We start from the raw sequence: 57671 nt of genomic DNA on the forward strand, positions 1-57671 counted from the left end.
TGCTTTAGTGATTTGGAAAAATAGGAGCAGAAAAACGCGTTAAAGGGAGCTTTAAATACCCTTTAGATAAGGTCTTTGAAGACCCTTTGAGAACACCTTTAAAACTCTTTGAAAAAAAAATGAATTGGTACAAAACCTAGTGGCAAAATATACAAAACCCGCTGGCAAGCTACATCCACACAAGAACGAATAAATACAAAATTCAATGGAGCGGGCGATGGGATTCGAACCCACGACCCCAACCTTGGCAAGGTTGTGCTCTACCCCTGAGCTACACCCGCTTACCGATTCGATATATGTCTTGTCTGTATGGCGTAGGCTTCTACGAATTGCAACAAAAAAATATCATTTTAGTTTGATTTATTTTGTCCATGTTTAAATAAAATGAAATAAAGATTGATTTTAGAAAATTCTTCAGTAATAGATTATTCTTTTTTTAATTTTTGCATGGAGAGGGGTGGAATATAATGTTGAAGAGAATAAATATATTAGGGATTATCATTGCAACTGTTTTTATGATGAACAGTGTTGCAAAGGCAGATGACCAAGTTAAACGCGTTAAAGTTGCAATAACGCAAATTATGGTCCATCCTGCTGCGGATGCCGTTCGTAAAGGTGTGGAAGATGTTCTTGCAGAAAATGGTTATAAGCAAGGTGAAAATTTTCAACTTACCTTTTTATCAGCGCAGGGTAATATTTCAACAGCAACGCAAATTGCACGTAAATTTGTTGGTGATAAACCCGATGTTATTGTAGCAATTACCACGCCTTCAGCACAAACGATGCTTGCGGCAACAAAAACAATTCCTATCGTTTTTGCGGCGATTTCTGATCCTATCGGAGCTAAAATCGTTTCTTCGCTTACCAAACCTGGCGGTAATATGACGGGGAGTTCTGATCGTATAGATGTTGCAGAAAGTGTTAAACTTTTACAAGAAGTAAAACCAGATTTGAAAAAAATTGGTTATCTCTATAATGCTTCTGAAGCAAATTCTGTTTCAACACTTAAGGTGTTAAAAGATGCGGCAAAAAAAGTTGGAATTGAAATCATTCCTTCATCAGCACCAAAACCTTCAGATGTTCAGGCGGCAACACGGGCTTTAATAGGTAAGGTAGATATCATTTTTATTCCCGCTGATAATACGGTTCTTTCTGTTTTAGAGGGGGCAGTAAAGGTCTCACAGGAAGCAAATGTTCCTGTATTTACTGTTGATGCTAATTCTATTGGACGCGGTCCCTTTATGACGCAAGGTGTGAATTTCTATGATGTAGGGGTTGATGCTGGGAAGCTGGTTGTGCGTATTCTAAAGGGTGAAAAGCCTGGTGATATTGATGTTGTGCAGGCGGCTAATAATGACATTCGAATTGATATGAAAGCAGCAGAAAAAGCGGGGATTGTTATTCCGCAGGCAGTTATTGATCGTGCAACAAAAGTGATTCAATGACTTTCATTGATAGGATATTGATACAATAAAATACGTTAAGTTTTCATGGGGATTGTCTTTACATGAATATATTTGCGTTTTCTGGCGCTGTAGAATTAGGTCTTATTTATGCGTTTGTGGCTATAGGGGTTTATCTCTCTTTTCGCGTTTTGGACTTTCCTGATTTAACAGTTGATGGCTCATTTCTTCTTGGGTCTTGTGTCTGTGGCGTCTTGATTCTTTTAGGTTTTAATGCATGGACAGCTATGGCATGTGCTTTTTGTGCAGGCATGGTAGCTGGTTTATTAACCGCTCTGTTGAATTTGCATTTTGGTATTTTGAATCTTTTAGCTTCTATTTTAACAATGTCGGCACTTTATACGGTTAATCTTCGTATTATGGGAATTATGGGAGGGTCTAATGTTAATTTAGCTCTTGCTGATACGGCGTTAACGCCCTTTTATAATCTGTTTGGTTTGTCTGATATTTTTGTGCGTCCTCTTTTCGTTGGTATTGTGTTGCTCGTTATGGCGTTTTTGATTTGGCGCTTTTTGGAAAGTGAAATTGGTCTTGCTATGCGTGCAATGGGCGCTAATCCACGCATGGCGACGGCGCAAGGTGTTCATACATCAGCATTGATATATTTTGGAATGGGGCTTTCCAATGCGTGTGTGGCACTTGGTGGTTCTCTTTATATTCAAACTGCGATTGCAACAGATATTACCGGTGGAATTGGAACAATTGTTTTTGGATTGGCAGCCGTGATTATTGGTGAAACTCTCTTTCGTACGCGCAATATTTTTTGGATTATAATCAGCTGTATTGTAGGGTCTGTACTTTATCGTGTGGCGGTGCAATTTGCATTTGAAGCAAATGGCATTGGTATTGATACGTCGACAGATCTTCAGTTGATTACTTCGTTGTTGGTTGTTTTAACCCTTATTGTGCCACGCTATTGGAGGAGGCATAAACGTGATTGAATTTTTTCATGTTGGGGTCACATTTAAACCGCAAACACCTTTGGAAAAACAGGCTTTAATTGATATTAACCTGAAAATTGATCAGGGTAGTTTTGTTACGGTTATTGGTTCAAATGGTGCTGGTAAATCAACTTTGCTCAGTGTTTTAGCGGGTGCAACGCTTCCCTCAACGGGGAAAGTGGTTATCAATGGACAAAATGTTTCTAGGCAATCAGTCAGTGAACGCGCTGGAAAGATTGCTTGTGTTTTTCAAGATTCTTTAGAGGGAAGTTGTGGTTCTTTAACAATTGAAGAAAATTTGGCTCTTGCTGCTCTTCGAGGAAGTCGTCGTGGTTTGCGTGCGGCTTTAAATCATGAGAAACGGCAATTTTTTCGAGAGAAAATTGCTCAATTAGGCATTGGTCTTGAAGCATATATTCATAATCCTATGGATAGTTTGTCAGGTGGGCAACGCCAAGCAGTTTGTCTTGTGATGGCAACATTAGCACATGCGGATGTTTTATTGCTTGATGAACATACCTCAGCGCTTGATCCTGGAATGGCTGATTTTGTGATGCGGTTGACTGAAAAAATCGTTGAAGAGAAAAAATTAACGACTATCATGGTGACTCATTCTATGCGTCAGGCTCTTGATTATGGCGATCGTACCTTGATGTTGCATGGTGGAAAAGTGATTTTGGATGTCTGTCATGAAGAGCGTAAGGGCTTGGATGTAAATGATTTAATTGGCATGTTTCAGAAAGTTCGCGGGGAAGTTCTTGATGATGATGAACTGTTAATGGATTAATAGTGTGGCTCAGAAAAAAGCACATGAAGTTGATCAGTTTCTAATGCGTTTTTCACGTGCTTTTCCTATTGTTCTCATTTATGGGCCAGATCGTGGTCTTATTTGTGAGCGTGCACAATGTTTTGTAAAACTTACACGGGTAGCAATAGAAGATCCATTTTCGACAATTCGTTTGGATGCTGCTGAAATTGATAAAGATCCTGCACGTTTAGAAAATGAAGCGCGTACGTTATCGCTTTTTGGGGGAGATCGTTTGATATGGATCTCTAATGCTGCTAACCAAAAAGGTTTTCTTGCTGCCTTAAAGCTTTTAATTGAGAAACCACCAGAAGCTTGTTTTATTCTCATTGAGGCAGGGGATTTAAAAAAAGGAACAGGGTTGCGCAATGCTGTTGAAACAGCATCAAAAGCGATGGCTTTACCCTGTTTTGCCGATGATATGCGTTCTCTTGACGGTTTGATTGATGAGGTTTTAGGACAGTTTAAGAAGACTCTTTCTTTAGATGCACGTAGATGGTTGCATGAATGTTTAGGGGCGGATCGCCTTGTATCACGAGGTGAATTAGAAAAGCTTTGTCTTTACGCTGCAAATGTTCGTATTACTCTTGAAGATGTGAAAGCTGTTGTAAGCGATGTCAGTGCTCTTTCTCAAGATGAAGTCATTGATGCTCTTTTATTGGGCGATATATCAGGCTTTGAAGCGCATTTTAACCGACATGCAGCAGTGCAGGGGGCACTTTTTTTAATTTTGAGTACAGCTCAAAGGCATTTTCAGCAATTACAGCTATTGCGTTATCAGGTAGAGGTTGAAGGAAATTCACTTTTTACGGTGGTTTCTCAGGCACGTCCTCCCATTTTTTTTCAACGGAAAAAGATCGTTGAACAAGCTTTAAAATATTGGAAGTTAGAACAAATTTCTTATGCAATGGAAAGAATTCAGAGTGCTGTTTTAGACAGTCGTAAAAATCCACTTTTGGGCGAAGCTATCATTCGTCAAGTTTTGTTAGGGCTTACAATTATTGCACGACGCCAGATGGCAGCTTAACAGCCTAGAAATATAATGATTTTTTATTTTTGGTATACCACAGAGGTATTTTCAGTAATTAAAACTGTTATGCTATCAAGTAGAGGTTGAGGGAACTTGTATTTTTGAGGATGCATTTTAGGAGCTTGAAAGCTTGATAGAAATTTTTCTTCAAAAGAAATAGTTTATTTTCAAAAGGCCATTTTGAAACAGTTTTATTATTTTGTTGTGTCGTAAAATACTGTTTTTAGGGTAGTGATACGAGGCTCATATCAAATTTTATGTATTCAATGTTTTTTGTGTGGATATTTGGTGAATATTAGGTTGGTTCATAGAGTCTTAATGGAGTAACACCCCTCATGTAAAACAGAGTATCTCAAACAACAGAAGATACTTGTATGGTAGATTCATACGCTTTCTTAGAAATATTTTTCAATGCGCGTCATATCTATTTTGCGGCAGTGTTTATGAATGGTGTAGAAGTAAAGTTCCTTGTGAAGAATATAAAATCCATAGAGCAACTCTATCTTTACGCTTAATAAAAGTGCAAGTCGACACTCATTATATACTTTGCTAGCCTCTAATGTTGCTATAGTTTTTAGCATTAGAAAGCGTTTTTCATCATTTTTGCTCACATGTCTTCTTGTGATGTGTAGACAAGAGATTTTAATTGATAAGAGGGTTTGTGATGGAAGAATTTTACAGTATTCGAAGTTATGATTCAAATTGAAAAAAGTATTATTTTTATAAATCAATGTATTATAGATTAATTGAATCACATAAAATAGTGAGCCAGAGGAATCTTTTAGACAAGAAAATGAATTGTTTGCAGATTGGTATGAATTAAGAATCTTCGTGGGATGAGGAGAAAGTCAAAATAGATGATGATGAAAATGACAACACCTATGGGGAAACTTTTATGTTTGATATAGAGATGATTATCTTAGCGATGAATGTGTCTCATAAACAGAGCTAGCCATTGTTTATTATTAATAATTTATTATTTTTCATATTGAATCAATCAGAACAATGTCTTTTGCACGTCATAAGTGGGGGCGTGTGGATAAAAACTGTGCAAGAAAGCACTAAAATGCCTCTTATGAATGCTCTCAAATTCCAAGGTTTTTTGCAACATTGGGGGTAGGAAAATATAATGATAGTGTTTTATTAAGTGTGAAGAGGGTCGTGCTTAATAGATTTATAGTTATAACATTTACGAACACTGTCGTGAGATAGGCTAGAGAGCGAGATGCCTTTTTAAAACAAACGCATGAATTTGTAATCCAAATCTATTCTATTTAGGGCGTTCTGTTTTACGTGAGGGGTGTGATTCCATTAAAGGGATATTCGGTGTTTTTATTATCAAACTTTTTCTTTATTGAGAGGTCGTGTTTTTCTCATATTTATTTGATTTATGGTATCCGGAATCTGGAGAGGAAAATGTTTTTAATGGTATCTTTTGGTATGCGTTGTTTTACGGTGTTTTCAATATTCGCGAAACTTATGTTGTTGTTGTAGGTGGAGGCGTAATACGTTTTTATATAGGTCTGATGTACAAATTAATGAACGTATCGGGATAATTGGAGAAGAGCTAGTGTCTGCTTACGCTTTTGATGTGTTTTTTTGTGAGTAAAATTAGTAAGATAAAGTAAACTGATGGGATTTTATGTAGAGTCGTTGTTATCCTAATTGAGAGTGCATTTTATTTTTTATGTGTTTTCTAGGTAAAGTGATCTGTTGTCAGCTTGCGCAGGTGATAATTGGTAAACTGCGTTATTCTTTATTCCCTAGTTGTCATTTTTTAATGTTTTACGCATAACTCTTGAACAAACAAACAAGAAAATTGTGATTTTACAATTGTCTTTATTGCCATTTGCAAAGAATCTTTGAAGGTGAAAGATGCTCCATATTCAGTTTGAAAAAATAGCACTCATTGGGATCGGTCTGATTGGGTCTTCTTTAGCAAGAGTGATTAAAAAGAAAAATCTTGCGGCTCAGATTTCTATTGCAACACGTCGTCCAGAAACCCTGAAAAGAGCACGTGAATTGGAGCTTGGGGACTTTTATACGACAGATAATGCAAAAGCTGTTGAAGGAGCAGATTTGGTTATTCTTTCTGTTCCTGTTGGGGCTAGTGCAGAAGTGGCAAAAACCATTCGTGATCATTTAAAACTTGGAGCGATTGTGAGTGATGTTGGTTCTACGAAAGCGTTGGTTATTGCGGAAATGGCACCTTTATTGCCAAAAACGGTTCATTTTATTCCAGGGCATCCAATTGCTGGAACGGAATATTCAGGACCGGATGCTGGTTTTGCTGATTTATTTATGAATCGTTGGTGTATTTTAACGCCTTTTGCGGATAGCGATGCTGCTGCTGTCGCACAATTAACAGCGTTTTGGGAAGCTTGTGGTGCGCGTGTCGAAAAGATGGAACCTAAGCATCATGATCTTGTTTTGGCTATTGTTTCACATTTACCCCATTTGATTGCGTATAATACTGTTGGGACAGCGAGTGATTTAGAAAAAGTAACAAATTCGGAAGTAATTGCTTATTCCGCTTCCGGTTTTCGTGATTTTACGCGTTTAGCATCTTCTGATCCCGTTATGTGGCGAGATATTTGTTTGCATAATAAGGATGCTATTTTAGAAATGTTGAGCCGTTTTAGTGAGGGGCTTGCTTTTTTAGAACGGGCAATTCATTTAGGAGATGGTGAGACACTGTTTAACTTTTTTACACGTACGCGTGCTGTACGTCGCAATATTATTGATGCTGGACAGGAAATTGATGCTCCTGATTTTGGACGTCAGAGTGTTTCTAAAAAAGGGTGAATAAAAGCAAGGGTTTTTTGTTGAATTTCGTTGGTTTTTTCTAGAAATCGATAAGAAGTTTTTTCTTTATTCAGTCATAGATTGCAATAAAAAAGAGTGACGATTGCTCCGATACAGATAACCATGACTTTAAAAGGTTTTATGTGTGCACGATCATCTTGCTTAGCTCTCTATAGGGCATATAATGTACAGAAGAGGTTACTGATCTGTAGAAGTAACAAAAAAATGAGGTTGTTGTAGAACTTCATAGAGTGGGTTATTGTTTTTGTTTTGGTATAAAGTCGGGCTTGACCGTATTGATTATTGACCGTTATATTGCAACATTGCAAAATGTTTATTTGCAGAGCTTTGATGATTTTTATAAAACTTGAAATAGACTGAGGAAGAGTTTTACCAGAAAGTATTGAGTTTTGTTAAAAAATATCTTTTGGTATAGCTATCGTATTTTGGGTGACGCAGTAAGTCATTATTGGCGTGATAATGGGAGTGCTTTTGCAAGCCATGTTGCGCTATCGGGGCTTTTAGCATTTTTCCCTTTTTTTATTTTTGGAACATCGTTTGCTCGTTTTCTAGGTGCTTTTACCTATACACCGCAAAAAATTAAAGCACTGGTGCAGTTATTGCCTGATGTTATCGCAGAGCCTTTATCTCAGGAAATTGTCAATGTTTTAACCATTCATCGAGGAGGTGTGTTGACGCTTTCTGTCATTGGAGCGGCTTATTTTGCTTCTAATGGGATAGAGGCTTTGCGTACGGCTTTAAATAAAGCTTACCGTGTTACTGATCGACGGAGTTTGTTGTTTTGTCGTTTTCAAAGTCTGTTTTTTGTAATCCTTGGAGCTGTTGGTATTGTTGTGATTAGCTTTTTATTGATTTTGGCGCCTTTGTTGATCAAAATTATGCAAAATCATTCTTTTTTTATGACTGAATATATTGCTGCTATTCGTGTATGGCGTTATACAGTTGCAATCATTATTTTGTTTATCAGTCTTTTGATTGTTCATAAATGGCTTCCAGCAGGGCGGCGGAAATTTATAGATATTTTACCAGGAATAGTGGTGACAATGTTTATATGGTTTATGGCTTCTATCGCTTTTGCGCAATATTTAACGATGTTTGATTATATTTCTACCTATGCAGGGTTGGCATCTATTATGGTTGCTATTATTTTTCTCTACATATTGAGTGCAATTTTTATTTTGGGAGGAGAAATAAACGCGGCGATAATGTTTTATCGCAAGGATTTGCAACATTCAGATGAATGAAAGAGTTTATTATTACTTGAAAGCCAAGGTATGAGTATCCCAATAAAGCCTGCTATCACTTTGTTGATTGATGCAGATGCTTGTCCCGTAAAAGATGAAGTTTATCGTGTGATGAATCGTTATCAGCTTAAGACATTTGTTGTGGCAAATCGTTCTTTGTCCCTTCCAGATGAAGCACTCATTGAAAGAGTGGTCGTTGCTGGTGAATTCAATGGTGCTGATGATTGGATCGTAGAACATGTGCATGAGGCAAGTATCGTTATTACCAGTGATATTCCTTTAGCAGCGCGGGTTGTGCAAGCTGGGGGTTTTTGTCTTTCGCCAACGGGGCGTATTTTTGATGTAAATTCAATTGGTCAGGCTTTGGCGATGCGCAATTTGATGGAAGATTTGCGTGGACAGGGTAGTATAATAGGTGGTCCCCGTCCTTTTTCTCGTAAAGACCGTTCTGCTTTTTTGTCAGCACTGGATCTTGTTATACAACGTTTAAAAAGACGCGGTTATTAAAGTTATAGGGCTTCTTTAATGATTGCTTTTATAAGTGCTTTGGCATCGTCATTGGCCCATGGAGCTGCACCATTGAAAGAAGCAATGAGATATCCTTCTTTATCAATGAGCAGTGTAATGGGGAGTCCTAAAGCGAGCCCCTGTTTTCTAACATTGTTGAAAATATCCATTGTTTCATCGCGATAGTAAAGCAAATTATCTGAATGAATATTCTGTAAAAATTGCTGAATTTTTTCAGGAGAAGCAGTTTTATCGATATTAATAGCTATGACATCAAAGTTTTCTCCACCTAATTCACGTTTTAATTGCGCAAGTTCAGGCATTTCTGTGCGGCAAGGTGCACACCAAATAGCCCATAGATTGACCAGCATTGGTTTTCCGGTAAATTCGCTGAGTGTGCGCTCTTTTCCTTGAATATCCTTGAAAGAGAGTTTATTCATATCTAAGAGCGTATCAGCAAATCGTATGTGGCTAAAAAAGCCTTTTGCTGCTTTTCGTATCGCCATCATTTTTTCTGCTCGTGCTTTATTAATGTTTATTTCTTGTGCTTGTGCTGCTGAAATGAAATTGAAAAGAAAAAATTCTCTTTTAGTATCGTAGTTTATGGTTGCGTATAAACTCAGTGCAATGATAAAGAATGCAAGGGAGAGTTGCCTTTTTTTATTGTTTTTTTCGCTGATGAAAATTTGAAAAATCATAATTTTGTCCTTTGGATGGGTGTTTTCAGAATATGACAGATGAGAAGTTAAAGAACCAAATGTGGGGTGGTCGGTTTGCGGCAGGTCCTGCTGCAATTATGGAAGAAATTAATGCCTCTATTGATTTTGATCAAAAACTTTATCGACAAGATATTGAAGGTTCTCTTTCTCATGCAGCTATGTTAGCGCAAACGAAAATCATTTCACAATCAGATTATGAAAAAATTGTTCATGGTTTGAAACTTATTCGCCAAGAAATTGAAGACGGTAAATTTGTTTTTTCACGAAAGCTTGAAGATATTCATATGAATATTGAAGCGCGGTTGAGTGCGTTGATTGGTCCTGTAGCAGGGCGTTTGCATACGGCGCGTTCACGCAATGATCAAGTTGCTGTTGATTTTCGCTTGTGGGTACGTGAAGCAACGCAAAAAATAGCACAAGCTTTAAAAGGATTGATAGAGCAATTACTTATTCGCGCAGAACAACATGTTGATACCTTTATGCCAGGCTTTACGCATTTACAATTGGCTCAACCCGTAACATTGGGTCATTATATGATGGCTTATGTTGAAATGTTTGGTCGAGATTTATCGCGGATGCGTGATGCTGTTGAGCGAATGAATGAATCGCCTTTAGGGGCGGCTGCTTTAGCGGGGACAGGCTTTCCAATTGACCGTTTTATGACAGCAAAAGCGCTAGGCTTTCGGGAACCTACACGCAATTCAATTGATAGTGTTTCAGATCGTGACTTTGCATTGGAATTTTTAAGCGCTGGCGCTCTTTGTGCAACACATCTTTCGCGATTGGCGGAAGAAATTGTCCTTTGGTCAAGTGCACAGTTTTGTTTTATTTATTTATCAGATGCTTTTTCAACAGGGTCTTCCATTATGCCACAAAAGAGAAATCCTGATGCGGCAGAGTTAGTACGAGCGAAAGCAGGTCGATTGAATGGTGCGCTTATGGGATTGTTAACGGTGATGAAAGGATTACCGCTTGCTTATTCAAAGGATATGCAAGAAGATAAGGAATATGTGTTTGATGGGGCTTTGAGTTTGGAATTATCACTAGTAGCAATGACAGGGATGATTGCTGATTTGAAAGTGAATAAAAAAGCCATGAAACAAGCAGCGGATTTAGGGTATGCAACAGCTACAGATTTTGCGGATTGGCTGGTACGCAATTTAGGGATTCCTTTTCGCGAAGCACATCACATCACAGGGTATGCTGTGGCATTGGCAGAAAAAAAACAGTGTCGCCTTCATGATTTATCATTAGATGAACTTCAAGCAATTTGTCCTGATATCAATGCGACACTTTTTGATGTTTTGACCGTTGAAAAATCTGTTGAAAGTCGTAAAAGCTTTGGGGGAACAGCGTCTTCAGAGGTTCTTCGGCAAATTGCGTATTGGAAAAAGCGTCTCGTGAGCGCTTGAGTGATTATATTTTAAAGGTAAAAAAGAAATCGAGATGAGGAAAGAGGACAGATGAAAATTATATTAAAGGGGTTAGTGATTGTCCTTTTGGGGGGCTTGGGTATTGTTGGGTGTGGGCGTAAAGGGTCATTAGAGTTACCTCCTTCAACAGGAGTGAATTCTTCACAAGGAACTTTTGTTTCTCAAGGCAAAACAGATAAACCTTTTATTCTTGATCGGTTAATACAATAGGAATTTTTATGCGTTTTTTTTCTTATCATCAGGGTGTGCTTCACGCTGAAGATCTTTCTCTTTTGGAACTTGCGCGGAAAGTTGAAACACCTTTTTATTGTTATTCAGCTAGCGCAATCGTTGCACATTTTAAAGATTATCAGAATGCATTTCATGATATGCCGAGTTTAATTGCTTATGCGGTTAAAGCGAATTCCAATCAAGCAATTTTACAACTTTTAGCTAACAATGGAGCGGGAGCTGATGTGGTCTCAGAAGGGGAATTACGGCGTGCACTTGCTGTTGGTATTCCTGTGCAGAATATTGTTTATTCTGGTGTTGGTAAAACAGTGAGAGAAATAGATTTTGCTCTTGCACAAGATATTTATTGTTTTAACGTTGAATCAGAGCCAGAACTTGAACAATTATCGGCGCGGGCTGCTGCGCTTTCAAAAACGGCTCGTATTTCTTTACGCATTAATCCTGATGTGGATGCTAAGACTCACAAGAAAATTACAACAGGTAAGTCTGAAAATAAATTTGGTATTCCACTGTCTTTGGCGGGTGATGCATATAAAAAAGCAGCTCAATTGCCCGGTCTTCATGTGTGTGGTGTTGATCTCCATATTGGCAGTCAAATTTGTGATTTAAAGCCGTTTGAGGATGCATTTGTTATTGTTGCAGATTTTGTGCGTCAATTATGGAATAATGGTTATGCGATAACCCATATCGATATTGGGGGCGGGCTTGGTATTCCTTATGGTTATGAGCAGAATCCAGTACCTTCTCCTTTTGAGTATGCAGCACTGGTAAAGAAACATATTGCGCCTTTAGGGATCAATATTATCCTAGAACCTGGGCGTAGTATTGTTGGTGAAGCCGGTGTGTTGGTGACATCGGTTGTGTATTTAAAAAAGGGGGAAGGACGAAATTTTGTTATTGTTGATGCGGCGATGAATGATTTCATGCGTCCAACGCTTTATGATGCGTGGCAAAATGTAATGCCAGTGAAAAAAACACCAGTAGATGCCCCTCTGATTAATGCTGATATTGTTGGTCCTATTTGTGAAACTGGTGATTATTTAGGCTTGGAACGTTCTTTACCAGTGTTGAAAGCGGGTGATGTTTTGATGTTAACAGGAGCAGGAGCTTATGGCGCAGTGATGGCAAGCACTTATAATAGTCGACTTTTGGTGCCGGAAGTTCTGGTTCAGGATACGCGTTATGCAGTCATTCGTCCACGCCTTGATTATGCACAATTGATAGGCTGTGATCATATTCCAGATTGGATTGAGCCCAAATTAGATTGAGCATTATTAAATATTTTGGGTCTTATTTTTACTAAACTTTGATGAAACAATTTATTTTCTAGAAATTGTTTTGTATGGGGTTTATGATCTTAATGCACCACGATAAAAGGGGATAAATGCTTGTTTATGAAAAATAAAAACATCAAAGGTTTTGCAATGAAGCTTTTGTGTGTGCGCATTTTGATGTGGGGGATCCTTTCATTTGAACGGATGTGGGTACGGTTGTTGCCATTTTTCCTCGTTCTTAGTCTCTTTTGTTCGTTTAGCTGGTTGGGACTTTTTGGTATTTTGGGCTATTGGTCACATTTGCTCTTACTTGGGGTTATACTTATTTGTGCTGGGGCGAGTTTATTTTTTCTTATTCGTTTTCGGTTTCCCACAATGCGGGAAGTAAATTGCCGCCTTGAACGCGTCAATGATCTTAGACATCAGCCTTTGAATATTCAGACAGATCGTTTATGTTCTGAAAATGATGAAGATTTTAGTGCTGTTATTTGGCGTGAACATCAACGCCGAATGGCAAAGCAATTATACCATTTAAAAACGGGATTTATCTCTCTTAATAGTGCGGATTATGATCCTTTGGCTTTGAGGGCTTTGTGTGCTCTTCTTTTTGTGTGCGCTTTTAGTTTTTCTTTTGGTTCACAAGGGGGGCGTTTGGCTGATGCCTTTGATTTTCGTCCTGTCGTTGATGAAAAACTCATGCGGATTGATGCTTGGGTAACACCACCTGCTTATACCGGTGTGGCACCGATTTATTTGACAAAAGATGAGAAAACACAACTAGAAATCCCTGAAGGGAGTAATGTTGTTGTGCGTGTTGTCAATGGGGCTGGCATTACAGTAAAAGCAAAGTCTGTAGAAGATGGGAGGGAAGTTTCGTTTTCAGAGAAAACGGAACAAACAGCTTTGAATGATCCAATTGTTCATTTTGAAACACATTTAAAGCATTCAATAAATTTATTTGTATCATCACGTCGTAAAAAACAGCAATGGCATTTGCAGATAATTAAGGACACGCTTCCAACAATTCATTGGTTGGAAAAACCAGGGAGGATTTTAACAGGATCATTGGAGTTACGATATGTGGTGGATGATGATTATGGTGTGACAAAGGCTTTTGTTGAAATAGAGCCTTTTCTTCCTCAGAATAAAAGTGCTTCTTCTCTTTATAATGCTCCGGAAATAGAGCTTCTTCTTCCGCGTGGTGGAAAGGGGAAAATGCGAATGGTGCAGGATATATCAGCGCATCCATGGGCGGGTTCGCAAGTCAAAATTACTTTGGTGGCAGAAGATGGTGCGGGGCAGAAAGGGCGTAGCAAAACTTTTGTTATGATATTACCACAGTGTGTTTTTTCGAATCCTGTTGCACGCGCAGTGGTTGAACTGCGTCGTTTATTAGCTCTTAATCCTTTAGCGCGAGAGCGGGTACTTGATATGCTTTCTGCTTTGCTTGTGCGTCCAGAAAAGGGGTTGCAAAATGCATCGCATTTTATTGTTCTACAAAGTGCGTGGACAAGACTTTCTTTAGCACAAACAGACGAGGATTTGCGCGATGTGGTGGATTATTTATGGCAAATTGCTTTGGGTATTGAAGGCAATCAACTTGAATCCGTGCAAAAAAAGTTAAAACAAGCACAAGCTGCTTTACGTGATGCATTGCGTTATGGTGCTTCAGCGGCAGAAATTGAACGGCTTATGGCAGATTTACGTCAAGCTATGGATGAGTATATTCGTGCTTTGGCTGAAAAAGCACCGGATAGTCAAGTTTCTAAAAATTCTAAAAGCTCAAAAAGTCCTAATCTTTCTGAAGCTACATTACAAGAAAAGCTAAATTTAATTGAGGAAATGGCTAAAACAGGCTCTTCTTTAGCAGCTGAACAACTCTTGGCGGAAGTTGAGCAGACGCTTGATCATTTGCATGTGCAAAAAGGCAATCAAAATGAGGGAGAAAAAAGCCAATCTGCACAAATGAAAGAAAAGATGGACCAGCTTGGAGATTTAATGCGTCGTCAGCAAGAAATTCTCAATGAAACACATCAGTTAGAGATGGAACAAAAACGCGGAGAAAGTGTACCGGAAACACAAAAAAAATCTTTAAAAAAACGTCAAGCTGAATTGCAATCTGAATTATCAACATTAGAAAAAGAATTATCAGAACAAGGATTTGAAACAGGGGGCGCATTGAAAAGGGCAGAAGAAAAAATGAATTCTGCGGAAAATGCTCTTGATAATGGAAATCATCAGGTATCTATACAAAATCAGTCTGATGCTTTGGAATCTTTGAGGCAAGGTGCACAAAATGTTTTGAAAAAAATGCGCGAAACACTTAAAGAAACGGGAGATGATAAAAATGCTGATTCTGGTCCTAAAGATCCGTTAGGACGTCCACTTTCTTCAAAAACAGATGAAGAACAAGAAGGCGAGGCACTCCCACAAGAAAGTGATCAAATGCGTACGCGGCAGATTTTGGATGAAATTCGCAAACGTCTTGGTAAAGAGCATCTTTCAGAAGAAGAAAAAAACTATCTTGAAAGATTACTTCATTTTAATTAATCAGTGTTGGCTTTTTTCTTAATTGATGTCAAAAACAGTGTATGAAGAACCTCTATGGAGTTCTTCTCCAAAAAAATGATTAAAGTGCTTGTAAGGCAATAATCATCCTGCTGTACAGATTTTTTAATCATTTAAGTTTAAAATATGCAATATTGAAGTGTTCGCTATTGCGGAGAAAGAGCAGAAGTCCATATAAGTTGGATATATGAAAATCTGTAATGTTTGAAATTTGTTTCTACATGGTATGTTGAGTTGGATATCGTTACGCTGAAAGATTTTTATGCTTCTGCACTTGGGCTGCGTGTGCAAAAGACGCTGTGTGATCAATTAAATTTATGGTGGCCTGATCTTACGGATAAACGGATTATGGGGTTGGGTTATGCGATTCCTTATCTTTCTGTATTGCGTGAACGTGCCCAACAATGTTTTGCTTTTATGCCTGCTGCTCAGGGTGTTTCGCCTTGGCCTTGTGCTGAGAAAGTTGCTACAGCGCTTGTTTTTGAAGAAGATTTGCCGCTTCCTGATGCGTCAGTTGATTGTATTTTATTGGTCCATGCATTAGAATATACAGAAAATTCATTTGAAACGTTGAATGAAATATGGCGTGTTTTAGCACCCAATGGTCATTTGATCGTTATTGTTCCTAATCGCTCTGGCTTTTGGGCGCGCAATATTACTACGCCCTTTGGTTATGGCGAACCCTATAGTCGGCAACAAATTATTCGTTTGTTCGAAAAAACAAATTTTGTTTCTGGGCCAATACAAGAAATTGTACACTATATGCCCTCTACGGGGTATTTTTCGCGGTTGTTCTCATTTTTTTACGAGCCATTTGCTCGCTATCTTTTGCCTTATTTTGGTGGACTCTTAATGTGTCAGGCACAAAAACGTGTTTATCAGGGTTTGCTTGTACAGCGTCGTCAGTCGCGACGTATTTTTATTCCTGCTTTATCACCACAGACAAGAAATATTTTAATTTATAAAGATAATTAATCATTTTGTCATTGTCATAAGAACCGCAAGTATAGAAGGATTCTCTTATTTCAATTTTTTGCATTTACAATTAAAAAATATTCTTTTGTACATTAATATGTGGAATTGGTATGTGAATAAAAATCTCAAGTATCTATATATCGAACCATATTTCATGAATAGTGGAAACATTTTAAAAGAAAAAATGCTGGTATCTTCGTAAAAATAGCAGAGTCCAAGGGATCTTGCATAATATGGTTTATGGTGGTTAAAACTGTACAAGGAAGGATTAAAATGCTTCTTATGAACCATCTCAAGTATCAAGGGCTCCTCTGCAACATCGAGATCTAACATAAGTGTGTGATGGTGCTGGCTTATTCTTTTATAAACGTAAAGATGGTGGTGCTCAGTGGCTTTATCGTTAGGATAAACATTTAGCGTTATATCATTAATTATATAACCTTTTAAGAGGAGATAAAATCATAAAGAATAGAAGAAAACTATAAAGATAAAAAACATCTCTCAATTTAGGCTAGTGAATATGAGATAAAGCAGTGCGTGGAGCGGTTTTTCTGAAAAAATAATCATAAATAGCACTCATCTAAAGATGATAGTTATGATCAAGAATGTTGTTAAAAGATATCACGATTATTTATATGCGAAACATATTAAAAACTTTAGAAAGAACAAAAGCATGTGAAACAGAAGTTACAAAGTATATCGTGAGGGTTGAAAGCATTTTTGTTTCTGGTTCTCATGTTGGAATATTTCGTTTTTTATTCATAATGTTATATATTTTGTCATAAGAGTACAGATAAGAGTAAGTTCTATGTATATGTAATAGCATTCGAATTATACGTGAAGTTTTTTTCATCTCGTTTCTGTTTTCATTTAGGATATTAAAATTATTTTTGAAACAGTAAATCTCGAATTAAAGATTTAAACGATAACCATTTTGATCTGTCATGAGAATTTGTGCATTGGAGGGATCTTTTTCGATTTTTTGTCGCAAACGATAGATATGGGTTTCTAAAGTATGGGTGACAATATTTTCATTATAACCCCAAACTTGTTCTAACAATGTTTCACGGCTGACAATTTTATCATTGGCATAATAGAGACATTTAAGAATCGCTGCTTCTTTTTCTGTGAGACAGATTTTATTGTTGCATTGATCAAGAAGAAGTTTTTGTCTTAGTTTAAAAGTATAGGGACCAATATGAAAGGTTGCGTCTTCATTTTGTTCATATTGGCGCAACTGTGCTCGAATTCTCGCTAATAGCACCGCAAAGCGAAAGGGTTTTGTTACATAATCATTGGCGCCTGTTTCAAGATCTAAAATATTATCACAGTCTGTATCATAATTTGTTATCATGATAATGGGGGCACGAAATCCTTGGGTGCGTAATTGTTTAACGGCTTTGTAGCCATCAAGATCAGGAAGTTGAAATCCCAAAATAGTGAGATCAATATTTTCTTCTTGGATTATTCTCATTCCCGCTTCTGCTGTTATTGCTTGGAAAATTTTAAACTCTTGATGCATTTGAAATTGTTCTACTAAAATGGGGCGTAGATCATCGTCTTCAACGATTAAAAGAGTATAGTGGTTCATGTTTTTCCTTATAGGCATGTTGATGCACTGATTGATATAGTTTCATGAAAAATGAGATTTCATGCAAGAAAAATTAAAAGAGGAAAATTAAAAAAGAACGCTTCTAAAAAATAAACTTTTATAATTTCTAATGGTTGCTTGCTGAAAAGAAGGTATTCCGTCTGCAGAGTATTTTACGTATTGGTTGGAAGCGTTTTTTATGTTCTAGAACGTGTTTTAGCTATTGAGTGTCATTATCTTTACGCTTATGGAGAAACAAGCTAGCACTATCATTCACTTTGCCAGCTCGTGGGTGTTGCGGACAGTCCTTGGCACTTGAGACGATTCATAGGAGGAATTTTTAGTGCTTTCTTTCACGTTTTTTATCTATATGGGACTTTCTCCGCTTAGAATGTGCAAGCAAATAGCTTTTGATTGATTCAATATAAAACAGGTTGGGAATGAGAGAATCCTGCGGTATGAGGCGCACTCGTCCAACATGCAAAACAATAAACACGCAATATGATTCGTTTTTTAAGTGTGAAGAGAATTGTGCAACACCTAGCACATATGCACTGTTTAGGAGAATTTCACGATCATTTTTATTGTTTTTTATCCACGTTCAGTTTTGTTTTTTCGTTGCATTTGTGTGCGAAGGGGGCTGTGTGTTATGTTTTTGGTGTTGCTTATTATAATTGTTGAGTAAGCCTTGCCTTTAGCAATGCCGAAAAGATGCCTCATAAAGAGGTTTTTTGTGTAATTTGGAAGGAGACTGTATTGAGAAAGAGTGCAGGATAAAAAATGACAAAGAAAAATATCATATTTATGCATTTAGCATGAGAATACCTCAACAGAAGGATGTGTTGTGCTTATTCTTCTGCGCTATGAAGCATCTTTTTATATGAGTTAATGAATAAAAATTATTGTTTTAAGATAAAAGCATTTCCCTCTTAAGGTTGCCCATCAAACAGACTTCTGTCCATTCCTCTTCTGTCACGGGTTGTACTGATAAGCGGCTGGCCTTGACCAACACCATATTTGCTAGTTTAGGATTGGCTTTGATTTGTTTTAATGAAACAGGTGTTGGCATGTCACAAAGTGTTCGGATATCCACACATTCCCAGCGTGGATCAGAACTTGTAGAATCAGGGTGTGCTTCAGCACATATTTCTACAATTCCTACAATTTCTAAACCTTTATTTGAGTGATAAAAAAAACCTTTATCACCATATTTCATAGCGCGCATATTGTTACGGGCTTGATAATTGCGTATACCATCCCATTGTTCGCCATTAACTCCTTTTTTCTTTTGCATCTCCCATGACCATTTATGGGGTTCAGATTTAAAAAGCCAATAAGCCATGAGTTCTCCTTTTTCATAGACTGTTATGCATTTTTATAAGCATCTTTGTAATACCATCAACGATGATTTTTAAAATGGGGTAAAGAACGGCTATTATCTATTTTTTCTTGTTTCAAAATAATGTGTAGTAGAGAGACGCGCTCCATTGATATTTCATGTTGTGTAAAAGTATTTTGCTCTTTGCTTATCTTTTCAGCTATGGTTTGAAATGCGGTTACTATAAGAGTTTGTTGGAAAAAATTAAGAAAATTGGTTCTAAAAAGCTTTAAGATTACAATGACAATGAAACGAATAAATGATCAAAGATGATGAGGTCAACGAATGACATTCATATCTATGCTTCGTGGGAGAGAGTAGATCTTATTATGCTGTAAAATACCGTCATTTGAAGTGTAATGATATAAGGCAGTTTTTTGAAACATGGAGTTTTTAAGAATGTGTGGTGAATATTTAGGTTTACGTGTCGATCTTTGGGTTAAGTGAATTGTGTGAGTGGGAAGCAGGTGGAATCTGCTCGATAGAGAATTCGGACTATCTATAGACCGGATTGAGTAGAAATCTTCGTTCTTTAAGATGTGTGTAGGACATCAATTTTATTATGCTTTTGTTCCACGGCGTCCCATCCCGATCAAGGGTGGGGCTTTTTCATCTAATGGCCAGCGTGAGCGGGGTGCAATGTCAAGAGAGCTTGTTTCTCCTCGTACGAGTTTTTGTGCACCGGCGAAAGCAATCATTGCAGCATTATCGGTACACAAGGAAAGAGGAGGGGCTATAAATTCAAAACCATGTTGATGGGCAAGTTCTTGCAACGTAGAGCGAATGGCTTGGTTTGCGGCAACACCGCCTGCGACAACCAAAGCAGGAGAACGCTTTTCTTGATCATGAGAGAGAGGATATTGGTGGGCAAAGTGTTGTAGGGCTAGGTGAATACGATCATGTATTGTATCGGTCACGGCGGCTTGAAAACTTGCGGAAATGTCAGCAATATCATTTTCTGTAAGGGGAGCTATGGCTGTTGCGGCTTGTCGAACAGCAGTTTTGAGTCCTGAAAAAGAAAAGTCTAACCGTTTTTCACCTTTTAAAGGTCGTGGAAGAGGGATGCGATTTTTATCACCAAATAAAGCTGCTTTTTCAAGTGCTGGTCCACCAGGATAAGGAAGACCTAAAAGTTTTGCTGTTTTATCAAAGGCTTCTCCTAATGCATCATCAATAGTGGTTCCTAAACGTTGATAGTTGCCTACTCCATGAACAATGATTGTTTGTGTATGACCTCCTGAAACTAAAAGTAATAAATAAGGAAAGCTGACGTTGTGCGTTAACACAGCTGTTAAAGCATGTCCCTCTAAGTGATTTACCGCAATAAATGGTTTGCCAGTGGCAAGAGAGAGTGCTTTTGCGCTCATAACGCCTACCAACAATCCTCCTATCAAACCAGGCCCACAGGTGGCTGCAATGCCATCAATATCTTTTAATTTTGTGTTTGCTTCTGTTAGTGCTTGTAGAATTAAATGATCAAGAACTTCAACATGGGCACGAGCAGCAATTTCAGGAACAACACCGCCGTAAGGTGCATGGTGATCAATTTGACTCCAAACAACATTGGAAAGAATTCGGCTGTTTGATTCATTGTTATATTCAATGACAGCTGCTGCCGTTTCATCACAACTTGTTTCTATTCCCAGTAGACGCATTTTAAACAAAACCTTATATTGAAGCTTCTTTCCTGCGTGCGTACCATGAACAGAAAAAGATGCAAAGTATTTCTCTTAGAATTGTTTTTTCTATGAAAAATATGTGTTTTGGCATTTTCTTTGAATTTTATGATATCGTTGATTAAAAAATAAAGCTGTATTTTCGAGTATAAAATGCAAATGTTTTTTAAAAACTTGTCTATTAAAGGCGATACTTGTAAATATTATTGAGAAAAGCTGCGTTTTTAAAACTTTTTTCATTTTATTATTTTATCATTAAAAAAAGTGTGCACGAAAAGTGACAGAGATGGTCGATTCTTCAAAACCAAAAGTTAAACCACATTATGCTGGTATGCGCCGTAAGAAACCAGTTATTGAACATGAAGCTGTTCCCCATGATTCAGAGGAAAAAATCCACAATTCTGTAGAAGCTCATGCGCGAGAAAAACAGAATATGCAAGGTCAGGATAAAAGTACCTCTAGTACAACTTGGCTTTTCTTGTCCCTTTCTGGGATTTTGGGAGGATTCATTGCTTTGGGAATTTTTATGGGGCTTCAACGGGCTGGTTTTTTTCCTTCTCCTTTTGTGGAAAATTCTGCTAGAGGAGAAAAAGCTTTGCAGATTGCTGAAGCCGCAAAAAGTCAAGGTGAAGAAACAAAGGAACAATTGAGGCGGGTCTTTCAAGAAATTGATACGTTAAAAACAGAGTTTTCTTCTTTTTCATCACAACAGTTTAAAACAACGAAAAATGATGAACTATCGAAAGAAGAAAGCAAAAAAGCTTTTGCGATTTTAGAGGAAAAAGTAAAAGCTCTTGAAGAAACTGTACAAACTTTTGTTAGAAAGTCGAAAGATATAGAGACGGCTTTGTCTGTTGGGCAGAGCAATGCAAATAATTTTGCTGCGTTAAAACAACAGTTAGAAGCACTACAGGAAGAAACTGCTGTTAAAAATAGTGAGAAAAAAGAAATAGATACCGCGCTCTTTACTGCAATTAGTTCATTAAAAAATGCTGTAGAGCGTGGTGGATCTTATAATAATGAATTAAAGCTGTTGCGGCAATTATCGCCTTCGATTAATGGACTTGATGTGTTGCAAAAAACAGCTACTGTAGGTCTTCCAAGTTCAGCACAACTTTCAGTTGATTTTGCTCATGTTGCTGATGCAATTGTTGGTACGCAAAATCTTGTTGCGTCAGATGCTGGTTTTTTTGACCGAATTTTAGCGTGGATAAAAGGGCTCATTGTTTCGCGACCGATTGGAAATGTTGAAGGGACAACGCTGGGGGCTATTGCGGCACGCATGGAAGTTGCCATTCAAGCTGGTGATTACGAAAAGGCTTTGAGCGAATGGCAATCATTGCCCCAAAGTGCAAAAGATGTTTCAATGGATTTTGTTAAGCAGCTTGAAAGACATATTGCTATTCAACAGTTGTTGCAGCAATTGTTATTGTCTGTGCAACAAGGATCTTTTAAAGCAACAAAGATGTAAATAGGCCCAAGATGATACGTGTTTTTATTTATATTTTTGTTGTTTGTATCCTCGGTTTAGCTTTCACGTGGGTTGCTAATCACAATGGTATTTTTGTTCTCACATTTTTGCATTTCAGATTTTCTGCTTCATTTCTTACAGTGTTAAGTGTGCTTATTTTGTTTTTTGTAACGCTGGTGCTTTTATGGTGGTTATTGTCTTTCTTTTTTTCCATACCGAGTGCTCTTTCCAATTATTTTTATAAACGCCATCAAAAGCGTGGTTACAAAGCTCTTTCAAAGGGGATTCTTGCAACTTTTGCTGGTGATAGTATGGTTGCGCAAAAAATGGAAGCACGGGTTGCTAAATATCTTGCAGGAAAACAAGAGCCATTGGTAAAACTCTTACAAGCGCAAACCTTGTCTTTACAAAATGACTCTGTTCGCGCCATCGGTCTTTATGAAGAGATGAGAAAGGAAGATCCGACAAAACTGGTTGGACTTTATGGTTTGTTTCGTGAAGCGATGAAGAGTAAAGCTTATGAGGCAGCGCAACAATATGCCGAAGAGGCACTGACTTTATCGCCAGCACTTTTATGGGCGCATCAGGCGGTGCTTGATCGGTTAAGTACTGAGGGTAAATGGGATAAGGCACTTACTATTTTTGAAAGAACGCAAAAAGCTCTCCCGCGTTCTATTCGCGCGACTCCAGAGCAGCAGCATATACAGGTTTTACTACTAAGTGGGCAGGCACTTTCTTTGTTTGATACACATCCTGTACAAGCACGTGAAGCTATTTTGAAAGCCCATAAATTGGCGCCTGATTTTGTTCCAATAATAGTTATTGCTGCTGATATTCTTTATAAATTAAACGAGACGCGTAAAGCGGATAAAATGATTATAGCGGCTTGGCAAAAGGAGCCGCATCCTGACTTGGGAGCGCTTTATCTTGAAAGAGAAGAAGGAGCCATTGGGCGATTGAAAAGGGCTAAGACACTTGCTTCTTATAATAAAGATGCATTTGAGTCGGCTTTCCTTATTGCTAAAGCAGCTTTGGATGCTGGTGAAACAGCATTAGCAAGAGAGAAGGCACAAAAAGCATTACAATGTCATCCACGGGAAAGTGTTTATTTATTGTTGGCAGATATTGAAGAGGCACAGGGAAACAATCAAGGTGCTGTGCGTCAATGGCTTTCTTTAGCACTTCGTGCTGAACGTGATCCAGTGTGGATGTGTGATGGGGCCATTTTTTCTTCTTGGTCAGCGGTTTCTCCAATCAGTGGACGTTTGGGCTGTTTTGAATGGAAGGCGCCTCCTTGTATGCCTTCTCTCACATTAGAGGCGGACAATATTGTGTCGAAAAAGCAAGACAAAGAGTATGTTATGGGAAAAAGTGTTGATGTTGGAGATAAGAAGCTTGAAAAATTAACACCTATAGATGATTCTCTTTTGCATAATGCGCAGGTGGAGAAACAAGATATAAAAGAAAAAGATGTAAAAATGTTCAGTCAAACTCACTTAAATGTTGATGATCCAGGGGTTAAAACAGAAGAAGAAACATCTTTATCGAGGAAAAAATTTCGTTTATTTTAAATTGCATCAATGTGATAATACGAATGTTTTCTCAGAAGAAACAATTGACCTAGAAGAAAAAATATCGTTAGTCTTGTCCAATAAAATTATTCTCTTATGTTTTAAAAATAAAGTTTTGCTTGATAGCAGAGGTGATTGGTTAAAAAATGTTTTTAAATCAGAGATGTCTTGATAAAAAACAAAAAAATAACAAACCAAGGATTGCTGTCGTTATTCATCGGCGCTCTACTTATACTGGTCGTTTGGGAAAATTTTTACAACAAAATGGTTTTGTTCTTGATATTTATCGTCCTATTTTTGGACAAAAACTCCCTGATACATTAGAGCATTATGCCGGCGTTGTTATTTTAGGGGGACCGATGAGTGTGAATGACAGCGAAGCCTATATTGGTGAGGAAATTGATTGGATTTCGTTATCACTAAAGGAAAATAAGCCTTTTTTGGGTATTTGTCTTGGAGCACAAATGTTAGCGCGAAATCTAGGGGGGCGCGTTGGTACAAGAAGTGATGGGACTGTTGAAGTCGGCTGGTATCCACTAGAAGCAACCCCACAAGGGAAGGAATTGATGAATTGGCCAGAGATGGTCTACCATTTCCATGATGAAGGTATTTATGATTTACCGAAAGAGGCAATGCTTTTGGCAACAGGGAATACATATCCTACACAAGCTTTTCGTTATGGAAACAATGCATGGGGCTTGCAGTTTCATGCTGAATTTACACGCGCTATGATGCGGCGTTTGGTCGTGCGTTCGGCACATAAATTGACTGAAAAAGGTGCTCAACCTGCTTGTGCACATTTGAAAGGTCGTTTAATCTATGATCGAGCTTTGAGCCAATGGTTTGAAAGCGCATTACACCAGATTTTTTGTACACCGCCCGTACTTGTGTGATTATTGACAAAGCATTGATTTATATAGGTAATTCATGGTTTTGTATATTGAATGAGAACTCCGAATATAGTAAGGTTTTCTCATTCCAAATCTGGTATGTTGACTCAATAAAAACTTCTTGCTTGCATGTCACAAGTAGGGCTGGTATGTGGGCAAAAACTGTATAAGAAAAGACTAAAAATGCTTCTTATGAACTGTCTTAAGTGTCAAGGATTGTCGCAACATTTGGGGGCTAGCCAAATATAATGATGGTGCTGGCTTGGCTCCTCCATAAGCGTAAAGATGGGGGGCTCAATGGCTTTATCGTTAAGAGACACTATTCATTATCATTTTTGTTGTGCTGTAAAACAGTATGGTTTAAGGCAGAGGTAGAAAATCTATGTAAAACTTTACACATGAGGTGTTTTTTGTTAAGGGGTGTAATGGGTTTTTTTTAAGAAAATCTTGTTTATTAAGCTTATGAGATACTATACTTTAGAACGATGTATAGGGACTTCTTGAAGTGATCAGTAGATAAAATCCGATCGATTAAGAAGTTGGATTGTGTATAAACTGAACGTGGTTGGGAATCTTTATCCTTTTTAGGGTGGGGAGGAAGTTAAGAGATAAAGAAAGTTTGAATATTGTTTAAATCCTTTCAAATACCATCATCACAAAAAAGTTTTTCTTTGAGTTATTTAATTTGTGGGCTCTTTTGTCTTGCTCTGATATTTATTTATAGCGCACTCTGGTTTTTTTTTCACGTAAAATAGAAGACTATGTTTCTGATATATTCACAAAAGTATCTTCCCATAATATGGCGGCGGTATGTGAGAATGTGCACAAGGATGGTTATCCTTTAAGTGTCGGTGTTGTTTGTGACAAGTTTCAATTTTCTTGGCCTTTACATGGGGTTTCTTTATCGACGGGGCGTTTGACAGCTGGTGCACCAATTTACGCACCTCATTTGGTCGAGTTTAATGTTCATTCTCCTGCATTAATTGTTTTTTCCGAAAAAACTCCCATAGTATCGCATTGGCGCAATTTGGTGATTGAAACAGAGCCTTATTGGAAAACGGGTAAAACATTGAAATTTATAGCTGAAGGGCTTGAGATTTCATCTTTTTCCTCTTCCTCTGAAGATCAAAAGCTTCAAGAAGCATTAAGAGCACAAACGACAGATAAAAAAACGACACAAGAAAATATTGAAGATCCGGCATCTTTGCAAAATACGCATGACGTGATTATTCAGCCGTTAGAGCCAAAAGAAGCTTCCCAAAAAATAACGGCAGAATTTTTGCGTTTTGATCTAAAACATGAAAAGAATGATTTATCGGGACATATAACTTTTGACGGTTTTGATGCTTCTCCTTTTTTAAAACCTTCTTTTGTTGATATTCCTAAAATTGATGGCAATTTGAAATGGATTTTAAATGACATCTCTTTTCAGTCTGAAGATGAAGAAAAAAATTGGCAACAGCGACTGTATGGAAAAAGTGGACTTTTAAAGCAAGGTGAATTGACTTTTCATACAGGTGGTGCAGTGCGTATTAGTGGACCTTTTTCTTTTGATGATGAAGGATATTTGACAGCAAAATTTGAACTTGTCCTTATTCAGTCCATGAAGCTTCTTGACACTCTGCAGCGCTTATTTCCCGCGCAAGCCAATAATCTTCAAGCGTTATTTTTTATTTTGGGTGCTTTGCCTAAAAATGCGGACGGCGCTCCCGTTCTTTCCTTGCTCATTAACAATGGGTGGGTAAAACTGGGATTTTTAAAACTTGGTCGTCTTGCTCCACTTTAGGTGTTGTACCAAAGCCTTTTTTCATTTTTACTACCAAATTTCGACTTTTTCTGATTTTCACACTTTTTTGCAATTTTAGAGTGTTAAACATTTATTTTAACAAAATGCGTATTTAATGGTAAAAAAAATAGCTATAAAAATAAAAAATTACCACCTATTCCTAATTCGTCCAACCTCTTTTCACTTAGTACAAAATCTTATGTCAAACTACATATAGCAACAGTGTTTGTATGGAAAAAGTGGCATTTTAAAGTATGCTGAATTGCCTTTTTATACAGGTGGTGTGGTTTTTGTTAGGAACCTTTTTCTTTATATATGGATTGAGCATATTGCATATATTTGTTTGGGTGTAACCTCTAAAAACAAGTAAATAGCCTAGTTGGAGGAAGATATGAAGTTGTAAAGGGGAAAATCAACATCCATCTTTACTGTCATTTTTTATTCGATTTTACGCATTTCAAAAGCAGTTACAGTTATATCTTTTAAATAATGGATTAAACTTATCCTTTTATTTCTGATATTTTTTAATGAAGCCATATGTCTTCCACGTAAAACAGAATATATTTGTATTGCATATTTACGTATTTATTAAAACAATATTTCTCAGTGCTTCTTATTTCACGATGTCGCCTATGAATGGTATAAGGATAAAGCCATTAAACACCACCATCTTTTCGGTTATGGAGTAATAAGCTAGGGGGCAACACCATCATATTATATTTGCTAACTCCCAATGTTACTGCAGCTTTTGGCGCTTGGGGCGGTTTATGAGGGGCATTTTTAGTCCTTTCTTTATTGTTTTTATCTATTCGGCTTTCCCATTTGCAATATGCAAGGGGAAATGGGGTTAATTGACAGTAAAATTTGAATTTATTTTTTATTTTGAGTGCTCTGTCTAAAAATGCAGGATAGGGCTTCCGTTCTTCCCTTGCTGATTAGTCATAGATGGATAGAACGGAGCAAAAGCTTAGCTGTTTTGTACTGCTTTTTAGTTTGAAAGTTTATGTTTTTAGGGTGAAAAATCAATCCTGTTGTTTTTTTGAAATTGTTGCAAACAATTCTATTGTGATAAATAGCGAGATTTTTATTTTTGGAACCTTGCCTAAAAATGCAAACTTCTGCTCTGTCTTAGTTGGTTTGTTGTGGTGGTGGGATAGAATGGGAGATTGAGAGGGCCGTTTTGTATTTTCTTTAGGTTTGAAAGCCAATATTTTGAAGTTGAGAAATCAATCCTGCTGCAAAAGTAAAACGAGAAATATTGAGATCATTTTCAATAAGGGCGCTAATGCGGTTTGTAATGTTGTGAATATGATCTTCTTCTGTTTTTTTCCAAGTGTCAAAAGGATCTTTTTTCTTTCCATAATTTTTGAGGATTTTCATAACGATTTGCCGAAAGCTTTCAGAAACATTTTCTTTGGCTTGGCTTAAAGCCATACTATCATAATAATCTACTACAGGGATTATACGACTTGCTTCGTTAATGCGGTTTATACGAATGATTTGCGCAAGTGAAAAGTAGATCTCTGCGGTTTTAATAAGATCACTGTTACTTCTTTTTGCAATTAAAGAAATATCACAGATTGTTGAAGCAGCTTCCAAAAGGGCTAATTGTTTCGCTAATGCTTTTGGTGCTCCCTCTTCGCTGTAGTGTAATGCTTTTTCTTCAATCTTTTGCTTAATATCGTTGTCGTGAGAATGCATAAGCTCTTTTTCAATAACGCTACGGGCTTGCTTTATTGTTTTTACAATTTCTTCTAATGGACGTGAGAGATCTATGTTGTGCAAACCCCAATTGGTTGTTTCAAAGAGCATTGGGGTCATTGTTGCGTAGAATTTATTTTGGACAAGGCCGGGTATTTTATTATCAAGCTTATCAATTTGCTCAGACAATTGAGGAATTTCGAAACCATCGCGGATGGCAATGAAAACGCGAATAATATTTTCAGTCTTTTGTTCTGTTGCATCGTGTAGTCTATTAACAAAAGTGGGGCCTCCACGATTTACAATATCGTTGGCAATCAGCGTTGCGATAATATTACGACGCAATTGATGGTTAATAACTTCCTTCTTAAAATTTTCTTGAATTTGGGTTGGAAAATAGTTCAGCAAGGCTGTATTGAAATAGTGATCATCAACAATGGGGCTATTAGCAATTTCTTCTTTTAAGGTCAATTTAGCATAGGCAAAAATAACGGCGAGTTCTGGACGGAGAAGACCTTTGCCTTGGGTTGTTCTTTGTCGTAAAATTTGCTCATCAGGGAGTATTTCAACTCTACGATCTAGAAGCTTTTTTTGTTCCAAATCGTGCATAAAGCGTATTTGATAGGGCAAATCAGTAGTGCTTTGGTTTTCCGCCAAAGAAAGCGCAAGGGGTTGTAGATAATTGTTGCGCAAGACGAGTTGCTCGACTTGAGGCGTCATTTTTTTCAAGAGCTTATTGCGATCTTCGCGGGTTAACGTTTTGGCACGTAGTGCTGATGCAAGAACAATTTTGAGATTGACCTCAATATCAGAACAATTCACACCAGCAGAATTGTCAATGGCATCCGTATTGCATCGACCACCATTTAAGACATATTCAATCCGTCCACGTTGTGTAACACCAAGATTAGCTCCTTCACCAATAATTTTTGCATGCACTTGTTCTCCGGTAATGCGTATTGCATCATTTGCGCGATCACCTACTTGGGCATCATTTTCTGTTGCAGCACGGATATAAGTACCAATGCCACCGAACCATAAAAGATCAACAGGGGCTTTGAGAAGAGCAGAGATAATTTCAAAGGGTGTTCCTGTTTGTTTTTCGAAACCAATGGCTTGTGCTGCTTCAGGTGAGAGAGTAATGGTTTTTTCTTTTCGTGAGAAGATACCACCGCCCTTTGATAATTTGGTTTTATCGTAATCCTGCCAGCTTGAGCGAGGCAGTCTGAAGAGACGCGTACGCTCTGCATAGCTTTCGTCTATGTTCGGATCTGGATCAATAAAGATATCGCGGTGATCAAAAGCGGCAATCAATTTTGTTTGTTTGGAAAGCAGCATTCCATTGCCAAAGACATCACCAGACATATCGCCAACACCGACACAGGTGAAGGGCGTTGTTTGAATATCGTGATTAAATGACTCTCTAAAATGTCTTTTGACGGCTTCCCATGCACCTTTAGCTGTAATACCAATGTCTTTGTGGTCGTAACCTGCTGAACCTCCAGAGGCAAAAGCATCATCAAGCCAAAAGTGGTTTGCTTGGCTGATGGCGTTGGCTGTATCAGAAAAAGTTGCTGTTCCTTTGTCTGCCGCAACAACAAAATAGGGGTCAGGGTCATCATGACAGATGACATTGTGGGGAGAACTTATTTTGCCGTTAATCAGATTGTCTGTAATGGAGAGCAAAGCTGTGATAAAGTCTGTATAAGCTTGTCGTGCTGCTTCTATGATGACAGCACGGTCATTTGTTTGGGGAAGCCGATGGGGATAGAATCCACCTTTTGCACCTGCAGGAACGATAACCGCATTTTTAACTTGTTGGGCTTTGACTAAGCTAAGCACTTCGGTGCGATAATCTAATGCACGGTCAGACCAACGAATTCCACCACGAGCGATAGGTCCAAAACGCAAATGGACCCCTTCAACTTCTGGTCCATAAACAAAAATTTCTCGGTAAGGGCGCGGTTCAGGCAAACCTTCAATCTGGCGCGGATTTAATTTGGTGGCTAAAATACGCCGTGGACATCCATCAGGAAGAGGTGTAAAGGCATTCGTTCGTAAACTCGCCTCGATAAGGTTACAATAACGGCGTAAAATGAGATCATCGTCTAAACCAGAGACTTTCCGTAATTTTTCTTCAATGCGCTTTTGAATGACTTGTTGGTTTTTTTCCCGTTCTTTTTCTGTATGGCTTTGATGAAATTTTAAATGAAATAAAGCATAAAGATCTTGGGTAATGTCAGGATAAGCATTTAAAGTTTGGGCAACGCGATCTTGCGAATAAGGAATTCCAGCTTGTTGGAGATAGCGCCCATAATGGCGCAAAATAACAATTTCATGCCAATCAAGCTCAGCTGTCTGGGTGAGAGCATTAAAGCCGTCATTATCAGCATTTTGTGCCCAAATGGCTTCAAAGGTTTCGGCGTGTTTTTGACCGTCTTTTTCAAAATTGATACAGCGTTGGAAAGTACTTTCTAGCTGCATATCATGAAGATACACAGAGCGCCCATTGCCATCTGGTAATTCAAGGGTTTGTTCAGCAATAACGCGAAACCCCATGTTTTCAAGGAGTGGTACACGTTTGGAAAGGGCAAGTGCTTCATGGCGGTGAAAAAGCCGAAGAGAAATGCACTGTTTTTCTTTGTTTTGTGCGTGATAAAAGATCACGAAAAGGGGCTTTTCATCATGAAGACTTAGAATATGTCCGGCATCATTAATAGCGTCTTCAGCTGAAAATAAATCACGATAGCTGTTGGGGAATTCACTGGCTAGACGTGTTTGTTGCTCTGTTATTTTCTTGTTAAGAGCGATGGCTTGAACCCTGTCTTCCCAACTTCGTGCAATCGAACGTACATGTTGTTCAAGTATGGAGCGCTCGTGAAGAGGAACAGTTTCATTTCCTTTGCGATGGATGATATAATAGACACGTATAAGAGTGCTTTCCAAAAATAGCGGATAAGATTCAAAAAAGTCACCTTTATAAAGCTCAACAAAATGTTCACCAACTTTTTCACGCAGGCTGCTGCTATATTGGTCACGCGGTACGTAGACCAGGATAGAAACAAAGCGTCCAAAAGAATCAGTGTGGGCAAGAACCCGTAAACGTGGGCGCTCATCTAATTGTAGAATAAGCTTAGTGTTTTCTGTCAATGTATCAACATCAGAGCGAAACATTTCATCTCTTGGATAGGTTTCTAAAGCACTGATGAGTGCTTTTCCTGAATAATCGGCGTGATTGTGTCCAAGACGTTGAATAATAGTTCGGGCTTTTTCTTTTAAGAAAGGAATTTGCAAAATAGAACGTGTATAAGCTGAGGAGGTAAAAAGCCCTACAATGCGTAATTCTCCACAGAGTTGGTTTTCTTTATCAAAGATTTTAAGACCAATATAATCGAGCCAAACAGAACGGTGAATTTTGGAGCGGCTGTTCGCTTTTGTCACGATAAACAGATTATCGCTTTCCATGAAGGATAAAACTTCTTGAGGAGGTTCTTTCATGCTTTTATCGTCAATAATATGAATAGAAGCATCCGTGAGTATACCAAGTTCAATATTACTTTCTGTAAAGGATTTTAGGGGTTTTTGGTCTTTGATGAAGTTGTAAGTGCGCATACCAAGGAAAATGAAATTATCGTCCATTAGCCAGTGAAGAAACTCAATGGCTTTTTCGCCTTCTTGTTTGTAGTGCGGGGGAAGACTTATTTGGTAGGCATGAATATGCTTTTCAACTTCTTCAAGCATAGGTTTCCAGTCTTGTACAGCAGCATTAACCTGTTCAAGAACTAAGGTGAGTTCATTTTCAAGTTTTTGTATTTGCTGTTTGTTTAATGACTCGATGTGAATTTGCATCAGACTGATGCGTTTTCCAGAAGCACAATCAATAATGGGGTGTGCAATCAAATAGATATGGTTTTTGTGTTGATTGAAAACATTTAAAATAGAATCGAGAAGGAAGGGTTTGTTATCATTGACAAGCGTGATAACGGTTACAGGTCTGTTACTACGGGTTAAATTTTGTTCAAAGCAGATGGTGTTGTTTCCCGTCTGATGGAGATTAAAAGCTTTTACCGCGATGGCTGTGGCCTTTTTAAGTTCTTCATTTTCATAATAAGCAATATCTTCTTTATCGGTTTGGGCAAAAAGGATTTGTTCTATTTTATCTTGGGTGTTTTTTGTTTCTGTTTTTTTTTGTTGCAACACATTCACTCTCCCTTTTTGCTCTTAAGGGGTCTTTCTTCTCTTTTTAAAAGCAGACCATTATATTTTTTATATACTGTAACACCTTCTTTCTGAAGAAAATAGCTCTTTATTTGGAAAGAATGAGTTTGTTTTTGCTATTTTTAGTAATATTTTGTACTTTAAAGAAATATTTTGCTTCAAGGAAAGGGCATTTTTAGTATTTTTGTATGTTAATAGTTTGTTTTTTAAACTATACAAAATGAAAGTAAAAAAAGAAGCAAAAGTAAAGAGAGAATGGCGCATTTACCAGAAAGACTTTTAAGTGGTTACCAAAACTTTATAAACAATCATTTTTTATATAAAATAGCAGATTATCAGCAATTGGCGATTGAGGGGCAGAAACCTGAAGTTTTGGTCATTGCTTGTTGTGATTCGCGTGCAGTACCAGAAATGATTTTTGATGCTAAGCCAGGGGAAATTTTCACTCTGCGCAACGTGGCGAATGTGGTTCCTCCTTTTTCTCCTGATGACCAGTATCACGCAACATCAGCAGCTCTTGAATATGCTGTGCAATTGCTTGAGGTGAGACATATTGTCGTTTTTGGTCATGCCCATTGTGGAGGCATTCGTACTGCTCTTAATGAGACATATAAATCTTTATTATCAAATGATTTTATCGGTCAATGGATAAGTCTCTTAGCTCCAGCAGCAGAAATTGTTTTGAATAATAAGTCGTTGTCGTGGCCAGAAAAACAGACGGCATTAGAGCAGCTTTCTATTCGCCATTCGTTGAGAAATTTAGAGACGTTTCCGTGGATAAAACTTCGCAAAGATCAAGGTTTTTTGACATTGCATGGGGTTTGGTTTGATATCTCTAGCGGAAAATTATGGAGCATGGAACAGGAAACAGGTTGTTTTATGCGTGTTGAAGTTGAAAGTTTTGAAGTATAGTATTTGTTGTTTTTATTTCTTCGTATAAAAAGACATTTTATGATAAAACTTGACAAAGCTGGGGTTTTATTGTTTGAAGGAGCAAGCTTTCAGTGACAAAATTAACTTGGAGCCACCGACTGAGACCCCGGTTTAAGGGTATAAAGAGATCTCAGAGGTCAACATCCGACGGCGCGATGCGTTCTCGGATGCTATTTTGGTTTGTTTGTTATGCAACAATGAGGTAAATGATGTTTGAATCCTTGCAAGAGCGACTTGGTTCTATCCTGTCTCATTTGACGGGACGTGGCGCTTTATCGGATCAGGATGTTGTAGAGGCGCTGCGTGAAATTCGTCGCGCTTTATTGGAAGCTGATGTTGCTCTTGATGTTGTGCGCTCTTTTACCGATAGAGTTCGGGAAAAAGCTGTTGGGGCCGAAATCGTTAAATCAATTAAACCAGGCCAAATGGTGGTTAAAATTGTTCATGATGAATTGGTTCATATTCTTGGAAATGAAAGCGTTCTGAGTGATTTAAATGCACCAGCTCCTGTTGTTATCATGATGACTGGTTTGCAAGGTTCGGGAAAAACAACCACAACAGCAAAGCTTGCAAAACGTTTTACTGATAAGCACAATAAAAAAGTTCTCATGGCGTCATTAGATACACGCCGTCCCGCTGCACAGGAACAATTGCGCCAATTGGGAGAGCAGGCAAAACTTGCAAGCTTGCCTATTATTGCGGGTCAGCTGCCCGTTGATATTGCATCACGTGCCGTGCAGGCTGCTAAATTGGGTGGTTATGACGTGCTTCTTCTTGACACAGCAGGACGTAATCATATTGATGAAGCTTTGATGCTCGAATTGGCTGAAATTAAAGCATGTTCCCTTCCTCATGAGATTATGTTGGTGGCTGATAGTTTGACGGGGCAAGATGCCGTTCATCTTGCTCGTTCTTTTGATGAGCGTGTAGGGATTACGGGGATTATTTTAACACGGATGGATAGTGATGGGCGTGGTGGCGCTGCTCTTTCTATGCGTGCTGTTACAGGTAAACCAATTAAAGCAATTGGAACTGGTGAAAAAATAGATGCTTTAGAAGAATTTCATCCCAGTCGTATTGCTGATCGTATTCTCGGAATGGGGGATATTGTTTCTTTGGTTGAAAAAGCTGCAGAAACAATGGATCACGAGAAAGCTGCTGCTTTTGCAAAAAAAATGCAAGCCGGAAAATTTGATCTGAATGATCTTGCAGAACAGTTGCAGAAAATGAAAAAACTGGGTGGAATGGGCGGTATTATGGGCATGTTGCCAGGAATGGGGAAGGTCAAAGAGCAGATTGCGGCTGCGGGGTTTGATGATCGTTTGTTTGATCGTCAATTGGCCATTATTTCATCTATGACACCGAAAGAGCGGGCGAATCCAGAGCTTTTAAAACATAGCCGCAAACAACGAATTTCTAAGGGGTCTGGTACGACAGCGGCTGATATTAATAAACTTTTGAAGATGTATCGCCAAATGGCTGATATGATGAAAGCTATGGGTGGTAAAGGAAAAAGTGGTTTTATGGGAAAAATGTTGGGAGGCCTTGGTTCCAAAATGGGTTTTGGTGGTATGGGAAACTTGGGAGGGGATTCTCCAGCTATGCCGGATTTGTCGGGATTGGATCCAAAGCAATTCTCAATGCTTCAAAAGCAAATTGAAAATGGTAATGGAGGGAAGCTTTTGCCCGGACTTCCTAAGCGTGGATCTACATTTCCTGGTCTTTCCAATGGCATTGTCGATGGGGGAAATTTTCCTCAGCATCCTAAGAAAAAATAAGATGTAAAGAGGGAAAGGAATATAATGCAGGAAACAGTATTAAACGAATTGGCACATTTACGAGCATCCATTGATAATTTTGATGCAACCTTGATTCATATCTTAGCAGAGCGGTTTCGTTGTACGAAAGCTGTTGGGCGCTTAAAAGCCCGTTATGATTTGCCTAAAGTAGATCCTCTGCGTGAGCAATATCAGGTAGCGCGTTTGCGGCAATTGGCTATAGATAGTCATCTTGATCCTGATTTTGCTGAAAGATTTTTAAAATTTATTATTAAAGAAGTTGTGAGTCATCATGAAGTTATTGCTGAAGAGCAAAAAACAAAAAAAGTCAATTTAAACGAAAGCCAGAGCTGACAATAGGAGATAAAATATGGCATTGAAAATTCGTTTGTCCCGTGGAGGTTCAAAAAAACGTCCTTACTATCATATCGTCGTTGCAGATGTTCGTAGTCCGCGCGATGGGCGGTTTCTTGAACGTGTTGGTGCATGGGATCCAATGTTGCCTAAAGATGGACCGAGGGTGAAACTTAATGAAGAACGTATCCAATATTGGCTTGGGCAAGGGGCTCAACCAACAGATCGCGTTTTACGGTTTTTAGATGCAGCTGGCTTGAAAAAGCGTCCAACTCGTAATAATCCACATAAAGGTGAACCGGGTAAAAAAGCACAAGAACGTATAGCAGCAGCAAAGCAAGCGGCAGAAGAAGCAGCGGCAGCGGCTGAAGCAGAATCTGCTACAGCATAAGAAGCATGGTTGTTTAATCAATGTGTTTTTAAAAGCTTTAGAAAAATAAATATTATCCGTTTTTGTCTATCAAAAACGGATTTTCTTTAAAAAGTTGCTTGTTTAAATCGCGCTGGTTTTTTTAAATCAATGGTTTTAAAAATCAATGGCGCGGCCTTTAATTTCCCAGTCTCCATAGCGGGAAGGGTCTTTGCCGCCGCGTCCGCCGTTTTCTAAAGGTTGTTCTTTTTTTGTTGCGCGTTTTCGTCTTTCTTCAGCTTCTTTAAGGGCGCGTTGTGCTGCGGGAGAAAGAGATTGCTGTTTAATGACAGTTGCATTTTTTTTGCTTGTTTTCTCATCTTTTTTATTCATTTTACACCTATTCCATTGAAGAAGCAGAAAGAAAACACCATCATATAGTATTAATTGACTTTTATCATGGAGTTTTTTGAGTAATGAATATAATGCGTACAGCTATGCTTTTGGCTTTTTTAACTGCTCTCTTTATGGGAGTTGGTTATCTTGTTGGAGGGGGTGGTGGCATGGTCATTGCTCTTTTAATGGCAAGTGGTTTAAACTTTTTTTCTTATTGGAATTCAGATAAAATCGTTTTACGCATGTACGGGGCGCGTGAAGTTGATCAGCATTCAGCACCAGTTTATTATAAGATTGTAAGCGATTTAGCTAAAAAAGCTTCTCTTCCTCAACCAAAAATTTATGTTATTGAGAATACACAGCCAAATGCTTTTGCGACGGGACGTAATCCGCAAAATGCAGCTGTTGCTGCAAGTACTGGGTTGTTAGAGCGGTTAAGCGCTGAGGAAATTGCCGGCGTTATGGCGCATGAGCTCGCACATATTGAGCATCGTGATACGTTAACAATGACTCTAACCGCAACGATTGCAGGGGCAATTTCAATGCTTGGTAATTTTGCTTTCTTTATGGGAGGACAGCGTAATTCTTCAGAAGATTCTCATGGCGCTGGGGCAATTGGAGGATTTATTGCATTGCTCGTGGCGCCTTTTGCAGCGATGCTGGTGCAAATGGCGATTAGCCGTACACGGGAATATGCTGCGGATCGTAGAGGGGCTGAAATATGTGGTAATCCTTTATGGTTGGCTTCGGCATTGCGTAAGATTGCTGATGGAGGACGTGGGGTATATAATGAAGAAGCAGAGCATAATCCAGCAACCGCGCATCTGTTTATTATTAATCCTTTGAGCGGTGAGGGAGCGGATAGTCTTTTTTCGACACATCCAGCAACTGCAAATCGTATCGCTGCTCTTTATCAGCAAGCAGAAGAGATGAAAGGAGCTCTTGCCAAAAGTGTGGGATGGAATAAAGAAGACGCTATACATGAAAAAAGCAGCGGGGTGAACTATGGAGATTTTCATAGTGGTCAGACTCATGCATTAGGAGAGCAAGAAAACAGTTCTTTTCAGCGTGTTACAAAACGTCCTTCTTGGCTTCGTTATGAAAATTCAAAAAGATCTGGTTCATAGAGTTATTGAGGGAGCTCTTGAGAAAATAGTGATATAAAGGTGGTGTTTTGAAACACAAAAAAGCGGGGCATGTGTCTGAAAAAAATGTTCCAGGATTAGCTGTTCGACAGGTGTGTGTGCGTCTTTTGGGGGCGGTAGTTGATAAGTACACGCCTCTGTCTGGTTTGACGGATAATGAACACGGACATCCACAATATTTGAAGCTTTCACAACGAGATCGTTTGTTATGTCGGGCTATTTTAACAGCTTCATTGCGTCATCGAGGGCAGATTATGGCGGCTCTCTCACGCTTTTTGGCGCGTCCTTTGCCTTCACAAGCACTTTCACTTCAGCATCTTTTGCATATCAGTGTTGCACAAATTCTTTATCTTGATATTCCCGATCATGCGGCTATTGATTTAGCTGTCCGTGTGGCGAAACTTGATCCTCGAATGCGCCGTTTTTCAGGGGTGGTGAATGCTCTTTTGCGCAATGTTGCTCGTGAGGCAGAGCCTTTACGCCAACAAGTTCCTACCATTGAAGGTGTTCCAGCGTGGTTTGGACAGCTTTTAGTGTCAGCTTATGGAACAGAAAAGGCGCATAAGATTATCGCAATTCAAAGTGTGGAACCTCCTTTCGATTTGACAGTGAAATCTGATAGTGGTGGATGGGCTGAAAGGCTTGGCGGTGTGGTATTGCCCAATGGTTCTGTTCGATTGAAACGTCTGGAGTGTTCTGTTTCTGATTTACCAGGCTATCGTGAAGGGTCTTGGTGGGTCCAAGATTTTGCAGCAGCTTTGCCTGCTTGTTTACTTGGGAATATTGAGGGTAAACGCGTTGCTGATCTTTGTGCGAGCCCTGGAGGAAAAACAGCACAATTGGCTTTGCAAGGGGCTGAGGTGACTGCAATTGAGCTTTCTGCTAACCGCATAAAGCGTTTAAAAGAAAATATGGAACGGCTTCATTTTTCAGTTCACATTTGGCAGGGCGATGTGAGAAATTTCTATCCCACACAGCTTTTTGATGTGGTTCTTCTTGATGCTCCTTGTTCTTCTACAGGAACAATCCGTCGTCATCCAGATATTTTATGGACGAAATCGAGGGAAAATATCGTCAAGTTAGCGGCGTTGCAATATGATTTGCTTGTCGCAGCAATTTCTTTGGTGAAGGTAGGGGGGCGGATTGTTTTTTCCAATTGTTCATTGGCAAGAGAAGAAGGTGAAGATCTTATTGAGAAAATTTTATCGACACGCAATGACATTGTTTTAGACCCTATTTATCCAGAGGAAATGGGAGCACTGGAACATTTGCTTTGTGGGGCGATGTTACGGACAACGCCTGCGGATTTTTGTCATAAAAATTTTGATGCTGAGAAAACCGTATTTTTAGGAATGGATGGTTTTTTTGCTGCGCGCTTACGAAAAATTGCTTAATTAACGCTTCATTTACAAAAATGGTCGAAATTGTATTTGATTCAGCATAAATGGAGATGAAATTTTGGCGGTTGCGGTAAAAGCTCCTCAGGTAAAAGTGGCAGCCTGTATCGATACGATACAGAATGTTATGCGGCGTTTATGGGTTGGACCATTGTTTCGTTGGCGATTTTCAGGGTTTCGTCCTCATAAAATTTTAGCGCATCCCATGGATTTGCATGTAGCTGATCCGATGATGGCGCATGAATTTTATCATGGTCGTTTTGCTTTTGCTGGTCATATTGTTCATTCTGGTGCTGTTTCGCCGTTTTCATTGGTTCCACCAACGCTAGAATGGGAAGCGGCTCTACATGATTTTCATTGGTTGCGCCATATGGAGGCAGCAGGAAGTGATTTAGCTTCTGCACATGCACGCTCTCTTTTAGAAGATTGGTTTGACCATGCTGGCAAGAAGGTAAAAGGGCTTGCTTGGAGTAGTCCTGTTGTGGCGCGGCGCTTGATTTCATGGATTTGTCATTCGAAAATGTTGTTAGAAGGGGCAAGTGAGCGGTTTGAAAAACGCTTTTTGCGTGCACTTGGTTTGCAATTTCGTTATTTGCGCGTAACAATTTGTAGTATGGAGCACAATGATCAACGTTTACAAGCAGCAGTAGCTTTGACATTCGCATCTCTTGCTTTGCCTGTTTCTGCGGCAGTGAAAAAAAAGGTACAAACCACACTTATAGAGGAGCTTTCCCGTCAAATCCTAGTTGATGGTGGGCATATTTCCCGTAGTCCTGTTATTTTGCTGAATTTGTTATCGGATTTATTGTCGTTACGGCATCTTTTTATGCGTAGCAATGAAACAGCACCCCGTATTTTGATTGATTCTGTTGAGCGTATGTTGCCAGCTTTACGATTCTTTATCCATGAGGATCAAACGTTGGCCCATTTTAATGGGGTTGGTCCCCTTGTATCGGAACGATTATCATCACTTTTGGAGCTTGATGAAACAGGAGGACATCCTTTTAGTTATGCCCGTTATTCAGGATTTCAGCGCTTAAAAGCCAATCAAACAACAGTGCTTGCAGATACAGGAAAGTTTCCACCCCGCTCTGTAGCACAGCAGGCTTGTTCGGGGTGTTTGTCTTTTGAAATGTCTTCACAAGGGCACCGTTTTATTATCAATACCGGTGTTAATCCTGGTGGGCGGGAAGAGTATCGACATTTAGGGCGTGTTACTGCAGCACATTCAACAGCTACGCTTAATGATTGTTCAGTGGGTGCTTTTTATCATAAAAAGAAAAATGGCGCGCCATTTTTGTTTGATGGACCAACAGATGTTCAAGTGTGCCGTATAGAGGATTCAGAGAAGACAGGTTTTATTGCGAGTCATAATGGTTATGTGCGACCCTTTAATCTTATTCATGAGCGTGGTCTTATTTTGGCGACAAATGGAGATACGATCGAAGGTTTTGATCGCTTTTTTATGCCAAGTAAAGGGAGAAAGAGACACAAGAGTGTGCAAAATGAACAAAATTATGTTGCTGTTCGATTTCATCTTCATCCACAAGTTGAAGTTAACTATGATGGCAAACGTGTGTGTTTAGCCGTAAAGAACGAGAACGTGAAGAGCGAACAAATATGGTATTTTATATCGCCTGACGCAGATATTTGTCTTGAAGATTCGATTGATTTTGCAGAATTAACAGGTCCACAACGGACACAACAGATTGTTTTATATTTTCGTCCTGCATTTCAGGAAAAAGTTCGTTGGCGTTTTATCCGTAAAGCGTTTGATAAAAAATTAGAACATTGTTCCAACCCATAGTATATTGCGTTTTATATTGCGTGTCGCAAAACATTATTGTTTATTGTGGTAATATTCTCAAAATTTGAAGATCATATCAATTTTATACACGAAGCATTTTTTGGGAGTATGGGTTGGATGTTTTTAGGCAAAGTTTGCTCATAGAATCTCATGAGGTGATGCTAAAGGGATTAGCTTCAGAAAAAAAGGTTTTTGAAAGACCCTTGTTGACAGATGAGTACTAGTTAAGGATTTTGATCCTTTAAAGATATGGAGAGAAAATTAAGCCGTTGCTTATCTCCGATAAGTTCTTAAGTGTGCTGTTGGGATCAATATTTCTCTCTGAGAGAGTTGCATTAATAGGATTACGCTCTTCACGAAAAACAGAGCACTATTGTATATTCACGGACTTATTTTAAAGAAAAATCCCTTAACGCTTCCAAGCCTATTTTGCGACGATGCCCGTGATGGGTATAACGGTAAATCCATTAAGCACTCTCATCTTTACGCTTATGAAGGAGCAGCTCGGCACTATCACACTATTGATCAGTGTCCAATGTTTGTAACAAGCTCTTGGCACTAGAGAGGGTTCATAAGAGGCATTTTTAGCCTTTTCTTAATAGCTTTTATCCATACAACTCCCCCCGCTTGTAACGTGCAGGCGAATGGTTTTGGTTGATTCAACATACATAGATTTGAAATGAGAGAAACTTACGGTATTCGGGGTTCTAATTTAATATGAATAACGCTAAATTATTATTACAAATCAAATGTTGTACATCACAGAAGCATTGAAAATTCAAGAAACAATACATTACAATGGCCAAGAAAAATAACCCTTCTGCTCTTTGTTATTATACTAAAAAATGAAGTCATAATAACAAACCACAAAATGCGCACTTTTTTATAGCAAAGCATTCTCTCAAATATCTCAAACAATTTTCATAAAGATTTACGCGAATAACGTCGTGCAATTGAATCAATATCACCTCGACAAATTCCAAGATCGCTGAGTTCATATGTCGAAAGACGACTTAACGCATTAACGGTTCGACGATAACGGCGCCAATTACTATAAAAACGTAGAATATTCATATCCTCTACTCAAACTTTTCATTACACTCTTTAGTTTAAGAATAGAGTATATTACTAAAAAGAGTTGTGTTATAATATCATAGCAGGTATGCATCTACATAAAAGATAATGTCCCTTTAACATTTTCCTCATGCGAAAGGGTAACCATTAAAAATATCAACAAGAACATCTTATCCTTAACCAATGGCTAAATTATGTGCATTGGTTAAATTATGTGCATTTTCTGCGGTGATAAACTTCTTCACGTGTAGATTCTTTGGATTGAATAACTGCTTCTATTTCAACAGTTATCAATAGTCATACGATAATTATGAAAAATTCCTTGAAACATTTGTCTCATACGAAAAGAAAAGCAGCAAAATTATTAATGGCGGAAGTGACGTGTTCCTGTAAAAACCATCGCTAACCCCTGTGCATCAGCAGCGGCGATAACTTCTTCATCACGCATGGAGCCTCCTGGTTGAATAACTGCTGTTGCCCCTGCTTCAGCTGCTGCTAATAAACCATCTGCAAAAGGAAAAAATGCATCTGATGCAACAACAGATCCTTTTGTGAGAGTTTCTGTTAAGCCTGCTCTTTGCGCACTTTCTGCTGCTTTACTTGCAGCAATTTTGGCTGAATCGATGCGGCTCATTTGTCCGGCTCCAATTCCAACTGTTGCGCTATTTTTCGCGTACACAATAGCATTTGATTTAACGTGCTTTGCTACACGAAAAGCAAATTGAAGATCACGCATTTCATCTTGAGTTGGTGCCCGCTTTGTCACTACTTGCAATTTAAGATCATCGACTACCACGTTATCACGTGATTGCACTAAAATACCTCCTGCAAGTGTTTTCGCAAGAAGTCCTCCACAGCGTGGATCAGGAACTCCACCTGTAATGAGCAAACGAAGATTTTTTTTCTTGGCAATAATTTCACGTGCTGCCATTGTGGCATCAGGAGCAATAATCACTTCTGTGAAAATTTTAACAATCTCTTCAGCACATTCCTCATCAAGGGTTTGATTTAAAGCAACAATTCCACCAAATGCCGATACATTATCACACATAAGAGCTTTCAAATAAGCTTCTTTCAAATTTTCTCCTTCCGCAACACCACAAGGATTGGCATGTTTAATAAGAGCGACAGCAGCGGTTTTTTGCGGATCAAATTCTGCCACAAGTTCAAAGGCTGCATCTGTATCATTCAGATTGTTATAAGAAAGCGCTTTGCCTTGTAAAAGTTTTGCTGTTGCAATACCAAAACGTTTTTCATTATTGCGATAAAATGCTGCCTGTTGGTGTGGATTTTCTCCATAGCGCATAACGTTTTCAAGATGACCAGAAAAACTCTGCCACGATGGAGTTTCAATTTCTAAATCCCGTGCAAACCATGATGCTATTGCCGTATCATAAGCAGCGGTGTGTGCATAAGCGCGCATTGCTAGCTGATGACGCATAGATAAGCTTAAACATCCATTATGCTGCTTTAATTCAGCTAGAATCGAATCATAATCTTTTATCGCTGTTACAACACCGGTATAAGCATAATTTTTTGCAGCGGCGCGAATCATCGCCGGTCCACCGATATCAATATTTTCAAGAATCGTTTGCCCATCAGCTCCCGAAAGGATCGTCTCTTCAAAAGGGTAAAGATTCACCACTAAAAGATCAATTCCATAAATGCTGTTCTTTTCCATAGCTTCCCTATGGCTAGGATCTTCTCTTACCCCTAACAAAGCACCATGAATCAAAGGATGGAGTGTTTTTACACGCCCATCCATTATCTCAGGAAATCCGGTAACTTCAGCAACATCTTTTACGGGTAAACCAGCCGCTATGAGGGTTTTGGCTGTTCCTCCTGTTGAAATCAATTCAACATTGTAAGTAGCATGAAGAGCTTGTGCAAAAGCAACCACACCCGTTTTATCAGACACAGAAAAGAGAACACGATGAACCCGATGAAGATCAGGTACGGGAAAATTTTTGGCAACAACACCCATAACAGCAGCCTTAAAAATGAAAGAGTTAAAATTCTAGTAAAACAAGCTTATACATTTATAGCATAAGCCTTTAGCAAAATACACTGAAAGGATAAACTGTCTTTTTAGAATATAGGATGACTCACCTTTTTCTATTATCCTGTAAAAACCTCTCATTTGAGGTGTGGTGATAGGTATAAAAGTCGCGTTGAGAAATTAAATGTTTTTTGTTGCTTATAATTCAATATCTCATCTTCATAGCAGTTGTGAAACAAAAAATGTATCCGTATGTTCTTTGCTATATTAGATGAAGGCGAAAGTATTGCGTATATCAATTGGAGTAATCTCTGAAATGGGAAACAATCTAATGAAGCAAGAATATAAAATTATAAAGGCAAAAAATGAGTGCTCATCTTTTCTATTATTTTAAAATTTAGCTTTATATTTTTTAAAAGCGTTTATGACAATTCTTTTTAAGAGTGAAGATAATGCATTTCTTCACATTTTGGGGCATTACATCTTTAATGAATCAACCCTATTTTATGATGTTTTTTTGATAAGAGTGTCGCGTAAATCTTTTGTGGATGGTATAAAGTTCATTGTATGCCTATGATCTTTAATTTAACAAAGGCGCAAGTTGGTAGCTTTTATTCTCTTTATCAGTTTTCAAGATTCTAAAAATTTTTGTTACTTGAGATGGAAGAGGTATTTTTTTTAGTTTTTTTGCCGTAGCAGAAAAAGAAAAGCTCCTAACACACCAGCAGCTAAAATAAACCACGTGATTGCATAAACGAGGTGATTATTTCGAAAATGAATAATCGTAAGACCAACGACGGGAAGTTTTGCTTGTGGAGATGTTTTTCTGGCATCAATGAAATAAGGAGCAACAGTGGACAAACCAAGTTTTTGTGCCATAGCCGGGAGATCGCGCGTATACCATAAATTTTTGTCAGGATTATTTTTACGCGGGAAAAATCCATTTTTTTCACTCATGCGTAATAAACCTATAATTGTTGTTTGTTCTGTGTCCGTGGTAGAATTTTGCTGAGATGAGGCATTTGTATGCGATTGCTCTGAGTTTTGAAAATTGTTACGTTCATCCATGGGGATAAAGCCACGGTTGATAAAGATCAGTGTATTATCAGCAGTTTTTAAAGGAGTCAAAACCCAATAGCCTGTAGTATTTTGAGCGGCAGCAGTGACTAAAATATTTTTATCTGTTAAAAATTTTCCTGTGATAATAACAGGTTGATATTCATATTTTTCAAAAGTAACATCTGACCATTGATTTTTTGGAGGGGCTTTTATGGGGGGCAAATGAATGCGCTGATTGGTACTGGTGATAAGATTTGTTTTCCAGTTTAACCGTTGTACTTGCCATATACCTAATGCACTGAAGAGAAGAAAAAAACAAATACATAAAGTTCCAAATAAAAAAGAAGAAAAACGGCAAGAATTTCCCTGAAGCTTTGTCATGGGGGGCTCTTTTTTGCTCATGATTTGTGCTTCCTTTCGGGACAATAGGCTTTTATTCTAACATGGTATACATTAAAAAAAACATTTTGTACGCGTTTTGGTGGAATTTGCACGCCTTATTGAGGAAAAAGATGAAAAATGAGCCAACAAGAGATGAAAAAGGTTTTATAAAAGACTTGACCTTTTGTTGTCGACCCCCTATTAAAAAGAAACTTCCCAATGATGCCCGTTCAAGGTTGCATTGCGCGTGTTTTGCGTTCATTGTGTCCTTTGGGTATGGGGATTTGAAAGTTTCTTAGAGTTTAAGGGTGAAGTTTATGTCTCGTGCATGTGAATTGACAGGGAAGACGGTTCTGTATGGTAATAATGTTAGCCATGCGAATAATAAGACTCGGCGTCGTTTTTTACCAAATCTTTGCAATGTGACATTGATTTCAGAGGTGTTACAGCAAAGTTATCGCTTGCGTATTTCAGCAAGTGCATTGCGTTCTGTTGAGCACCGCGGTGGTCTTGATGGTTTTTTGATTAAAGCAGACGATAAAGAGTTGTCACAACGTGCGCGTTTGTTAAAACGCCAAATCGTTAAGAAAAAAGGTGAGCAGAAGGCTGAACAAGCAGCGTAATTTTCAGCGTTATTGTTTTTGGCTTTTTTCTTTTTGATCGCTCTGTTTTATTGGTTCCATATCCCAGGTTAAAAAAAATGTCTTCAAGCGGTCCTTTATTAGAACAGCAAAAGAAAAGGTATGTTGTTTTTTCTATTTTTGCAATGTGCCTTGCTGTCACGGCTTCTAATATTTTAGTTCAATATCCTGTCTATTGGTTTGATTTGAATGAGCTGTTGACTTATGGGGCTTTTACCTATCCATTTGCTTTTCTAATCAATGATTTGACCAATCGTTTTTATGGTCCATCTGCTGCGCGGCGTGTGGTTTATGCTGGTTTTTTTACGGGTGTCTTTGTTTCTTGGATATTGGCGACACCACGGCTTGCACTTGCTTCTAGTTTTGCATTTTTATTTGGGCAACTCCTTGATATTGTTGTTTTTACTCCTTTGCGACGTAAAACATGGTGGAAAGCACCTTTAGCAGCAGCGTTGGTTGGTTCAGCTTTGGATACAGTGCTGTTTTTTGCTCTTGCTTTTTCTAGCTCGTTTGCTGTTCTTGATAAGATAACAGGCTATGCTGATAGTTCACTAGTGGAGAGTACTGTTTTGGGAGGGATAGGCATGCCAGTTTGGCTATCGCTTGCTTTTGGTGATTTTTCGGTAAAAATTATTATGAGCCTGTTTATGTTGATTCCTTATGGAACAATTCTTAATATTGTAAAACTTCCTCTTTATCAAAGTCCTTCAAAGGATGATTCTTCTTTTGTTTGTAACAAATAATGGTCTTTGTTCTTTTGTTTGGCTAAAGAAGAGGGGAGGGGAGTTCTGTCCTCTAAGGGCAGAGTTTAAGCGGATTTATAAGAGGTATTTTGATTCTTTTCTCAAGTTGTATTTATCCATACATCATCTATGCTTACGATGTGTAAGGAAATGGTTTTGACTGATTCAGTATGGGATAAGAGCATCTTATCAGCATTAAAAACAGATAATAAAGCTCTTATAAAGGATCAAAAATGTTTTGTTAAGAGTTGTGATGTCTTACTTATGATTATTTGAGCTATAAGAAACTTGGTTCTTATAAAGGAAAAAACATTTCGATATACATTTGGGTAGTATATAAATAGAAAAATAAATACCAATGGTATCAAGTCTTTTTTGACAGTTTTAAAATTTGGTTATACTGATATTTATCATTATTTTAGTAACAAATGTTTGTGCAGATATGTTAATGAATTTACAATTTATTATAATGCGATCTCTGTAGAATTTGGCAAACGCTTCGAGTGTTTATTTTAGATAATTGTAGGTTAGAAATGCGATACTTGGAGCTGATAGTATGAATAAAATGATAAATCAAACTGATCATACAGAGGCTTTATTTGATAATTTTGTATTAACTTCCTTGAAAAAACAGAGAGAGACTAGGGAGTTGCCTATTGTAAAATCACCTCTTCGTTATCCGGGAGGGAAAAGTCGTGCTGTTCCTATGATTATTAATAACTATATAAGGAAACAGAAAACTTTATGTTCTCCTTTTGTGGGAGGCGGTTCAATTGAATTAACCTTAGCAAAAAGAGGAACAAGGGTTTATGCTTATGATGCTTTTAAGCCGCTTGTTATTTTTTGGCAGATGCTTTTGAAAGATGCTTCAGCTCTTGCAGAAAAAGTGAGAGAATATGAAGATATGACTCCCGTAATGTTTTATAATCTCCAAAAAACTTTTGGGAATATTAAAAATCAATTAGAGATTGCTGCCGTTTTTTTTGTTCTTAATCGTTCTTCTTTTTCCGGAACGACACTTTCTGGTGGTATGTCTCCAGGACATCCCCGATTCAATTATCGTTCTATTGAACGGCTTAAAGATTTTAAGATTGAAAACTTCATAGTGGAACACAGAGATTTTACAGAAAGTATTCCTAAACACTCTAACGATTTTCTTTATTGTGATCCTCCGTACCTTATTAATCAAAAACTTTACGGTCACAAAGGCGATAAACATAATTCTTTTGATCATCAAGCTCTTGCTGAACTTTTGAGAAAGCGTCAAGGATGGGTTTTATCTTATAATGATTGTGTGGAAGTTAGAGAACTTTATAAAGGATATACAATACTTAATCCTGAATGGACTTACGGTATGGGAAACAATAAAAAATCAAATGAACTCGTAATTTTGAGTAAGGATCTTTAGGAAATTGCATGAATCAGGTAGAAAATGGAAAAGCCTTTGAATATGCTTTGGCTATGGGTTTTAAAAAAGCAACAAAGGCTTCTATAGAGTTTAATTCGTCTTTTCAAATAGCGGAGTCTTTTTATAATTTATTTAATGATACTGAAAAAAGGCTTTTAAATCTTGCTTCTATTGAAGCAGCCGTTTTTTTACAGTTACATGATAAAAATATTAGAAACACGAAAACTATTGTTCTTCAGGAAGATTTTGTTGGGATCAAAGGAGATGTCCGTGATATTATTTTAAAAGTTCCTGAAAATCCTATTGGTATTTCTGCAAAACATAATCATAGCGCTATCAAACATCCTCGCCTTTCCAGTAAAATAGATTTTGGTAAAGAATGGACAGGTTATTCTTGTAGCAGCGTTTATTTCAATGAAGTTAGGCCTGTTTTTGATTATTTAGCAGAGCTTAGAGATAAGAAGATGTTCTTTAGAGATATAGAGGATAAAGACAGCAGAGTTTATCTTCCAATCCTAGAAGCTTTTTCTAAAGAACTTCAAAGGCTTTGTTTAGATTATCAAGATAAATTTGTGAAGCTATTGTTTCAGTATGTTATAGGTTCTTATGATTTTTATAAGATTATGATAGATACAAGATCTAAACAAAAACGGGTTATTATTCAGTCTTTTAATTTGAATGGCACTCTAAGATATGGTCGTAAATGGAAAATTCCAAGCAAAAATTTATCCGTTTCACTAAAACCAGAAAGTAAAAACAAACTCATTATAATTTTTGAAGATGGTTGGAGCATTTCTTTTAGGATTCATAATGCATCCAGTAAAGTAGAAGCTTCCTTAAAGTTCGATATTCAATTTGTGGGATTATCTTCTCAGGTTGTTAGTCATCAAATTCCGATGGTTTAATGATAGAGATAATTTTTAAAATGTAATCGTTGCTGATTCAAGGCAGGTTTATTTCTTATGAATATGAGTTCTTTTATCACTAAAAAGTATTTCTAATTGTTTTGTTATGGCGTCGGCGAGTTCTTCAGCATTCATAATTGTTACAGCACGTTGATAATAACGTGTGACGTCATGACCAATTCCAATGGCAATGAGTTCGATAGGGGAGTGTGTTTGGATTTCTTGAATCACTGCGCGTAAGTGTTTTTCTAAATAATTGCTGGAGTTGACCGATAGTGTCGAATCGTCAACAGGAGCACCATCAGAAATGACCATGAGGATGCGACGTTGTTCACGCCGTGATAAAAGGCGTTGATGAGCCCAAATCAAAGCTTCTCCGTCGATATTTTCTTTTAATAATCCTTCTTGCATCATCAAACCTAAATTGCGTCGTGCGCGACGCCATGGGGTATCAGCACTTTTATAGATGATATGGCATAAATCATTGAGGCGTCCAGGATTATGGAGTTTGTTTTGGGTAAGCCATTGTTCGCGCGATTTGCCCCCTTTCCAAGTTTTGGTGGTAAAACCTAAAATTTCAACTTTGACACCACAACGTTCAAGAGTTTGTGCCAAAATATCAGCACAACTTGCAGCAACGCTAATGGGGCGTCCGCGCATTGAGCCAGAATTATCAATGAGGAGTGAAACAACTGTGTCCCGAAATTGGGTGTTGCTTTCCATTTTAAAAGAAAGGGGTTGCATGGGGTCAATAATTAGACGTGGAAGCCGTGTTGTATCAAGATATCCTTCTTCAAGGTCAAAGTTCCAGTTGCGATTTTGTTGCGCCATCAAGCGGCGCTGGAGACGGTTTGCTAAACGTCCAACGATGTTTTGCAGATGATTGATTTGCTTATCAAGATAACGGCGTAAGTGATCTAACTCGTTTTCAGAACAAAAATCTGTTGCTTCCAAAATTTCATCAAATTGACGGGTGAAGATTTTATAATTGCCAAGTCTTTGCATTTGTTCCGAATCAGAAAAAAGGTGTTTGGGTTTGCTCGGCTTTTCTTGCCAAGGTCCATTTTTTTGCTCGCCGTCAGCTTGATCATTGTTGTTTGATTGTGTCGCTTGTGTTTTTCCATCATCTTGCACATCACTTTCTTGTTCAGTGCTGGTTTGTTCTTCACTTTGAGCGTGTTTTTTGTTTTTACTCTCTTCTTCTCTTTGGTCTTGAGGTTCACACGCATTTTTTAATTTTTTATTGTTTTCACTGTTAGAAGCTTCAGCTTGTTGCACTGTCATTTTGAGTGTAACAAGCATTTGGCGAACAATCTGTGCAAAAGCTTGTTGGTTGTAAATATGATGTGGGAGTTCATTGAGTTGTGATGCTGCTTTTTGTTCGAGTTCTTGACGCCACAATTCTAAAACAGGACCCGCTTCTCTTGGAGCTGCGCGCTTTGTTATTTTTTCACGCAATAAAAGTGCAATCGCTTCTTGGATGGGGGCTTCACTTTGGTTGCTAATCTTATGATAATGGGCTCTTTTGTATTTATCGGCGAGCATGACATCAAGATTTTTTGCAAGTCCCTCCATGGCTAAAGTACCAATTGCTTCAATACGTGTTTGTTCGAGGGCATCAAAGATAGCACGTGCTTCTGATTCTGGTGGAGAAAATTGCATGTGAATGCGGTTGTCATGCCATGCTTTGCGCAGAGCCATGGAATCACCTAGTCCGCGGGTAATAGTGATGTCTTTATTCGTTGCGTATTGAGGTAATTCTGGTAAACGCGCGCAACTTTCGCTTAAAGATGGTCGGTTATGACTAAAGGAAACTTCAAGGTTGTTTGTGCCTGCAATTGCACGCATACAGGTGGAAAGTGCTTTTTTAAAAGCTTCAGCATTAAGAGTGTTGTTGGAAGAGTTCTTTGCCAGATTTTTGTTGTCGCCAATATCGGTAGCCATGAGTGACAGATTCCTTAAGGCGAAACACCATGAATGAGTGATTCGGGAAGCTCTTGTCCAAAGGCGCGTTGATAAAATTCTGCAACAGTGGCACGTTCGAGTTCATCACATTTATTGAGAAAGGTTAATCGGAAGGCAAAGCCGACATCTTGAAAAATTGTTGTATTTTCTGCCCAAGTAATGACGGTACGTGGACTCATGACAGTTGAAAGATCTCCATTGATAAAAGATTGGCGTACCATATCAGCAACATGAACCATTTGTGAAATTGTCTTTTTTCCCTCAGCCGTTTGAAAAGATTTGACCTTTGAACAAATGATATTAACCTCTTTATCATGGGGTAAATAATTGAGTATCGTAACAATAGACCAGCGGTCCATTTGAGCTTGATTGATCTGTTGGGTACCATGATAGAGACCGGTTGTATCACCAAGACCAATGGTGTTTGCCGTTGCAAAAAGACGAAATGCTGGATGGGGAGAGATGACACGGCTTTGATCAAGTAAGCTTAGTTTTCCAGAGGTTTCAAGAACGCGTTGGATAACAAACATAACATCGGGACGCCCCGCATCATATTCGTCGAAAACAAGAGCAATATTATTTTGATAAGCCCATGGCAAAATGCCCTCTTTAAATTCAGTGATTTGTAAGCCATCTTTTAAAACGATAGCATCTTTTCCTACAAGATCGATACGACTTACATGACTATCAAGATTAATGCGAAGACAAGGCCAGTTAAGACGTGCAGCAACTTGTTCAATATGCGTTGATTTCCCTGTACCGTGATAGCCAGAAACCATTACACGGCGGTTAAAGGTAAAACCTGCGAGAATCGCTAAAGTTGTTTGCTGATCAAAAAGATAATCAGGATCGATATCAGGAACATGGGGATTTTTTGTGCTAAAAGCAGGGACTTTCAGATCTGTTTCAATATGAAATAGATCGCGAGCACAAAGTGTAATATCGGGCAAATTTTCAACGGTAAGATTTGTCATTATGTTTCTGGAAGGGAGAGGACGCTATTTATTCATTAGAAACGATACAAGAGTTAAAGTATTTATGCAATGCTCTATAATGAGAGCCTTAGATATTGAAGAAAGATTTTTTTACGTATTCTATAATGTTTTGCAAAAAAAGTAACATTTTGCGCAAATAATGATGGTCTAAATGAAAATAGACTCATATAAGCGTATGTTTTCAGCACAAACCAGACTTTTTTAGCAAATTGTAAGCATGTAAAACATCACGAAAGCGCTCTTCTGAAGCACGATTACCACCATTGGAATCAGGATGGTGCTTTTTTACCAACTCTTTATATTTCATTTTGATGTCTTCTGCTGAAGCGTTTGCCTGTAGTCCCAGTGTATCAAAAGCTTTTGCTTCTAAGGGCTTTAATTTTCGTGAGAACTTATTGCTTGAATGCTGCCCAGTAAAAAGCGTGAAGGGATCGCGCATGCGATTTTGATAGGCAGCTGTTCCAGAGCGAATCTTTGCATAATTAGCGGCTGTTTTTTTCGATGTACCATTGCTCAGATCTGTAGGCCATGTCGGACGATGTCCTGTGAGAGCATCCTTTTGAAATTTTGCGATATCTTTATTGCTAAGACCAGAGAAGTAATTAAAATTTTTATTATAGGCGCGTACGTGTTCAATACAAAAATATAAATATTGTCCTTCGTGATTTCGACCTGCTGGTGCTTTATGGGACCCTGTTTTTTCACAACCTTCCCACTGACACTGTTGTGTTTCTGGCTCAGCTTTTTGTTTTTTATTTGAGCTTATGCGAATTGAATCGAATAATTTAGATGTTATTGTCATATTATTGGTTTATGCAAAATTGATTAATTTTACAAGAATTGACTTTTGAAAAATTTGTTTTCACACTTATTCTATTATGAAAAAGGTGTATTTTTGCACGTTCATTTTGTTTGAGGAATGAAAAATGTTTATAGAAACAATAATTCAGAGAAAGCTTCAGGATGCTTTTCATCCGCAAAAGCTTGAAGTGATTAACGAAAGTCATCTTCATGAGGGGCATCCTCATAATGAACATGCTTTTGATGGTAAAGGAGAAACACATTTTCGAGTGAAAATTTTATCTTCTTCTTTTTCTAATATGACACGCGTAGAAATACATCGAGCGATTTATAAAGTTTTACAAGAAGAGTTAGCTACTTGTGTTCATGCTTTGGCACTTGAGGTTGAAACACTCTAATTTTTTGATGAGACGTTTTTAGGAACGGGGATGGGCCTTTTGATAGATTTTTAACAAATGGTCTGTATCGACGTGGGTATAGATTTGTGTGGTGGAAAGACTAGCGTGCCCAAGAAGCTCTTGAATCGTGCGCAAATCTCCCCCCCGTGATAAAAGATGGGTGGCAAAAGAATGGCGCAGTGTATGAGGCGTTGCAGTTTCTGGTAAACCAAGGCTTGCTCGTAAGTTGCGTACAGTTTTCTGAATAATGGCGGGCTGTAGGGGACCGCCTCGCGCCCCGCGAAATATGGGTTGGTTATCCAATAAAGGATATGGGCAACATTTGAGATAATTTTGTACAGCTTCGTAAACAATTTTGATGAGAGGAACAAGGCGTGTTTTGCCGCCTTTTCCTGTTATAAATAAACTTGTTTTTTCAGGATCAGAAAATTGTTCTGGTGTGAGGCTTAAGGCTTCTGATATTCGCATTCCACAGCCATAGAGAAGCATGAGGACAGCCGCATTACGAGCGCTAATCCAAGGTTCATTTTCTAGCTGGTTTTCTTGTTTGACTATGTGAAGTGCTGATTTTATCGCTAAAGGTTTTGGGAGCAATTTGGGGTGTTTGGGGCTTCGGATAAGTTGAGCCGCCGGAACATTGACGATTCCTTCACGTGATAAGTATTTGAAAAAAGAACGGATGCCTGCTACTCCGCGGCTTAAAGAGCGCGCACTTACATTGTTTGTACGCCGATAAGCAAGATAAGCACGCAAGTCACTGATGCGTAAATGAGCAAGATCTGTAAGGGTTGGTGTATGATTTAAGTGCTGACAGAGAAAAGACAAAAATTGCCGCGTATCACGTTCATAGGCCTGCACTGTTTGTGCTGACATACGACGTGTTTGGGTAAGACACTCTAACCAATTTTTCCTTGCGTTTAAAATTGCATGGTCTGCTGGAATGAGAGGAATATTTTCATCTTTTCTCTTGTCGTTTTTGATGGGCATTATCTAGTTGAGAGTTTCTTTCTTTTTAGATTTTTCATCGTTAGAATGACCATTCTTGTTTTGGGGTTGCTCTTCACGATTGATAAGTTGCTTTTCACCTTTGAGAGAGAGTATTTTCACAAGATTGTGTGTTGACATCAAATGCGCAAAAATTAATCCTAAAAAGCCATTTTTATGAAGTTTGGCAAGTTGACTTGCTGATAATTTATTCAATTTTTCTTCATCAACAACCCAAAAATGTTCCAATTGCGCTGAGAGACCTTTATCGTTTTTCACATTGATGGATTTTTGGCTTAGAAGATCCATTTCTACAAGAGCATCAATAAACTCAGAGGTTTTCTCCATAGCGATTTTAAAACTTTCAAGAAAGCGAATACGTTCTTCCATAAAAGGAGAAATAGAGCCATCGGAATTAAAAAGTTCTGTTCCTGCAACTTCATTAAACATACCGGACTGTTGATCAAAGCACACAGAAAGTTCTTTTTCATTGCTAATTTGTGCCAAAACAAAAGGATAGCGACGGACAAAAGCAGGAACATAAGTATTGTTTTTCCAACTTTTATCAGAAGCGATATAGTCATTTTCGTCATTAGAAAGACCGACAAGAGCTGCAGATGTGTAGTGCCGTTTTTTTTGTTCATCTTCGGCGCACATAAATAAAATAGGATAGTCTAGTGCTGCTTGAAAATATTCAGTACTTGCTAAAGGAACCCAATGAGTATCCTTGGCAAAAGACATATCATTTGGAGGAGCAAATTTTAGATTTTTATGGGAAATTTTGTTGATTGGTGTGATATCTTTGTAAAATAGCATAATATTTGCCATAAGACTTTCTCCTTTATTAATTTGTTTTTGTTACCAAGAAAGGTCTTTTAGAAGATTGTCTCATATGGCAACAAGATTGAATAGAAAACTATAAGATTGAAGGGTTCATTTTTGAGAGATAATATTTTTGCATGAAGTATAATAAAGAAAAGCTTAAAAATAAAGTCTATCTTGCCATTATTGGTATGCCTCATGGTATAAAAGGAGATGTTTTTGTTAAAATTCTAAGTGCTGAGCCACAGCGTTTCAAGTTTTACAGCACTCTTTATGATGATATGGGGCGTTCTTATGAAATTGTAACTCTTCGCATACAAAAAAATAAGGCGATTGTACGTTTTAAAGGGGTAGAAAATCGTAATGCGGCTGAGTCTTTAAAAGGTATTCGCCTTTATGTGACGCGCGATCAATTAATTGATGATTTGATGGAGGATGAGTTTTATCAAGTCGATTTAATAGGCTTGTGTGTCCAAGATTGTGGAGGAAAAATCTTAGGTGAAGTGTGTGGTTTTTTTAATTTCGGGGCTGGTGATTTGCTTGAAATACGTTTGAATACAGGTAAAAGAGTTCTTATTCCCTTTAGTAAGGCGGCGGTACCAGAAATTTGTATGGATTCTGGTTTTCTTGTTGTTGATCCCATGGCCGCTGGTTTAATTGATGGGGGAGACAATGATAAAAAGGAAATAGCTTGAATCTAAAAATAAAGATGAAGGTAAAAAACAACAGATGAATTTCGTCAATAAAAAGTGGAATGTGTGAAAATATTAAAAATGCTCTTTTGAGCAGATATTGTAAGCACTTTATCTCGAAATAGTCCTGAATTTTTAGAGTCTTTTTTAGTGCAAGTATTTAGAAGGATCGTATTGAATATGGCGCAGATCAAGGAGACTCAAATTAACGCTATAGCGTTAAAGGTCTTGTTTGTGCTATTTTTGCTATTAAGAGTCTGTTTAAGAAAATAAGGATAAGAAATAAAATGAAGTTTCAGGCGCGCGTTTTAACCCTTTATCCTGAAATGTTTCCTGGTTTTTTAGGGTATTCTTTAGCAGGGCAAGCTTTAGAGCGTGGAATTTGGTCACTGGAGACGGTACAGATTAGGGATTTTGCTTTAGACAAACACCATAGCGTTGATGATAAACCTGCTGGTGGGGGAGCTGGTATGGTAATGCGGGCGGATGTATTGGCGGCTGCTCTTGATTGCTGTCCACAGGATTCGCCAAGATTGTTGATGAGTCCACGTGGGCGTCCTTTTGATCAAGCTTACGCGCATAGCTTGGCTCGTGATACAGGTGTGACGTTAGTTTGTGGACGTTTTGAAGGGGTTGATGAGCGAGTCATAGAGGCACGAGAATTAGAAGAAGTCTCTATTGGTGATTATATTCTTTCAGGGGGTGAAACAGCCGCATTGGTTATCTTAGATGCTATTATACGTCTTCTGCCTGGAGTGATGGGGAATGCAGCTTCTGCAAGGTGTGAAAGTTTTGAAAATGGCTTACTGGAACATCCGCAATATACACGCCCTTCTCTTTTCGAAGGGCGCGGTATTCCGCCTGTATTGCTCTCAGGTCATCACAAAGCGATCGCAGATTGGCGTCAAAGCCAAGCCGAATTGTTAACACGTCAACGTCGCCCTGATCTTTATGCGCGTTATGATAAAAATCATCAGAAAACTTGATTCATATGATAAGGTGGTGTATTGCATGGCTCTCTTTTTAGAGAGTTTTTTATAAAATGTTTTCTGTAGTTCCAAAATTAAAATGAAGGAATGGTGTATTCGCTCCTGTGTAAGACATAGCCTAAAGAGCTCCTTATTCTTAATAAAGGCTTTTTTGGTAAGAGTTGAGCGCTCTGACTGTTCGATAAAGAACATGAAGGATAAAAGAAATGAATATTATCGCACAGCTTGAAGCTGAACAATGTGCAAAAATTGAAGAAAAGCGCCAATTTCCAGCATTTCAGCCAGGAGATACAGTCCGTGTTATGGTGCGTGTGACGGAAGGTACGCGGACGCGTATTCAGGCTTATGAAGGTGTTTGTATTGCGCGTTCAGGCGGTGGGTTGAATGAGACCTTTACAGTACGCAAGATTTCTTATGGTGAAGGGGTGGAACGGGTATTTCCTGTTTATTCTCCTTTGATTGAAGGTGTTGAGCTGGTGCGCCGTGGTAAAGTGCGCCGTGCAAAACTCTATTATCTGCGTGGCTTGAGAGGTAAAGCTGCGCGTATCGCTGAAAAGAGAGATTATCGGAAAAAAGCTGAAAAGGTTGTTGAGAAAGTAGAAGCAGCAGCCGTAAGCACAGATGTTGAAAAGCAAGTTTCTGAGTAAAGATTATATCGGCTAAACTTTATGCAAAAGCGGCTTTTATGCCGCTTATTTGTGTCTTTCTTGATTCGTTTTGCCTTTTAAAAGGCTTGGAGGGGACATAAAAATGTTTAATCTATCAATTTTTCCTCTTTTTATTCTTAATCATGGGTGCAATTTAAGAGACCATTGCATATATCGTGGATATTCAAAAGGATAAGTTTATTCTGAAAAAATGTCTGTTTATATTTGGAAAAGATTTTAGACCTTTGACGTGAAGATAAAAATGTATTAGATTAAGGCGAGTTTTGCGGATCATATCCGGGGAGTAATCGGTTTTTTTATGCGTGACCTTTAATCCGTTATTTGAGACAACCGACCTGTAATATCGGTATCTTGAGATGCCAAACAAGTAAAAACGAGAGAGTATGTTTAGTCGTTTTGCGCGAACTTTCTCGTTCATTGCGGTTGCAAAAACCAGGTCAGGATATTTTATGATAGAGACAACTAGGATAAAAGAGCGCCCTCGTTCCCCTCATATAAGTATTTATCGTTGGACAATTACTATGGCCATGTCCATTGCACACCGCATTACGGGTATGGCACTTTATGTTGGAACGGTTTTTCTTGCTGTTTGGTTAATTGCTATTGCGTGTGGCGAGGAGACATTTAGAACAGTTTACGAAATTTATAGTTCTTGGTTTGGATTGTGTATTTTGTTTCTTTATACTTTGG

46 protein-coding genes and 1 tRNA gene (1 of these 47 running past the window's edge) are annotated in these 57671 nt (G+C 38.3%); 32 read left to right on the top strand and 15 right to left on the bottom strand.

The window, feature by feature from the left end; genetic code table 11:
* Window positions 1-206: 206 nt before the first annotated feature.
* Window positions 207-281 (bottom strand) — tRNA-Gly (locus tag ACFINU_RS05420).
* Between the two features lie 186 nt (window positions 282-467).
* On the opposite strand from ACFINU_RS05420, the gene ACFINU_RS05425 reads away from it, so the two are divergent.
* From ACFINU_RS05425 to ACFINU_RS05455, 7 genes are all read left to right on the top strand, one after another.
* Window positions 468-1445, top strand: coding sequence for an ABC transporter substrate-binding protein (locus ACFINU_RS05425; protein WP_375618342.1), 978 nt, complete (start codon window positions 468-470; stop codon window positions 1443-1445).
* A 62-nt stretch (window positions 1446-1507) separates the two neighbouring features.
* Window positions 1508-2404, top strand: coding sequence for an ABC transporter permease (locus tag ACFINU_RS05430; RefSeq protein WP_375618341.1), 897 nt, complete (start codon window positions 1508-1510; stop codon window positions 2402-2404).
* Window positions 2397-3191, top strand: coding sequence for an ABC transporter ATP-binding protein (locus tag ACFINU_RS05435; RefSeq protein WP_375618340.1), 795 nt, complete (start codon window positions 2397-2399; stop codon window positions 3189-3191). Before ACFINU_RS05430 ends, ACFINU_RS05435 begins: the two co-directional genes overlap by 8 nt.
* A 4-nt stretch (window positions 3192-3195) precedes the next feature.
* Entirely contained in the window at window positions 3196-4236 is a 1041-nt protein-coding gene (gene holA / locus ACFINU_RS05440) for a DNA polymerase III subunit delta (protein ID WP_375618339.1), read from the top strand.
* 1878 nt (window positions 4237-6114) lie between these two features.
* Window positions 6115-7044 (top strand): prephenate/arogenate dehydrogenase family protein, encoded by a 930-nt coding sequence (locus tag ACFINU_RS05445; protein WP_375618338.1) that lies wholly within the window; start codon window positions 6115-6117, stop codon window positions 7042-7044.
* A 410-nt stretch (window positions 7045-7454) separates the two neighbouring features.
* Window positions 7455-8309, top strand: a complete 855-nt coding sequence (locus ACFINU_RS05450; RefSeq protein ID WP_375618337.1) for a YihY/virulence factor BrkB family protein — start codon at window positions 7455-7457, stop codon at window positions 8307-8309.
* 30 nt (window positions 8310-8339) lie between these two features.
* On the top strand, window positions 8340-8816 hold the full coding sequence (locus ACFINU_RS05455; RefSeq protein WP_375618336.1) for a YaiI/YqxD family protein: 477 nt from the start codon (window positions 8340-8342) through the stop codon (window positions 8814-8816).
* Window positions 8817-8818: 2 nt separating this feature from the next.
* On the opposite strand, the gene ACFINU_RS05460 is transcribed toward ACFINU_RS05455, so the two are convergent.
* A complete protein-coding gene (locus ACFINU_RS05460) occupies window positions 8819-9514 on the bottom strand; it encodes a TlpA disulfide reductase family protein (protein ID WP_375618335.1) in 696 nt (231 codons plus the stop codon).
* A gap of 32 nt (window positions 9515-9546) precedes the next feature.
* On the opposite strand from ACFINU_RS05460, the gene argH reads away from it, so the two are divergent.
* The 5 genes from argH to ACFINU_RS05485 all read left to right on the top strand — a co-directional run bounded on the left by argH (window position 9547) and on the right by ACFINU_RS05485 (window position 16016).
* Window positions 9547-10947, top strand: a complete 1401-nt coding sequence (gene argH, locus ACFINU_RS05465) for an argininosuccinate lyase (protein ID WP_375618334.1) — start codon at window positions 9547-9549, stop codon at window positions 10945-10947.
* Window positions 10948-10998: 51 nt separating this feature from the next.
* Entirely contained in the window at window positions 10999-11178 is a 180-nt protein-coding gene (locus ACFINU_RS05470; protein WP_375618333.1) for an LPS translocon maturation chaperone LptM, read from the top strand.
* Between the two features lie 8 nt (window positions 11179-11186).
* The gene (gene lysA, locus ACFINU_RS05475) at window positions 11187-12467 is read left to right on the top strand and encodes a diaminopimelate decarboxylase (protein WP_375618332.1); all 1281 of its coding nucleotides are present in this window, start codon (window positions 11187-11189) and stop codon (window positions 12465-12467) included.
* Window positions 12468-12593: 126 nt separating this feature from the next.
* Window positions 12594-15023, top strand: a complete 2430-nt coding sequence (locus ACFINU_RS05480) for a TIGR02302 family protein (RefSeq protein WP_375618331.1) — start codon at window positions 12594-12596, stop codon at window positions 15021-15023.
* 222 nt (window positions 15024-15245) lie between these two features.
* Window positions 15246-16016: a class I SAM-dependent methyltransferase gene (locus tag ACFINU_RS05485; protein WP_375618330.1), complete on the top strand. Its 771-nt coding sequence runs from the start codon at window positions 15246-15248 to the stop codon at window positions 16014-16016.
* A 910-nt stretch (window positions 16017-16926) separates the two neighbouring features.
* Here ACFINU_RS05485 and ACFINU_RS05490 read toward each other — a convergent pair.
* The 3 genes from ACFINU_RS05490 to tsaD form a co-directional block, all read right to left on the bottom strand.
* On the bottom strand, window positions 16927-17607 hold the full coding sequence (locus ACFINU_RS05490) for a response regulator transcription factor (protein WP_375618329.1): 681 nt from the start codon (window positions 17605-17607) through the stop codon (window positions 16927-16929).
* Between the two features lie 907 nt (window positions 17608-18514).
* On the bottom strand, window positions 18515-18949 hold the full coding sequence (locus tag ACFINU_RS05495) for an EVE domain-containing protein (RefSeq protein ID WP_375618328.1): 435 nt from the start codon (window positions 18947-18949) through the stop codon (window positions 18515-18517).
* A 596-nt stretch (window positions 18950-19545) separates the two neighbouring features.
* Complete coding sequence (gene tsaD / locus ACFINU_RS05500) at window positions 19546-20640, bottom strand: tRNA (adenosine(37)-N6)-threonylcarbamoyltransferase complex transferase subunit TsaD (protein ID WP_375618327.1); 1095 nt, start codon at window positions 20638-20640, stop codon at window positions 19546-19548.
* 307 nt (window positions 20641-20947) lie between these two features.
* Here tsaD and ACFINU_RS05505 point away from each other — a divergent pair, with 307 nt between their 5' ends.
* The 4 genes from ACFINU_RS05505 (at window position 20948) to ACFINU_RS05520 (ending at window position 26379) form a co-directional block, all read left to right on the top strand.
* On the top strand, window positions 20948-22132 hold the full coding sequence (locus ACFINU_RS05505) for a hypothetical protein (protein ID WP_375618326.1): 1185 nt from the start codon (window positions 20948-20950) through the stop codon (window positions 22130-22132).
* A gap of 11 nt (window positions 22133-22143) precedes the next feature.
* Window positions 22144-23703, top strand: coding sequence for a heme biosynthesis protein HemY (locus tag ACFINU_RS05510; RefSeq protein WP_375618325.1), 1560 nt, complete (start codon window positions 22144-22146; stop codon window positions 23701-23703).
* A gap of 146 nt (window positions 23704-23849) precedes the next feature.
* Window positions 23850-24596, top strand: a complete 747-nt coding sequence (locus tag ACFINU_RS05515; RefSeq protein WP_375606037.1) for a glutamine amidotransferase — start codon at window positions 23850-23852, stop codon at window positions 24594-24596.
* A gap of 796 nt (window positions 24597-25392) precedes the next feature.
* Window positions 25393-26379, top strand: a complete 987-nt coding sequence (locus ACFINU_RS05520; protein ID WP_375618324.1) for a DUF2125 domain-containing protein — start codon at window positions 25393-25395, stop codon at window positions 26377-26379.
* 1191 nt (window positions 26380-27570) lie between these two features.
* On the opposite strand, the gene ACFINU_RS05525 is transcribed toward ACFINU_RS05520, so the two are convergent.
* Window positions 27571-32280, bottom strand: a complete 4710-nt coding sequence (locus ACFINU_RS05525) for an NAD-glutamate dehydrogenase (RefSeq protein ID WP_375667440.1) — start codon at window positions 32278-32280, stop codon at window positions 27571-27573.
* A gap of 273 nt (window positions 32281-32553) precedes the next feature.
* Between ACFINU_RS05525 and ACFINU_RS05530 the strand changes: the two genes are divergently transcribed.
* The 4 genes from ACFINU_RS05530 (at window position 32554) to rpsP (ending at window position 35754) form a co-directional block, all read left to right on the top strand.
* Window positions 32554-33210 (top strand): carbonic anhydrase, encoded by a 657-nt coding sequence (locus ACFINU_RS05530; RefSeq protein ID WP_375612226.1) that lies wholly within the window; start codon window positions 32554-32556, stop codon window positions 33208-33210.
* Window positions 33211-33440: 230 nt separating this feature from the next.
* Complete coding sequence (ffh, locus tag ACFINU_RS05535) at window positions 33441-35009, top strand: signal recognition particle protein (RefSeq protein ID WP_375618345.1); 1569 nt, start codon at window positions 33441-33443, stop codon at window positions 35007-35009.
* Window positions 35010-35033: 24 nt separating this feature from the next.
* Entirely contained in the window at window positions 35034-35363 is a 330-nt protein-coding gene (locus ACFINU_RS05540) for a chorismate mutase (RefSeq protein ID WP_375639831.1), read from the top strand.
* Between the two features lie 16 nt (window positions 35364-35379).
* Window positions 35380-35754 (top strand): 30S ribosomal protein S16, encoded by a 375-nt coding sequence (gene rpsP, locus ACFINU_RS05545; protein ID WP_375612227.1) that lies wholly within the window; start codon window positions 35380-35382, stop codon window positions 35752-35754.
* 135 nt (window positions 35755-35889) lie between these two features.
* Here the strand turns inward: rpsP and ACFINU_RS05550 are convergent, their stop codons facing one another.
* Window positions 35890-36105: a DUF1674 domain-containing protein gene (locus ACFINU_RS05550; RefSeq protein ID WP_375606032.1), complete on the bottom strand. Its 216-nt coding sequence runs from the start codon at window positions 36103-36105 to the stop codon at window positions 35890-35892.
* A gap of 83 nt (window positions 36106-36188) precedes the next feature.
* Here ACFINU_RS05550 and htpX point away from each other — a divergent pair, with 83 nt between their 5' ends.
* From htpX to ACFINU_RS05565, 3 genes are all read left to right on the top strand, one after another.
* Window positions 36189-37235, top strand: a complete 1047-nt coding sequence (htpX, locus tag ACFINU_RS05555) for a zinc metalloprotease HtpX (RefSeq protein ID WP_375618320.1) — start codon at window positions 36189-36191, stop codon at window positions 37233-37235.
* A gap of 47 nt (window positions 37236-37282) precedes the next feature.
* Complete coding sequence (locus ACFINU_RS05560) at window positions 37283-38647, top strand: RsmB/NOP family class I SAM-dependent RNA methyltransferase (protein WP_375667443.1); 1365 nt, start codon at window positions 37283-37285, stop codon at window positions 38645-38647.
* Window positions 38648-38711: 64 nt separating this feature from the next.
* Window positions 38712-40457 carry a heparinase II/III family protein gene (locus tag ACFINU_RS05565; RefSeq protein WP_375618318.1) on the top strand — a complete coding sequence of 582 codons (1746 nt, stop codon included), beginning with the start codon at window positions 38712-38714 and terminating at the stop codon, window positions 40455-40457.
* A gap of 921 nt (window positions 40458-41378) precedes the next feature.
* Here ACFINU_RS05565 and ACFINU_RS05570 read toward each other — a convergent pair.
* From ACFINU_RS05570 to ACFINU_RS05580, 3 genes are all read right to left on the bottom strand, one after another.
* On the bottom strand, window positions 41379-41531 hold the full coding sequence (locus tag ACFINU_RS05570; protein WP_273790070.1) for a DUF1127 domain-containing protein: 153 nt from the start codon (window positions 41529-41531) through the stop codon (window positions 41379-41381).
* A gap of 364 nt (window positions 41532-41895) precedes the next feature.
* Window positions 41896-43515: a bifunctional phosphoribosylaminoimidazolecarboxamide formyltransferase/IMP cyclohydrolase gene (purH, locus tag ACFINU_RS05575; RefSeq protein WP_375618317.1), complete on the bottom strand. Its 1620-nt coding sequence runs from the start codon at window positions 43513-43515 to the stop codon at window positions 41896-41898.
* 693 nt (window positions 43516-44208) lie between these two features.
* Entirely contained in the window at window positions 44209-44991 is a 783-nt protein-coding gene (locus ACFINU_RS05580; protein WP_375618316.1) for an SURF1 family protein, read from the bottom strand.
* A 296-nt stretch (window positions 44992-45287) separates the two neighbouring features.
* Here ACFINU_RS05580 and rpmB point away from each other — a divergent pair, with 296 nt between their 5' ends.
* The 4 genes from rpmB to ACFINU_RS05600 all read left to right on the top strand — a co-directional run bounded on the left by rpmB (window position 45288) and on the right by ACFINU_RS05600 (window position 48667).
* Window positions 45288-45593, top strand: coding sequence for a 50S ribosomal protein L28 (gene rpmB / locus ACFINU_RS05585; RefSeq protein ID WP_375618315.1), 306 nt, complete (start codon window positions 45288-45290; stop codon window positions 45591-45593).
* A 77-nt stretch (window positions 45594-45670) separates the two neighbouring features.
* On the top strand, window positions 45671-46354 hold the full coding sequence (locus tag ACFINU_RS05590) for a VUT family protein (protein ID WP_375618314.1): 684 nt from the start codon (window positions 45671-45673) through the stop codon (window positions 46352-46354).
* A 556-nt stretch (window positions 46355-46910) separates the two neighbouring features.
* Window positions 46911-47762 carry a DNA adenine methylase gene (locus tag ACFINU_RS05595; protein ID WP_375618313.1) on the top strand — a complete coding sequence of 284 codons (852 nt, stop codon included), beginning with the start codon at window positions 46911-46913 and terminating at the stop codon, window positions 47760-47762.
* 8 nt (window positions 47763-47770) lie between these two features.
* Entirely contained in the window at window positions 47771-48667 is an 897-nt protein-coding gene (locus tag ACFINU_RS05600) for a HaeIII family restriction endonuclease (RefSeq protein ID WP_375618312.1), read from the top strand.
* Between the two features lie 48 nt (window positions 48668-48715).
* Here the strand turns inward: ACFINU_RS05600 and cobT are convergent, their stop codons facing one another.
* The 3 genes from cobT to ACFINU_RS05615 form a co-directional block, all read right to left on the bottom strand.
* Entirely contained in the window at window positions 48716-50611 is a 1896-nt protein-coding gene (gene cobT / locus ACFINU_RS05605) for a cobaltochelatase subunit CobT (protein ID WP_375618311.1), read from the bottom strand.
* 14 nt (window positions 50612-50625) lie between these two features.
* Window positions 50626-51606 carry a cobaltochelatase subunit CobS gene (gene cobS, locus ACFINU_RS05610; RefSeq protein ID WP_375618310.1) on the bottom strand — a complete coding sequence of 327 codons (981 nt, stop codon included), beginning with the start codon at window positions 51604-51606 and terminating at the stop codon, window positions 50626-50628.
* A 202-nt stretch (window positions 51607-51808) separates the two neighbouring features.
* Window positions 51809-52429: a J domain-containing protein gene (locus ACFINU_RS05615; RefSeq protein ID WP_375618309.1), complete on the bottom strand. Its 621-nt coding sequence runs from the start codon at window positions 52427-52429 to the stop codon at window positions 51809-51811.
* Between the two features lie 124 nt (window positions 52430-52553).
* On the opposite strand from ACFINU_RS05615, the gene ACFINU_RS05620 reads away from it, so the two are divergent.
* Window positions 52554-52826 (top strand): BolA family protein, encoded by a 273-nt coding sequence (locus ACFINU_RS05620; protein ID WP_375612716.1) that lies wholly within the window; start codon window positions 52554-52556, stop codon window positions 52824-52826.
* An 18-nt stretch (window positions 52827-52844) separates the two neighbouring features.
* Here ACFINU_RS05620 and ACFINU_RS05625 read toward each other — a convergent pair whose 3' ends face one another.
* Both ACFINU_RS05625 and ACFINU_RS05630 read right to left on the bottom strand, forming a co-directional pair.
* The gene (locus tag ACFINU_RS05625; protein WP_375618308.1) at window positions 52845-53813 is read right to left on the bottom strand and encodes a tyrosine recombinase XerC; all 969 of its coding nucleotides are present in this window, start codon (window positions 53811-53813) and stop codon (window positions 52845-52847) included.
* A gap of 3 nt (window positions 53814-53816) precedes the next feature.
* Window positions 53817-54638: a SapC family protein gene (locus ACFINU_RS05630; protein WP_375618307.1), complete on the bottom strand. Its 822-nt coding sequence runs from the start codon at window positions 54636-54638 to the stop codon at window positions 53817-53819.
* A 131-nt stretch (window positions 54639-54769) separates the two neighbouring features.
* On the opposite strand from ACFINU_RS05630, the gene rimM reads away from it, so the two are divergent.
* The 4 genes from rimM to sdhC all read left to right on the top strand — a co-directional run.
* The gene (gene rimM / locus ACFINU_RS05635) at window positions 54770-55327 is read left to right on the top strand and encodes a ribosome maturation factor RimM (protein ID WP_375618306.1); all 558 of its coding nucleotides are present in this window, start codon (window positions 54770-54772) and stop codon (window positions 55325-55327) included.
* 284 nt (window positions 55328-55611) lie between these two features.
* Window positions 55612-56310: a tRNA (guanosine(37)-N1)-methyltransferase TrmD gene (gene trmD / locus ACFINU_RS05640; protein ID WP_273790059.1), complete on the top strand. Its 699-nt coding sequence runs from the start codon at window positions 55612-55614 to the stop codon at window positions 56308-56310.
* A 209-nt stretch (window positions 56311-56519) separates the two neighbouring features.
* Entirely contained in the window at window positions 56520-56960 is a 441-nt protein-coding gene (rplS, locus tag ACFINU_RS05645; RefSeq protein ID WP_375618305.1) for a 50S ribosomal protein L19, read from the top strand.
* Window positions 56961-57430: 470 nt separating this feature from the next.
* Window positions 57431-57671, top strand: partial view of a succinate dehydrogenase, cytochrome b556 subunit gene (gene sdhC, locus ACFINU_RS05650; RefSeq protein ID WP_375606014.1) — the 5' portion only. Its footprint extends 161 nt past the window's final position; 241 of the gene's 402 nt are visible here — the first part of the coding sequence; it begins with the start codon at window positions 57431-57433; the stop codon falls past the right edge of the window.

Source organism: Bartonella sp. AC130YNZD (genome assembly GCF_042196865.1).
In the GTDB taxonomy this organism is placed as follows: Bacteria; Pseudomonadota; Alphaproteobacteria; order Rhizobiales; family Rhizobiaceae; genus Bartonella.

Bases quoted from the DNA above. Each gene is read 5' to 3' on its own strand.
- ACFINU_RS05570 (WP_273790070.1), bottom strand. From the start codon at position 41,531: ATGAATATTCTACGTTTTTATAGTAATTGGCGCCGTTATCGTCGAACC.
- cobS (WP_375618310.1), bottom strand. From the start codon at position 51,606: ATGACAAATCTTACCGTTGAAAATTTGCCCGATATTACACTTTGTGCT.
- ACFINU_RS05615 (WP_375618309.1), bottom strand. From the start codon at position 52,429: ATGACAATAACATCTAAATTATTCGATTCAATTCGCATAAGCTCAAAT.
- rpsP (WP_375612227.1), top strand. From the start codon at position 35,380: ATGGCATTGAAAATTCGTTTGTCCCGTGGAGGTTCAAAAAAACGTCCT.
- ffh (WP_375618345.1), top strand. From the start codon at position 33,441: ATGTTTGAATCCTTGCAAGAGCGACTTGGTTCTATCCTGTCTCATTTG.
- ACFINU_RS05540 (WP_375639831.1), top strand. From the start codon at position 35,034: ATGCAGGAAACAGTATTAAACGAATTGGCACATTTACGAGCATCCATT.
- ACFINU_RS05510 (WP_375618325.1), top strand. From the start codon at position 22,144: ATGATACGTGTTTTTATTTATATTTTTGTTGTTTGTATCCTCGGTTTA.
- ACFINU_RS05580 (WP_375618316.1), bottom strand. From the start codon at position 44,991: ATGAGCAAAAAAGAGCCCCCCATGACAAAGCTTCAGGGAAATTCTTGC.
- ACFINU_RS05480 (WP_375618331.1), top strand. From the start codon at position 12,594: ATGAAAAATAAAAACATCAAAGGTTTTGCAATGAAGCTTTTGTGTGTG.
- ACFINU_RS05520 (WP_375618324.1), top strand. From the start codon at position 25,393: ATGGCGGCGGTATGTGAGAATGTGCACAAGGATGGTTATCCTTTAAGT.
- ACFINU_RS05590 (WP_375618314.1), top strand. From the start codon at position 45,671: ATGTCTTCAAGCGGTCCTTTATTAGAACAGCAAAAGAAAAGGTATGTT.
- purH (WP_375618317.1), bottom strand. From the start codon at position 43,515: ATGGGTGTTGTTGCCAAAAATTTTCCCGTACCTGATCTTCATCGGGTT.
- ACFINU_RS05600 (WP_375618312.1), top strand. From the start codon at position 47,771: ATGAATCAGGTAGAAAATGGAAAAGCCTTTGAATATGCTTTGGCTATG.
- ACFINU_RS05550 (WP_375606032.1), bottom strand. From the start codon at position 36,105: ATGAATAAAAAAGATGAGAAAACAAGCAAAAAAAATGCAACTGTCATT.
- rpmB (WP_375618315.1), top strand. From the start codon at position 45,288: ATGTCTCGTGCATGTGAATTGACAGGGAAGACGGTTCTGTATGGTAAT.
- ACFINU_RS05530 (WP_375612226.1), top strand. From the start codon at position 32,554: ATGGCGCATTTACCAGAAAGACTTTTAAGTGGTTACCAAAACTTTATA.
- ACFINU_RS05470 (WP_375618333.1), top strand. From the start codon at position 10,999: ATGAAAATTATATTAAAGGGGTTAGTGATTGTCCTTTTGGGGGGCTTG.
- ACFINU_RS05460 (WP_375618335.1), bottom strand. From the start codon at position 9,514: ATGATTTTTCAAATTTTCATCAGCGAAAAAAACAATAAAAAAAGGCAA.
- ACFINU_RS05445 (WP_375618338.1), top strand. From the start codon at position 6,115: ATGCTCCATATTCAGTTTGAAAAAATAGCACTCATTGGGATCGGTCTG.
- argH (WP_375618334.1), top strand. From the start codon at position 9,547: ATGACAGATGAGAAGTTAAAGAACCAAATGTGGGGTGGTCGGTTTGCG.
- tsaD (WP_375618327.1), bottom strand. From the start codon at position 20,640: ATGCGTCTACTGGGAATAGAAACAAGTTGTGATGAAACGGCAGCAGCT.
- ACFINU_RS05505 (WP_375618326.1), top strand. From the start codon at position 20,948: ATGGTCGATTCTTCAAAACCAAAAGTTAAACCACATTATGCTGGTATG.
- lysA (WP_375618332.1), top strand. From the start codon at position 11,187: ATGCGTTTTTTTTCTTATCATCAGGGTGTGCTTCACGCTGAAGATCTT.
- trmD (WP_273790059.1), top strand. From the start codon at position 55,612: ATGAAGTTTCAGGCGCGCGTTTTAACCCTTTATCCTGAAATGTTTCCT.
- ACFINU_RS05425 (WP_375618342.1), top strand. From the start codon at position 468: ATGTTGAAGAGAATAAATATATTAGGGATTATCATTGCAACTGTTTTT.
- cobT (WP_375618311.1), bottom strand. From the start codon at position 50,611: ATGGCTACCGATATTGGCGACAACAAAAATCTGGCAAAGAACTCTTCC.
- ACFINU_RS05490 (WP_375618329.1), bottom strand. From the start codon at position 17,607: ATGAACCACTATACTCTTTTAATCGTTGAAGACGATGATCTACGCCCC.
- ACFINU_RS05495 (WP_375618328.1), bottom strand. From the start codon at position 18,949: ATGGCTTATTGGCTTTTTAAATCTGAACCCCATAAATGGTCATGGGAG.
- rimM (WP_375618306.1), top strand. From the start codon at position 54,770: ATGAAGTATAATAAAGAAAAGCTTAAAAATAAAGTCTATCTTGCCATT.
- ACFINU_RS05515 (WP_375606037.1), top strand. From the start codon at position 23,850: ATGTTTTTAAATCAGAGATGTCTTGATAAAAAACAAAAAAATAACAAA.
- ACFINU_RS05625 (WP_375618308.1), bottom strand. From the start codon at position 53,813: ATGCCCATCAAAAACGACAAGAGAAAAGATGAAAATATTCCTCTCATT.
- ACFINU_RS05430 (WP_375618341.1), top strand. From the start codon at position 1,508: ATGAATATATTTGCGTTTTCTGGCGCTGTAGAATTAGGTCTTATTTAT.
- ACFINU_RS05630 (WP_375618307.1), bottom strand. From the start codon at position 54,638: ATGGCAAATATTATGCTATTTTACAAAGATATCACACCAATCAACAAA.
- rplS (WP_375618305.1), top strand. From the start codon at position 56,520: ATGAATATTATCGCACAGCTTGAAGCTGAACAATGTGCAAAAATTGAA.
- htpX (WP_375618320.1), top strand. From the start codon at position 36,189: ATGAATATAATGCGTACAGCTATGCTTTTGGCTTTTTTAACTGCTCTC.
- ACFINU_RS05620 (WP_375612716.1), top strand. From the start codon at position 52,554: ATGTTTATAGAAACAATAATTCAGAGAAAGCTTCAGGATGCTTTTCAT.
- ACFINU_RS05595 (WP_375618313.1), top strand. From the start codon at position 46,911: ATGAATAAAATGATAAATCAAACTGATCATACAGAGGCTTTATTTGAT.
- ACFINU_RS05455 (WP_375618336.1), top strand. From the start codon at position 8,340: ATGAGTATCCCAATAAAGCCTGCTATCACTTTGTTGATTGATGCAGAT.